Raw genomic sequence first — 45,157 nt, 5'->3', positions numbered from 1 at the left:
AATACCGTCACACACTGGCAGCTTAGGCTTTTTATAATTGTCTACTTGACAGGGGTAAGACCAGGCAGCGGCTTTTTTTCATTCATCGTAGGAAAGGACGGCATGAGCCAGTACCTTTGCTGCGACAGGCATTGCGTTTTCGTTAATATCGAATTTCGGATGATGATGTGGATACACATCCTGGCTGTTTTCTGGCATGGCGCCTGTATAGAAGAAGGTGCCAGGAACATGCTGCAAGTAGTAAGCAAAATCTTCTCCACCCATTTGGGTTTCCGCTTCTTTTACTTCTATGACACCTTCTGTCTGTTTTGCGATTTCCGCAATATATTCAGTTGGCTTCGGGTGATTTTTGACAGCAGGATATCCTCTCACATATTCATATGTGTACGATGCATCATGCATGTGGCAAACCCCTTTCACCACCTGTTCAATTTCACGTTCAATGATTTGTCGTGCACTTTCTTCAAAGGATCTTGCAGTGCCGGTTAAAACAGCAGAATCTGCAATGACGTTAAAGGCATTCTCAGCCACAAAACCTCCAACAGATACAACAGCAGAATCAATTGGATTGACTTTACGGGCGACGACCTGCTGCAGATTTGCGACAATTTGTGAACCGATGAGTACGGCATCTTTCGTTAGATGAGGCTGAGCGCCATGTCCGCCTTTCCCTTGGATTTGAATAGAGAAACGGTCGGCAGCTGCCATAAAGTTCCCGCTTTTATAAAGCACCGTGCCACATGGCTCTGATGACCAAAGGTGCGTACCGAATATGACATCGACACCGTCTAAACAGCCATCTTCAATCATCGGTTTAGCACCGCCTGGCGCATATTCTTCTGCGTGCTGATGAATGAGGACGATTTTCCCTTTTAATTGATCACGATGTGTATGCAAGATTTTCGCTAAGACAAGAAGCGTTGCGGTGTGCCCATCGTGACCGCACGCATGCATCACACCAGGCTTTGTCGATCTGTAAGGCACATCCTTTTCATCGTGTATCGGCAGCGCATCAAAATCAGCTCTTAGGGCAATGGTCGGCCCCGGAGAAGCTCCCTCAATAAAAGCAAGAACACCATGACCGCCTACCTGAGTACGTGTTGGTATTTGTAATGTGTCATAGTAATTGGCGATGAAAGCGGCTGTTTCTTCCTCCTGAAAAGAAAGCTCAGGATTCATATGGAGATGGCGTCTAATTTCAACCATTTCCTCATAATGTTCATCAAGACGTTCATTGATGCTTTTTTGTAAAGTGGATATTGACATTGATCCGAAAACCTCCTTCATGCTCTTTTACTGATTGTATGGTAATTGTTAGAATCTTTCAACAGAAGAGGATTTCGTATTCGGCTTCAAAAGGTCATTTTACAAAAAAGTCGAAGTTGATATGAAGCGGAGAAAAGGGAGGAATCGTGTTGGGAAGCTGTCCAAATTGTTCAAAAGCATTTTCTTTCGTCGAAAAGTTTCATTTATCACATACGAAAATGATGATGTGTCCAAGCTGTCGGTATCAAATCAAAGAAACGTTTGCCTCAAAGATGATTTTTTTCATGATCTGCTTGGTTCCGCTATTGGTGCTGCTGATTCAATTGAAAGGCGCTTCGCCTATGTTGAAGTGGCCACTCTTATTAGGATGGATATTGCTGAATTTCTATGTGGTTCAGCCAATCATTCATCGATACGAGCTCAAATGAAGATGATAAAAAGAAGCCTAGCTACGGGGCTTTTTTTCATGAAAAAAGAAGTGCTCAAAGCAGCACTTCCTTAATTGTCTGTGACGGCATGGTAGGATGTGAGATAGGCAGGACGAGAGAAGATGGAGCCTGTGTCCTCGTGCGGCTGAAAGAAGGCTTCTGATTCTTGAAAGTCTTGAAATAAATCCTCTGATTCCCACAGCGTCAAAATCAGATAGACCTCTTCATCTTTTTGTGGTCTTAAGACACGTAAAGCCTGGAAGCCGCGCTGATGCTCTGAGATGTTTGTTTTCTTCTGAAAGGTGGATTCAAAAAGTGCTCTGCTTTCAAGCTTCACAGGGATATGATTCAAGGTGACGAAGCCAGATTGAACGAGATCGCCTTTTGCATAAATCACCTCATAGGCATGAGGGGCTTTAAAGACAGTCTCACCCTCGGTTTCATGAAAAAGGGCTGCTTGTTCTTTTCCGACCATATAAAGTAGATTTTCCAGATGGTGCTTCTTTGCGATTTTATGCAAAAAGTCTGCTGTTCCATATGTAATATAGAAATTCATCTAAATCGCCTCCTGCTTGATAGTATAACAAAAGAATGATATATAATTCTTTGGTAGTCAATCCATAAAACATATTATGAAGCAATACATCCCATACTAGCCGTATAAAGGAATGAGGTGACCTAATTTGAAGAAAAAGAAGATAATCATTCCGTTAGTCATTGCAGGGAGTACACTCGTGCTTTCATTTATTGGCTATCTGACCATTTTATTTTTAGGCCATTATGTCATAGATGAAAAGAAGCTTGTTTTTCACGCTTCCTCCAAAATCATTGATCAGAATGGAAAAGAACTCACAAGCATGTACTCGGAAAATCGGGACCCTGTGTCATTAAATGAGGTACCTGATAAAGTAGCGAAAGCCTTTGTGGCTGTTGAGGACAAACGTTTTTATGAGCATCATGGAATTGATGCACAATCTATTTCAAGGGCGGTTTATCGAGATATATTAGCAGGAGGAAAGGTAGAGGGAGGCAGTACGATTACGCAGCAGCTCGCAAAAAATATTTTTCTCACCAATGATAAAACCTTTCTTCGAAAAACAAAAGAAGTCATTATTGCGATTAATTTAGAAAGAGATTATTCAAAGGATAAACTGCTTGAAATGTATTTGAATCAGCTTTACTTCGGCCATGGCGTCTATGGTATTCAGGCGGCAGCCAATTATTATTTTAGTAAAGATGTGAAAGATTTAACTGTCAGCGAAGGTGCTACCCTCGCTGCGATGCCAAAGGCACCGTCTTCTTACTCGCCTGTTTTACATCCTGAGAAAAATAAACAAAGACGAGACACCATCTTGAATTTAATGAATGAACAAGGATATTTATCATCCACAGAAACAGTAGAAGCAAAAGGGAGAACACTAGGCATTCATTTGAAAAAGAAATCAGAAACGCCTTGGGTGGACAGCTATGTAGATCTTATCATTAAAGAAGCAGATTCAGAGTATGCCATTTCGCATGAACAATTACTTCAAGGCGGCTATACCATTACAGTCCCGATCGATATGAATCTGCAAAAAGTCGCCTATGATGCGATGAAGAACAACCGTTATTTCCCGGGAAAAAGCGGTTCTCCAGAAAGCAGTGCCGTCTTTATTGATAACGATTCTGGTGGAGTAAAAGCAGCCATTGGCGGACGAGAATATCAGGCAAGGGGCTATAACAGGGTAACGGCTGTTAGACAGCCTGGATCTGTTTTCAAGCCGATTGCGGTGTATGGTCCGGCGATGCAGGAGAAAAAATTCAGACCTTATTCATTGCTTGAAGATAAAGAAAAAAGCTATGACGGCTATTCACCAAAAAATTATGATGGGCAGTATGAAGGCAGGGTCACGATGGTGGATGCCTTGATGAAGAGTAAAAATACTGCTGCTGTGTGGACGTTAAGTCAGCTTGGCATTGATACCTCGAAATCATATCTCGAGAAAATGGGAATCGATATTTCGGATAAAGGACTTGCTATGGCACTTGGCGGCTTAGAAAAAGGGGTTTCTCCCTTGCAGATCGCTGGAGCCTTCCATACATTTGCAAATGAAGGTGTATATAAAAAGCCTTTCTTCATTCAGAAAATCACCAATGATGAAGGAGAAACGATAGAAAAGAATCGTGGTAAGCAAGAACGAGTGTTTAGTGTGCAAAACGCATGGAATATGACGAGAATGCTTCAGCAAGTCGTCAAAGGCGGGACAGCCCAGAGCGGTTCATATGCTGGAGATTTAGCAGGTAAAACAGGAACAACCACCTATTCAGGTGTGAAAGGGGCAACGAAAGATGCTTGGTTTGCTGGCTACACGCCTAGTACAACAGGTGCGATATGGATGGGGTATGACAAAACCGATAACAGCCACTATTTAACTGGCGGCAGTGAGTATCCAGTGCAGCTGTTTAAGGATATTTTAACGGCAGCCCAAATCACCAATGAAACTTTTGAAAAACCAGTGGGAATTAAAGAACTTCAATCGCCCATCCATTTAGAAGGATTATCAGGATTTGAAGCCCGCTATGTGTTTAAACTCAAAGGGTTGTTTACATTGGAGCTGTCATGGGACAAGCAGGAGGATAAACGGGTTGAATACCGCATCTATGAAAAGAGAAATGGTAGCGAGACGCTGATCGACTCAGTGACAGGGGCCGGTAGCTACACAATGCCGTATGCCAATGTGTTTTCAGATGCGCAGTATAAGGTTGTTCCATATAATACCCAAACGAAAGAAGAAGGCGAAGGCAGTTCCTATGTTAAGCCAGAAACTTTTGGACGTTCATATTCGGCGATTTTTTGAACATTGAGCCGCTTTAGTATACCGTGCCTTGAAAAAGCGGTATAGTAAAAGCAGTGTTTGAGCCTTATACAAAGAGAGTGTGAGGCGAAAGGTGGAATGAAAGGTAATGGGAAAAACGAAAGCTTTTAATGACACGTTCTTAAAGGCGTGCAAAGGGGAAAAAACAGACCATGTACCTGTTTGGTATATGAGACAGGCAGGACGCTCGCAGCCTGAATATCGTGCCCTTAAAGAAAAATACGGGCTATTTGAAATTACGCATCAGCCAGAGCTATGTGCTTATGTAACAAGACTTCCTGTAGAACAATATGGTGTAGATGCCGCTATTTTATATAAAGATATTATGACCCCGCTTCCGGCTATTGGAGTGGACGTTGAAATTAAAAATGGAATTGGGCCTGTGATTGATTCACCTATTCGGACAAAGGCAGATATTGAACGTCTTGGGGAGCTTCATCCTGAAGAAGATCTGCCCTATGTGCTTGATACAATCAAGCTTTTAACGAAGGAGCAGCTAAATGTTCCGCTCATTGGTTTTGCCGGTGCACCATTTACGATGGCAAGCTATATGATTGAAGGCGGTCCATCTAAAAATTATCATAAAACGAAGGCACTCATGTACAGTGAGCCAGAGACTTGGATGCTGCTCATGAACAAATTAGCTGATATGACGATCACATACATACGCGCGCAGGTAAAAGCAGGGGTCAGTGCATTTCAAATCTTCGACTCGTGGGTTGGTGCTTTAAATGCAGCAGATTACCGGACATTTATTAAGCCTGTCATGCAGCGTATTTTCACAGAGCTTAAATCTGAAAACGTACCGATGATCATGTACGGAGTTGGTGCGAGTCATTTGGCAAAGGATTGGCATGATCTGCCGCTTGATGTCGTTGGCCTTGATTGGCGTATGAGTGTAGACGAAGCGCGAAAAGAAGGTTTAACCAAAACGCTACAAGGAAACCTTGATCCGACCATCTTACTTGCTCCTTGGGAAGTGATTGAAGAAAGAGCAAAGGATATTTTAGATCAAGGGATGAAATCAGACCACTTCATCTTTAACTTAGGTCATGGGGTATTTCCTGATGTTTCACCAGACACGTTAAAGAAGCTGACAGATTTTATTCACGACTATTCGGCTACACATAAAAAAACATCCATCTAAACTATTTCAAATGATCTGAAGGAGTGTTGGTTGTGGAGAAAAAGAAAATGGGACTTCTTGTCATGGCATATGGCACCCCATATAAAGAAGAAGATATTGAGCGTTACTATACACATATCCGTAGAGGCAGAAAGCCGGAGCCAGAGATGCTGCAAGATTTAAAGGATCGCTACAAAGCCATCGGCGGTATTTCTCCTTTGTCAAAAATTACAGAACAGCAGGCAAATGGTTTGTGTGATCATTTGAATAACATCCAAGACGAGATTGAATTCCATGTCTACATTGGCTTAAAACATATTGAGCCGTTCATTGAAGATGCGGTTGCCAAGATGCATCAAGATGGCATCACAGAAGCGGTGAGTATCGTTCTTGCACCTCACTTCTCAACATTTAGTGTGAAATCGTATAACAAACGTGCACAAGATGAAGCAGACAAGCTTGGCAATCTGAAGATCACTTCTGTTGAAAGCTGGTATGATGAGCCAAAGTTTGTGGACTATTGGGTGAAACAAGTGAAAGATACGTATGCATCAATGAGCCAAGAGGAAAGAGAATCGGCCGTGCTCATTGTGTCTGCACACAGCCTGCCAGAAAAAATCATTGCAGCAGGAGATCCATACCCTGACCAGCTCGCACAATCTGCAAAAATGATTGCTGAAGGTGCAGGAATTGAACATTATGAAATTGGCTGGCAAAGTGAAGGCAACACGCCTGATCCATGGCTTGGACCAGACGTGCAAGACTTAACGCGGGACCTATTTGAGCAAAAAGGCTATAAAACGTTCGTATACGTGCCTGTTGGTTTTGTCGCTGATCATCTCGAAGTGTTATACGACAACGATTATGAATGTAAAGTCGTAACTGATGAAATCGGTGCAGCCTACTATCGCCCCGATATGCCAAATGCGAAACCCGCATTTATTGATGCGCTGGCCACAGTCGTATTAAAAAAGCTTGATGAAAGCAAGTAATCATATAAAAGAAGGCGATCCTATGCATGACAACCAAAAACACCTTGTCATCATTGGCGGTGGCATCACTGGTTTAGCCGCCGCCTTCTATTTGGAGAAGGAAATCGAAGAAAAAGGTCTCCCGATCCAAATATCTCTAATTGAAGCGAGTCCTAGGCTAGGTGGAAAAATTCAAACATTATATAAAGACGGCTATATCATTGAACGTGGACCTGATTCATTTTTAGAAAGAAAGATCAGTGGACCGCAGCTGGCAAAGGATGTCGGCCTGTCCGATCAGCTCGTCAATAATGAAACAGGGCAAGCGTATGTATTAGTCAATGAAACCCTTCATCCGATGCCAAAGGGTGCTGTTATGGGCATTCCAACTCAAATCAGTCCATTCATTACAACTGGTCTTTTTTCAGTGGCAGGAAAAGCGAGAGCGGCGATGGATTTCGTTTTACCGAAAAGCAAGCAGACAGAAGATCAGTCGCTTGGTGAATTTTTTAGAAGACGTGTGGGCGATGAAGTCGTCGAGAATTTAATTGAGCCTCTTTTATCAGGTATTTATGCAGGTGACATTGACCGCCTGAGCTTAATGTCTACCTTCCCGCAGTTTTATCAAACGGAACAACAGCATCGCAGTTTGATTATTGGGATGAAAAAATCACAGCAGCATGCGAAAGCGCAGCAAGTGACAGCGAAAAAGCAAGGACAGTTCCAAACAATCAATCAAGGACTGCAAGCACTTGTTGAAGCGGTAGAAAGTAAGCTCAAGCTGACGACGATTTATAAAGGGACAAAAGTGAAGCAGATTGAAAAAACGGATGGGGGCTATGGTGTGCAACTAGACAGCGGTCAAACGCTTGTTGCAGATTCAGCCATTGTCACGACTCCGCATCAATCGATCTACTCCATGTTTCCAAAAGAAGCAGGTCTTGAGTACTTGCACGACATGACATCTACTTCTGTTGCAACGGTTGCACTTGGCTTTAAAGAAGAGGATGTTCATAATGAATATGACGGCACTGGTTTTGTCATCTCAAGAAACAGTGATTTCTCTATTACAGCCTGTACGTGGACGAATAAAAAATGGCCGCATACAGCTCCTAAAGGAAAAACGCTATTGCGTGCGTATGTAGGAAAAGCTGGAGACGAATCGATTGTCGAGCAGTCAGACAGCCAAATCGTCAGCATTGTGCTGGAGGATTTGAAGAAAATCATGGATATTAAAGCTGATCCAGAACTGACGACAGTGACCCGCTGGAAGACGAGCATGCCTCAGTATCACGTCGGTCATCAAAAAGCCATTAAGAACATGCGAGACACGTTTAAGCAATCATATCCTGGTGTTTATATCACTGGTGCTGCTTTTGAAGGTGTTGGAATCCCTGATTGTATTGATCAAGGAAAAGCCGCCATCACAGAGGCTGTATCTTATCTATTTTCATAAAACAAACTCCCTTTTCTATCATGGAAAGGGAGTTTTTCATGTTCGAATCATGAGAAAAGAGTTGGGGATCATAAAAGTGAACAAAGTAGTTGCATCCGAGGAAAAGGATGTGGTATATTACTTTCTGTACTTAATGACCAAAACGTTCAAATAGTCATTTTGGGAGTGAGACCATGAGTGTTGATAGGAGACAAATGATTTTAGATGGGGCCACGAAGGCATTTACTCAATTTGGGTATAAAGCGACCACGATGGACCTTGTGGCGAAGCTTGCCAACGTCGGAAAGGGAACCATTTATACCTTTTTCAAAAACAAAGAAGAGCTGTTTGATGAAATTTTCACATCCCTTTTAATGGAGATGAGAAAAATTGCTGATGAGGCGATTGATGAGAAAAATAGTTTCTCTGAAAACCTTCACTTAGCACTCTTTGCAATATTGGAATTTCGAAAAAACCACCAGCTCACAATTAAAATCTTTCAGGAAAATGCGGAGCTTGGCACGTCAGCGGTCAAGGAAATGATTGAAAAGATGGAGCAAATGATCATTCGCTATATTAAAACGAAAGTAAAAGAAGCGATTGATAAAGGCGACATTAAGCCATGTGATCCTGAATTGACGGCATTTGTGATGGTGAAATTATATATTGCACTTATTTTTGATTGGGAAAAGCGATACGAGCCTTTAACAAAAGAAGAGGTAGCCGAATCGCTGGAGCTTTATGTACTAAAAGGGCTTTCTGTAACAACATAATTTTTTTTTGAGTTCAAATGACCGAATTCTTAATTTAGTCATTCATCAATGGGAGGAAAACAGCAATGAATTTAATTCGGAATCAATGGAAAGACATTGTGACGAGCAAAAAACTACTGATCCCGATTTTAGCTGTCTTATTTATTCCGCTGATTTACAGTGGTGTATTTTTAAAAGCTTACTGGGATCCATATGGTACAGTAGATCAATTACCTGTAGCGGTTGTCAACTTGGATGAAGGCAGTCATTATGACGGGAAAACACTTCAGGTTGGCGATGATTTGGTGAAGGAATTGAAGAAGAACAATAGTTTTAAATGGCACTTTGTCGATAGTGAAGAAAAGGCCGTCAAGGGATTAAATAACGAGGACTATTATCTTGTCGTAGAAATACCAAAAGATTTCTCGAAAAATGCAAGTACAGTGCTCGATAAACATCCGAAAAAATCGAATCTGAAATATTATACGAACCCAGGCGCAAACTATGCTGCGTCACAAATTGCGAATAATGCCATAATCAAATTAAAAGATTCGGTTTCAAAGGAAGTCACAGAAAATTATGCAGAGGTCATCTTTGATAACTTCAAAACGATTGCAAAGGGATTAGATCAAGCAAGCGATGGTGCGAAGAAAATTGATGACGGAACAAAAAGCGCAAAAGATGGCAGTCAAAAGTTAAAAGACAACCTGGCGAAATTGGCTGAAGGAACGTTAACCTATAGTGAAGGTGTTCATCAGTTCGCAGGGAAAATGGGTGAATTGAACACAGGAATCCAGTCTCTTGACAGCGGGCTTGGTCAGCTCTTAACAGGCTATCAAACCATCGATCAGAAATTTGGAGAGCTTGGCACAGGTATTGATACATTGACTGAAGGGCTAAACACAAGCCGTGAAGGACATGAGCAGCTCGCTTCTAAAATGCCGCAATTCACAGCAGGCATTGAGCAGCTAAACAACAAAGCACAATCCTTTTCTGAAAAAATTGCAGCAGTAGAAAAAGTCTTGTCTTCACCAGAATTAGCGAATCTTGAAAAGATGGCCCCTAAACTCGATCAGGTGAAAAAAGACGCAAAAACGTTCAGTACAAAACTTGCTTCATTAAAAGAAGCGTTAGCGAATCGAGATGCAAAAGTAAAAAGCATTATCCAAAACAGCTCAATGACAGATGAAGAGAAAAAGGCAGCAATGGATCAGCTCGACAGTCTGCCTAACATCGAATTACCTGATCTGTCTGGACTTGAGCAAAGCTTAGCCGCCTTGCAGGAACTGCCTGATGCAAGTGAGATTCAATCTGCGGTTGCCTCGGCAAAAGCACAGCTACAGCAAGTCAAACAGCTACCAGAGAAAACAGAACAGCTATACACATCGACAGTCGCAATACAAAATGCAATTGATCAAATGACATCTGGTACGAATAAATTGTATCAAGGTGCACTGAAGCTTCAAACAGGTCAAGGCCAATTACAAAATGGCCTGCAAACAGCAAATGGAAAGCTTGATACAGCGAAAAGTGGTGCGGATAAGCTTGCAAATGGTTCAAGCCAGCTTAGCGCAGCGTTAAATAAGCTGGAAAGTGGTTCAACGAGTATCCAAAGCAATACATCTAAGCTTGCTGAAGGCTCAAAATCGCTCGATAAAGGATTGGGCGACTTAAAGAGTGGTACAGGGAAGCTGTCCGATAAATTAAAAAGCGCCGCAGATGAAACTGGTGAAATTGATGCGGACCAAGACAATTACAATATGATTGCAAGCCCAGTCAAAACAGAAAACGATACAGCGAAAAAAATTGATAACTATGGAACAGGGCTCACACCTTATATTTTATCCATGGGACTCTTTGTAGGAGCTCTTATGCTGACTGTTGTATTCCCAATGAAAGACCCTGCTGGACGCCCTAGAAATGCGTTTGAATGGTTTTTCAGCAAATATAGTGTGCTCCTCTTTGTTGGTATCCTGCAAGCAGTCATTGCAAGCTCCATGCTCATCTTTGGACTTGGTCTTGAGGTAGAGAGTCTCTGGCGCTTCTATCTCTTTGCGATTGTCGTCAGCCTGACGTTCCTAGCGATCATTCAGCTTCTGGCGACAACGATGGGGAACCCAGGACGCTTCATTGCCGTCATTATCTTGGTTCTTCAGCTCGCAGCAAGTGCGGGTACATTCCCGCTTGAGCTCGTACCGAAATTCTTCCAAGTCATTCATAGCCTGCTTCCAATGACGTATACAATCAATGGATTTAGAACGATCATTGCAAGCGGTGATGACAGCTATTTATGGCACCAAGTAGCAATCCTTGGGACAGTTGCCATCATCATGATGGCGGCAACAACCGCATACTTTGCTTGGAACGTAAGAAAAATGAAACAAGACGAGGCTTAATCAAAAAATCCTTTCTCTTTATAGAGAAAGGATTTTTTGATTAGAAATTAGACATCACGAACCCGAAGAGATATATTTTAAGAAGAGATGCTGAAAAAGGCATACTTGGAAGACATTGCTTTCAGACAAAGGAGGAAATGCCGAATGACAACGGAAGTAAACGAAACAGTTCAGCTGATTCAAAAGCTTGTATCGATCCCAAGTCCATCAGGGAATACAGAAAAGGTGATCGGTTTTGTTGAACGTTTTTTACACGATTTGAATATTGAGACAAAGCGAAATCGAAAAGGCGGATTAATTGCTACAATCAAAGGAACAGATGACAAGGAACACCGCATGCTGACAGCGCATGTCGATACGCTCGGTGCGATGGTAAAGGAAATTAAATCAAATGGCCGGCTTCGTCTTGCACTCATCGGAGGCTTTCAGTATAACTCAATAGAAGGCGAATATTGTGAAATTGAAACAGTATCAGGCCGTACATACACAGGAACCATTCTCATGCATCAAACATCAGTTCACGTCTATGCGGATGCTGGAAAAGCGAAACGAAACCAAGAAAATATGGAGATTCGTCTTGATGAAAAGGTAAAAAATCAAGACGATGTCAAAGCACTTGGGATTCAAGTAGGGGATTTTATCTCATTTGATCCTAGAGTGGAAGTGACATCTTCAGGCTTTATTAAATCAAGACATCTTGATGACAAAGCAAGTGTGGCGTTATTGCTGCGTTTAATCCACCGGATTCAAACGGAAAGCATCACTTTACCGCATACAACACACTTCTTAATTTCAAATAATGAAGAAATTGGCTACGGCGGAAACTCGAATATTCCAGAAGAAACGGTAGAATACCTGGCTGTAGATATGGGGGCTATCGGCGACGGTCAATCAACAGATGAATACAGTGTGTCTATTTGTGTGAAGGATTCGAGCGGTCCTTATCACTATGGATTACGCAAGCATTTAGCCGCATTAGCAGAAGAGAATAAAATTGATTACCGTCTGGATATTTATCCTTATTACGGATCAGATGCGTCAGCAGCCATTAGAGCAGGACATGATATCATTCATGGACTGATTGGTCCCGGCATCGACTCCTCGCATGCCTTTGAAAGAACACATGAAGATTCACTGATTCACACAGCGAATCTCCTTTATCATTATGTTCAATCAACATTAATCACAGCATAAAAAAAAGAACCCCATCTAGCGGGGTTCTTTTTGATTAGCTTGAAAGCTGTGTTGGTTCAGGAGCATCTTGTCCAGTCATTACACGATGTCCTTTTTCAGGGTCATATTGCCCTTCCCATTTAGACATCACGACAGCTGCAAGTGCATTACCTGTTAAGTTAACAACGGTTCGCGCCATATCCATGATACGGTCAACACCTGCAATAAATGCGAGACCTTCAGCAGGAACACCAATTGTTCCTAATGTTGCGAGTAATACAACAAATGAAGTACCAGGAACAGCAGCCATTCCTTTTGATGTCACCATCAGCACAAGAATCAGCGTGAGCTGCTGGACGATCGTTAGGTCAATGCCATATACCTGTGCAAGGAAAAGGGCAGCGATGGCTTGATACAAGACGGAGCCGTCTAGGTTAAATGTATAACCGATAGGGATAACGAAAGAGACAATTCCCTTTGGACATCCGATGCGTTCCATTTTATCCATCACTCTTGGTAAAACTGTTTCAGAGCTGGATGTACTAAAGGCAAGAAGCATTTCGTCTTTCATGTAAGCAAGAAATCTGAAAATATTGACGCCGATCATCTTTCCAATAATTCCGAATACAACGATAAGGAAGAGAGCGAGCGCAAAATAAACAAGACCTACGAGCTTACCTAATGAAATAAGAGATTCAAGACCAAATTTTGATACTGTAACACCAATGAGTGCGAACACACCAAATGGTGCAGCTTTCATCACAACATTGACGACATGGAACATGGCATGTGATACACCTTCAAAGAAGGCGAGCACTGGTTTGCCGCGTTCACCAATGGCTGAAACGCCGAGCGCAAATAACACAGTGAAGAAAATAATCGCAAGCAAATCACCTTCCGCCAATGATTGGAAGAAGTTCGTTGGAACGATATGAAGGAACGTATCAGCAATTGATTTATTGCTTTGCTCTTTTTCCGTTTCAACATACTGGCTAATATCTTGTTTTTCCGCATGTCCAAAGTCAACGCCTGCACCAGGTTGTACAAAGTTCGCAAGCACAAGACCAAGGATAATCGCAAATGTTGTGATAATTTCAAAATAAAGAATGGTTCTAAAACCGAGCTTCCCTACTTTTTTACCATCACCGGCACCTGCAACACCTAAAATTAAGCTAGAGACGACAATCGGTATGACGATCATCTTAATAAGTCTTAAGAAGAAGTCTCCAATTGGTTTTAAGTATGTCTCAACACCAGGGTTACCGAAAAAGACTGCCCCAACAACGACACCGAGAATAAGACCGATTAGGATTTGTGTAGCTAATCCAAATTTTAATTTTTTCATAGATTTCCTCCCTAACTTATTCATTAAAGGAATATTCCCATCATATTAAGTTTTAATATATGAATTAAAGTATAACTAAAATTAAAGAGGTTCGTCCACGATTAAATTATATTAAGAAAATACAAAATTGTTTGAAAAAATGGACATTTAGAACCTCCTTTATTTTTTCAAGTCAATAAAAAGTGTCTTCAGAACTAAATGTCATCATATGAAAATACTAAAAAACCCTTTTGTGCCAAGGGTTTTACCTTTTTACCTATTTTTCAAATAAAATAAAAAGCACTTTTGACTCCAACTGACGACGGAGGAAAAAAGTGCTTTTTTATTCAATTTATTTCCTTATTTAAGATAACTTACTTGTGAGCATTCCTCACATTCATTACCATAACACTCGTGCTGTTCCATTAAATCGTTTCCACATTTTGTGCATTTCTTTGAAGGCAAATTTCTAAAAAACTCAGTGATTTTTCCTAGCATTTGTCATCCTCCAATACATTTTGTTGTTATCATTGTATTATAACAGATTAATAATTGTCAATCTGTTTTGCAACAATAGGCAAGAAGAATGCTTTTTCTATGAAAAATGGGTATATTGTAAGAAGGGGATTTTTAGAAAAGGAGGGAAAAATGACGATGAAATTAACCGTGATTGGATGCTATGGAGGGTTTCCGGCAGCTGGTGAAGCGACGTCAGGTTATCTTTTTGAATCAGATGGCTTTCGTCTGCTTGTAGACTGCGGGAGCGGTGTTCTTTCTATGCTTCAGCAATACATTGATATAGAGGAACTAGATGCTGTTCTCCTTTCTCATTATCACCACGATCATATTGCAGATATCGGACCACTCCAATATGCGAAGCTAGTGGGATATCATTTAGGAAAAAGCAGCGGTCCGCTTAGTGTCTATGGACATACTGGTGATCAAGAGGCATTTGGTCGGCTTTCTGATCATGTACATACAAAAGCAAAGCCTTATCATCCGGCAGAAGGCTTGCAAATTGGTCCCTTTCAAATTGATTTTTTGAAAACGGTTCATCCGGCAGAATGTTATGCTATGAGAATTGAGACAGATGATGCTGTGGTTGTGTATACAGCAGATTCAAGCTATCAGGACGCTTTTATCCCGTTTAGTAAAAAGGCAGATCTACTGATCGCCGAAAGCAATTTTTACGCAGGACAAGACGGATCAGGTGCAGGACATATGAACAGTACAGAAGTGGCGAAGATTGCAAATGAAGCAAATGTTGGAGAGCTCATCATCACTCATCTCCCTCATTTCGGACGGCATAAAGACCTAGTCAATGAAGCGCAGACACTATATACTGGCAGTATACAGCTTGCCCATTCAGGGCTTAGATGGAACAAGGAAGGAAGATAGAGATGCTGTTTATAGATAACGAACAACATTATGACCCAATGATTAATCTGGCAATTGAAGAGTATTGCTTAAAATATTTAGATCCTGAAGAAACGTATTTGCTGTTTTACATCAACCAGCCGTCAATTATCATTGGAAAGAACCAAAATACAATAGAAGAGATCAATACAAAATATGTGGAAGACAATGGAATCAAAGTCGTTCGCCGTCTGTCAGGCGGTGGTGCAGTTTACCATGACAAAGGAAACTTAAACTTCAGCTTTATCACAAAAGACGATGGGGACAGCTTCCACAACTTTAAAAAGTTCACAGAGCCAGTGATCAAAGCGCTTGAAAAATTAGGCATCAAAGCTGAATTAAGCGGTAGAAACGATATCATGGCAGATGGACGCAAAATTTCTGGTAATGCCCAATTCGCCACACGCGGACGTATTTTCAGTCATGGCACACTGCTATTTGATTCAGAAATCGAACATGTCGTTTCTGCTTTAAATGTGAAAAAAGAAAAGATTGAATCAAAAGGCATTAAGTCCATTAGAAGCAGGGTCGCCAATATTAGTGAACTAATGGATCAAAAGATGACAACAGAAGAATTTAAAAAAATTCTTTTAAGCTACATTTTTGATACGAATGGGGACGTGCCGCAGTATCAGCTGACTGAAAAGGATTGGGAAAAGATTCATGAGATTTCTCGTGATCGTTATCAAAAATGGGAATGGAACTATGGCCGTTCACCTAAGTTTAATTTGCAGCACTCAAAGCGGTTCTCAGCTGGCTCTATTGATCTGCGATTAGAGGTGAAAAAAGGAATCATTCAGGATTGCAAGATCTTTGGTGACTTCTTTGGCGTGGGGGATATTGCCGATATTGAAAAAAGACTGATTGGACAGCAATATGATCGTCAAACGATCAGCGGCGTATTAGAAGATATGGATATGCGCCACTATTTCGGCAATGTATCGAAAGAAGATTTTCTTGATTTGATTTATTAAGCGGGGAAAAGCACGGCTAGAGATAGCGGTGCTTTTTTATTAAAAGAAATGAAAGCGATTCACATTTGAGCTTGTGGATTTTTTCGATTGTCTATTATAATAGAAAAGAGGAATGTTTGGTCATAAAATGAATGGCTATTCATTCATTGACGACGCATAAGGGGTGGGAGAATGGATTTGATCAAAAATCTTGAGCAGACGGCGATGATGAAGGGAGAAAACATCGCACTGATCTTTGAAGGAAACAAATGGACCTATCGAGAGCTGATGACAAGTATCGAGCGCTTTGCAGATGGTTTAGTGAGCGAAGGGTTTCAAGCCGGAGATCATATCGCGCTTATTTTAGGAAATTCACCGCATTTCGTCATTTCTTTTTTTGGTGCATTAAAGGCAGGGCTTGTCGTTGTACCAGTCAATCCAACATACACGCCAAGTGAAATTGGCTATATGCTGATCACAGGTGATGTCAAAGCCATTGTTGCACCTGAGCAGCTTCTGCCAGTATACGAGCAGGTGTATGAACAGCTTCCTTCTATTGAAAGAGTGATCATTTGTGCAGAAAATGAATCTGCGTGCAGATCAAGCATCAAGGAAGTAGGTGATCGTCTTGTTTTCTTTGGAAAGCTTGTGTCTGGTGATGCGAAAGAAAACGTGCATCCTTCCATTCAGCCGGACGATACTGCGGTTATTTTATTTACATCTGGCACGACAGGAAAACCAAAGGGTGCGATGCTGACTCATTTCAACCTTTATTCAAATGCGAGAGATATTGGAGAGTATCTATCGATTGATGAAAAGGACAAGGTCATTGCCGCTTTGCCGATGTTCCATGTATTTTGTTTAACCGTCTGTATGAATGCACCACTGATTCATGGCGCGACCATTTATGTATTGCCGCATTTCAGCCCCTCAGAGCTTTTGCGCATGATGGAAAAAGAGAAACCAACGCTATTTGTTGGTGTTCCCACCATGTATAACTATTTGTACCGCCAAGACGGTCATGATGAAGCGATGTCATCAGTGAGAATTTGTATTTCAGGCGGTGCCTCCATGCCTGTTGCCTTACTGCACGGATTTGAGAAAAAGTTCGGTGTCACGGTCCTGGAGGGCTATGGATTATCAGAGGCCTCGCCAGTAACTGCTTTCAATCCTCTTGATGGAAAAAGAAAACCAGGTTCAGTCGGGACTGACATTATGAATGTGAAGAATAAGATCGTAAATGAACTTGGAGAGGAAGTTGGTCCGAATGAAGTCGGAGAGCTGATAGCAAAAGGACCAAACATTATGAAAGGCTATTATCAAATGCCAGAAGATACTGAAGCCGCACTGAGGAATGGGTGGCTGTATACTGGTGATCTGGCGAGAAGAGATGAAGATGGATATATTTATATTGTCGATCGAAAAAAGGATATGATTCTTGTTGGTGGCTATAATGTCTATCCAAGAGAAGTAGAAGAAGTGCTTTATCAACATGAAGCTGTGGCAGAAGCCGTTGTCATCGGTGTGCCAGATCCAAACACAGGTGAGGCAGTCGTCTGTTACATTTCCCCTAAGAAACATGCTCACATCAATCAAGAAGACATCATCACACATTGTTCACGCTATTTGGCAAAATATAAGCAGCCCCAAACGATCCATTTCATAGATGATATTCCAAAAAACACAACAGGTAAAATTTTAAGAAGAGCGCTAAAGGACAAGTATCAAGTAGAAGAAAGTAAATAAAAAGGGGGAGTCTCTTATGAGGAGGCTCCCTTTTGAATGGCTTCTTTTAATTGTTTTTGAAAAGAATTTGATTGTTTTTGATTCAGTTCATAATACGTGCCATCTACTAAAAAAACGACCTGAGATCGATTCGTCCATAGCTGAAAGGTGGTCCCGTTTGTTCGTCCAAACATGACTTTGGCAATATAATCAGGTTTTTTTATATTTTTCTTAAGATGATTGCTTGTTTGTTTGCCTTTGTTTAATTCTTCAATTAAATCTTCAGCTGTGTCTTTATCATCTATTTCATACGAAATGGACTGATTCGTCGGTGAAAGCAATAATTTTTCTGCTCGATTCTCATCGAATATGTCACCAGTCCGGCTAAACACATAAAAGAAGGTGATTAGTAAAAGTCCAAAGATCACAATTCCTGCAAGGATTTTCTTCATTTTGATCCTCCAACTCACTGTTTTATAAGTAGCTTCTCCGATTTTATAGAAGCATAATCATTTTTTTCGCGAAAGCTTTTTCAGATAGGGCATGCTATGATGGAGCCAAATAAGACAGGTTCTAAACAAAAATGTGCGTGATTAGAATAAAGAGAGGAATGGAAAGGAGGCTGACCTGTGCGAGTACGTAAATGGGTAGCTCTTGCAACGGTAGCATACATAGTATATGGTCTTTTTATTTATTCTTATTTGTTTCTAATGGGAGATTCATCGGTTCCTGAAAGTGTGAAAGGAACAAGTGCAGACCCGCATACATTTATGACAAGCCATGAGCTTGTCATCAGCGAGAATTTCTCGAACATACGTAACCTGCTGTACTTTATCACAATCCCGTTAGATTGGTATGTCTTTTTCCTTTTGCTTATTGCAGGTTTTTCACGGAAATTAGCAGACTGGAGCTTGGCAGCAGCCCGCTTCACCTTTTTAAGCAAACTTGTATATGTGTTTGTGCTGTCGCTTCTGACAATGCTGATTTCATTGCCAATTAAGTGGGTTGGCTATCAGCTGTCTTTACACTACGGAATATCTGCACAAAGTACGGCAAGCTGGTTAAAAGATCAAACATTGGATTTCTGGATTCAATATCCCCTCCTTGCCCTATGTGCTATTGTGTTTTTTTGGCTCATTCAAAAGAGAAGAAAGCGATGGTGGCTGTATGCCTGGTGTTTAACAGTCCCAGTCACTCTGTTTCTCTTCTTTATACAGCCGGTTGTCATTGATCCGCTGTACAACGATTTTTACCCTTTAAAGAATCAAGCTCTTGAGAAAAAAATATTAACGCTTGCAGACAAAGCGCATATCCCAGCAGATCATGTATATGAGGTGAATATGTCTGAGAAAACGAACACAATGAACGCTTACGTCACAGGAATTGGTGAAAATAAGCGCATTGTCTTATGGGACACGACGCTTAAAAAGCTCAAGGATCAGGAAATCTTATTTATCATGGCGCATGAAATGGGTCATTATGTTATGAAGCATGTCTATATTGGTCTAGCTGGATATTTAGTACTGTCACTGGCAGGCTTCTTTGTAGTGGACCGTCTTTATTTTTACTTTTATGAAAAGGGAACCGTCTTGTTTCGGTTGAAGGGACCACAGGATGTCGCTGCTCTTCCGCTTCTTTTGATTATTGTATCGATGCTATCATTTGCAGCTTCCCCTTTTACAAACGCTGTTTCAAGGCATCAAGAACAGGCAGCTGATGAATATGCAGTGAACCTGACAAAAGATGGAGAAGCGGGGGTGACGTCTTTTCAAAAACTTGCAAAATCAGGTCTGTCTCAAGTCAATCCACCTCTTCTAGTCAAAGTATTTCGCTATGGACATCCGACGATGATGGAGAGAATCGTGGATATGGAAAAAGCAGCGAAAAAAGAGAAAACGTCAAGAAAGCCATAAACAAATAAAATCCGGCTGGGTCAGCCGGATTTTTTTGTCACACTTGTTTAGTTTGAAGCCGCTTGAACGTTAATTAACCCTTTTCCGTAATAGAATGAGTTACCAAGCGGTGTTGCTGTGTTTTCTAAGCGCTGGCGAACCTGTGAATTTGATAGGTTCGGGTTTTTAGAAAGAATAAGCGCTGCTGCTCCTGCTACATGAGGAGACGCCATAGACGTTCCAGTATAAGAGGTGTATCCACTGCTTGGCACTGTACTTAAAATAGAAGTACCAGGCGCGGAAACATCTAATTCAGGACCTGCGCTAGAGGATGAGTTTCTGACATTGCTGCTGTTCACATTGGCAACGGCAATTGTAGAATCATATTTTGCCGGATAGCCAACAGTACTAGTAGAGCCAGTGGAGCCTGAATTACCTGCAGCAGCAACGACAACGATTCCGCGGTTGTTTGCTGTATCAACAGCATTTTTCAGTGCTGTTGAACCGCTTGCTCCGCCTAAGCTCATATTGATGACATCCATGTTATTGGCAACAGCCCATTCAATACCGCTAATAATCCAGCTGTATTGTCCATCTCCGTTTCGATCTAACACTTTAACGGCATATAAGGAGGCGCTTGGAGCGACCCCAAGAACACCAATTGTGTTATCAAGGGCAGCAATAGTTCCGGCTACGTGAGTTCCATGTGATTGAAAGTCTTGTGTGGCATTTGGCTCTGAAGGGACGAAGCTGGCACCGCCTGCAACATTTAAGTCAGGGTGTGCGGCGTGGATACCAGTATCAAGGACAGCTACTTTGACGTTAGCACCTTTATAACCTTGAGCGTGTACAGCTGGAGCTTTGATTTGAGGGATACCATAAGGGACGGTTTGTGCATATGCTTCTGCTTTGTGGTCTTCTTCTACATAAGCAATGCTAGGGTCATGCTCGAGTTTTTTTGCGGCTTGTTCGGACATTTTTACTTGTGCAGCATTAATGAGCCGATATTGCTTTTCGAGTTTTCCGCCATTTTGAGTCACCGCATGTTTCTTAGAGCTGTTTGTGGTGGCAGAAGCTTTAAAGCCAACGATATAGCTTTTTTCACTATCTGATTTTGAGACAGTCTCGGCATTTGCCATCGAGCCTCCAAACCCTGCTGAAAACAGAAGAGGGACAGCCAATAAAACACTTGTCATCACATTTTTCTTTTTCACGCACGTTCCACATCCCTTTTTTCTTATTTCAGAATAATCATCCGTAGTCTATAAGAATGATCCGTTTGATTATTCTGTATTTTCAGTTTAATGGAAGTAGGCAAATAAGAGTAGACCTGAATTTTTGTGAAAGTCCTAGCGAAAATTAGGGAATTAAGTCGCTTGGAATAGATGGTAAATTATGTTTGTTTTAGTTTTTCTTTGTTTTCCTATTAAAAAGGGAGGATGCTTTTATTCACACAAGTCATTTCAGGATAAACTTTCGATACCCGAAAAGCCATAAAATAGGCAGGAAAGACTAGCATCTATTTCGAATTTCGATATAAAAAAATATTATTTTATCATTGTTTCTTTCATAAAAAAGAACCTGCTAAGATAACAGGTTCTTTAAGAAGAGGAGATCTGCGTTAAATGGCTGATCACGTTGTAATCACGCACCTTCCATTTACCATCTTTCCATTCCACATAATTTAAGCAAGCATTAACAAGTCTCGTGTTCTGAAGATCCATTTGCTCGTCTGCTAAAGTGGTAAGTAAGGCGTGGATGGCAGCACCGTGCGCCACGATCAGGACATGTTGATCTGGATAGGCTGCTCTGACCTTTTCAATCCCTTTTAACATTCGATCTTGCATCGTCTCAAGCGGTTCCATATTTGGATACTGTTTATCTGGAAACAGCTTTTGGCGCTCCTCAAACGACATGCCTTCAGCGTCACCATAATCACGTTCAATGAAATCGTCCATGATGACAAGAGGGGCATGTACATGCTTTAAAATCAAATGAGCGGTTTCTTTCGCCCTTGATAATGGACTGGAAATGACAACATCCCAATGGACATCCTTTAAGTAAAGTCCAGTTTGTTCAGCCTGCCATTTACCTGTGTCGTTTAAAGGGATATCTGTTCGCCCTTGAATTCGTTTCGCTGCATTCCAATCGGTTTCTCCGTGTCTGACTAGGCAAATTGTTGTCAATCAAATCCCGCCTTTTCTCTCTTTTCTTCTATTATACTAAAGTAGAAGAAAAATGACTGGATTAGCGATTTGTCAGACTAGTCAAGGATTCGACTGAGCTGGCAACTTGGGAAACCGTTTGTTTGACTTCCTTCAACTCGTTTAGGAATGTTTGGAGATCTATTTCAATTTTTCCGTTTTGGTTTTTACTTAAGTTCATGCTGCTCACGATATCATCGAAAAGCGAATTGATTTGAGTCATTTTTTCTTTACTGTCCGTCACAAGTAAATTCACGTCTGCGATATGCTGTGACACAATGGCGATTTGTGAATTTGTGTTATTGACGAGTTCAGACACAGTTGAAACCGTTTTCTTAGTGTCCTCTGATAATTTTCGAACCTCGTTTGCGACGACAGCGAAGCCTTTTCCATGTTCTCCTGCACGTGCAGATTCGATGGAGGCATTTAAAGATAACAAATTCGTCTGCTCTGCAATGCCTGTGACGATTCCAAAGATTTGTTCAATCTGTTTGGCGATTTCTTCTAAACGCTTAATTTCTGTTTCAATCTTTGTCATGCTGCCATCAATTTGATTCATCTGTGTTTGCTGAATTTCTAATTCCTTTTTACCGCCGATTGATTTTTCCTCCACCTGTGCAGAAATTTGCGTTCCAGCCTGTGACATATCCGCCATTTCATCAGATTTTGATACAAGCTTGTCCACTGCACTTGTTGTGTTGGAGAAGAGAGAAGCAAGAGAATTTGAGGTTTCTGTAATTTTTGTATGAAGCTCTTGCTGCTGTTCTTCCGCTTCATCACGAATTTTAGAATATTCATTTTGGAACGTATCTAGGACAAGCTGCTGCTCTAAATTTAAAATTTTCGTTGTCGCTTTGACTGCCGTCTGATATTCTTTGAAATCCTGGATATGGTGGGCAAATAAATCCATAATCGAAAGCAAAAGGTCTTGGAATGCTGCCATGTACCATTTAGGCTGGAGGCCAATTCGTAAATGAACTTGCGCAATTTTAATTCTTTTTGCCACGTAGGTATCGTCAATCACACCTGCAAACATTTCGCTAATATGAATACGGAGTGTTTTTTTCAAACGATCGACGGAACTATTGTCTTGAATGATATGCATCAACGAAGACTCTACTTCTAAATTTTTATAAAATTTATCAACGATATGTGCAATATCATCTTGAACGATTGGATTCAATTGTTTCAGTATAAAAAGGTCTTGCTGCGTTAGGTCAATCATTTTGATTTGTTTGGCAATGTCCGTATTCTTCGAAAAATTGATTCGTTTTATCCCATCATCCTGCTGTGTGAAAAAAGCAGTGTTTTTTCTTTTAGTATCTTTTTTAAATAACAATGTTATTGTCCCCCCATAATCATCACAAATATCAGACTTTATGTTTTTTATCGGATAATCTTGGATTTTTTAAAGGGAAACCAGTGAAATTTTACTGTTCTTTATATGACCTTTTTAGTGGTTTCTTTGCTGGACCTTCTACCACTTCCCCAGTAATTGAAAAACGAGAACCGTGACAAGGGCAATCCCAGGTGCGGTCACTATTATTCCAAGCGACTTCACAGCCTAGGTGAGTACAGGTTGTATCGACAAGAAAGACCTTCCCATCCTCTGATTTAAAGGCACCGCATTTCTTATGTTCATAAGATACAATGCCGCCTTCGCCAGGTTTTAAATCATCAACGGTTTGATCCGTTCGTTCTATTTTACCGCTGATCAGCTTGGCAGCAACATTGGTATTTTCTTTTATAAAATTTTTGACGAATGAGTCTGAAACAGAGCGTGATGGTGTAAAAATCGATTCGTAGGGATTCGATTTCCCCTCAATTAAATCACCGATAAGAGTCGCTGCGACATGGCTTGTGGTCATCCCCCATTTTCTAAAGCCAGTAGCGACGAAGAGATTCGGGTGGTGTTTGGTCAGGTGGCCAATGTAAGGGATTTGATCCATTGTGACCATATCGTGCGTCGACCAGCGATAAAGAACCTCCTCAATTCCAAGTGTGTCTTTTCCGAACTTTTCCAGTGATTCATAGTGTGCGGATTCATCTCCGCCTTGGCCGGTTTTATGGCCTTCTCCTCCGATAAGAACGACTTCTTCACCATGAAATTCTGCCGTTCTTAAAGAATGAGCTGGCTGATCAATTCCTAAGTACATGCCGTCTGGAAGCGGCTTTTTTGTTTTAGCTGCTATCACATAAGATTGTTCTGGATGCATTCGCGTGAAATAAAGTCCTTTCCCATCATAAAAAGGAAAGTGTGAACAGGAAATAATAAAGCGGCCCGTCAGATGATGCCCGCTTTTTGTGACGACAGCAGGGCGGTTTCCTTCTTTCACATCAACAGCGAGTGTGTGTTCAAAAATACGTACACCTCGTTCTAGGAGCTTGTTTATTAGTGCATTTAGATAATGAAGGGGATGAAACTGAGCCTGCTGCATCATCGCAAGGGCCGCTTTGATGTCAGTGTCAAAAGGAAGCGCAGTTTTCCATTCTCGGTCAATGCCGAGCTGTTTGTAGGCATCTAATTCCTTTTTTAACTTTTTTACGCCGCTTTCTTCCTTTGTATAAAGGTAAGCATCTTTTTCCTCTAGCTGACAATCGATGCCCTGCTCTTTGACACGTGATTGAATGAGCTCTTTTGCCTTCTCATTTGCTTCTACATACAAACGTGCTTTTGGCATGCCAATTTGCTGAATCAGTTCATAATAGTATACATCGTGCTGTGAGGTGATTTTAGCTGTCGTGTGTCCGGTCGTTCCTTGCAGCAATTGATCGGCATCAATGATGATGACATCCAGTCCGCGTTCTGTCAGTTCAAAGGCAGTAGCGATACCGGTAATACCGCCGCCGACAATGACCACATCTGCTGTATGATCCTCACTTACAGCAGGAAAGGAATGCTTCTGACTCTCTGCTAACCATAACGATGTTGCCTGTTCCATTCCTTTATGTTCTTGATTCATGTTGTCGCCTCCAGTTATATGATGTGTATAATTTTTCCACAATACAGAAAATCATACATTGGAATGGAAACTAGTACGACATACATAAAAAAATAGACAACACATAAAAATAAACAAGATAAAAGGAAGGAGTGGAATAACGTGTCAACAAAGCAGCCGAAGAAAACATTGCCGCCTCAGCATCAGAGTGAACGTCCGGGTCTTGAATATAAAATGAACCCTAGACCTGTTTTTGATCGAGAGGTGCGGGATAAAAAGTTAGCGGGGAAAACGGCTATTGTGACAGGTGGAGACAGCGGGATCGGAAGAGCAGTCTCTGTCTTATTTGCGAAAGAAGGTGCCAATGTCGCTATTGTTTACTTGAGTGAACATCGTGATGCAGAGGAAACGAAGGACTATATTGAAAAGGCGGGAGGCCGCGCCATCTTAATTGCAGGTGACTTAGGGGATGAGGCTTTTTCAAATGAGGTCGTTAAAAAAACGAAGGATGCTTTCGGTTCCATTGATATTTTGGTGAACAACGCAGGGGAACAGCATCCACAAAAAAGCATTGAACAAATAACCTCGCATCAGCTTCTTCGAACATTTCAAACGAATATTTTCGCCATGTTTTATTTAACAAAGGCCGTGCTGCCTCATTTAAAGAAAGGAAGCAGTATCATTAATACAACATCCGTCACAGCCTATAAAGGGCATGAAACCTTAATTGATTATTCTTCAACGAAAGGGGCGGTTGTGACATTTACCAGATCGTTGTCCTTATCGCTCATTAAGCAAGGGATTCGAGTGAATGGGGTTGCTCCAGGGCCCATTTGGACGCCGCTGATTCCATCAACTTTTACAGAAAAGGAAGTCTCTGAATTTGGCGGAGATGTCCCAATGGAAAGGCCTGGTGAGCCAGTAGAGCTTGCACCAAGTTATTTATTTTTAGCGAGTGAAGACTCGTCTTACATGAATGGACAAATCCTGCATGTGAATGGTGGAACCATTTTAAATGGATAAACAAAAAACTTGCGGTAAAGAGACGAGTTGCTGTCTCTCTGCCGCAAGTAAAATCATTATGATTCATGTAAGCAGTGCTCTGCATATTGAGCTGACAGGTCATTGAAGCGCTTTTCATCACGCTGATCCAGTGCCTTATCAATCTCTTCTCTAAGGAAGGTTAAGCGCTGTTTATAAAGCGCCTCATCTAAAACCATTTGAATATAGATGTCTAAAATAGTGACGCCGTTTTCTTCGGTTTTTTGGGTGTTGCGGGACTTCATGAGCTCAGCATACGTTTTTTTCTCTTTCATAAAGAATCCCCCCGATGCCTTTTTTATAGTATATGGATTGCTGGAGAAAAAATCAACAAGAATTTATAATTTTTAGACAATTTATTTTTGAGCAAAATCGACACCTCTTGTCCAATCGACAGAATGCGATATACCTTTAAAAATGCTTTTTAGATAGATCGAATGGACTAAAAAATAAGATAAAAAGATGATTTTAAATAAATTTTGAAAAAATCCTGTCGTTTCTTATACGTTGGTGATAGATTAATAGTATCTAAAATAACCAAAAATTAACACAGGAGGAAATGAAGTGTCAGGAATTAGTGAAGCACCTTTAGATTCATACGTCATTAATCAAACAACGATGGCGATCCTTCCGGTTGAAGAAGGAAAAAGAGTATATTCAAACGTGATAGAAAGAGAGACGAGCTTTTACGTCGAATTAAAGCCGCTGCAAATCATTGAGCGAAGCTGCAGATTCTTCGGCTCAAGCTATGCAGGTAGAAAGGCGGGAACATACGAAGTAACAGGTATTTCTCATAAGCCTCCAATCGTGATTGACTCATCCAATCATCTGTATTTCTTCCCAACGTATTCATCAAATCGTCCGCAGTGCGGCTGGATCTCCCACAAATACATTCATACCTTCCAGGAATCATCCCTTGGGGACACGGTTGTCACTTTTACGAATGAGCAAACGGTCAAACTAGATGTCTCCTATAAATCATTTGAGAGTCAGGTGCACCGGACAGCGTATCTTCGAACGAAATTTCAAGATCGTCTTGATGGAGGTCTTCCTAAAAAACAAGAATTTATGCTGTATCCAAAGGAGCAGCAGCTTAATCTTGTATACGATTTTATATTAAGAGAACTTCGTAACAAATATTAACTCAAAACCAGTGGCAGGCAGTCGCTGGACGCCTTTACTAGCACGAGATTAGCATATCGTTCTTTTATTATTGTATAAAAAAATATATAATTTAATTATAATGTATAAAAATTTATATGGTAAGTGGCAGTGAAAGGGGATATGATGATGACTTATGATGAACTGGATACACCGGCGCTATTAATTGATAAACGGGTGATGATGGAGAATATATCCGCTATGCAGCAATATGCGGACCGTCAGCAAGTCAAACTGCGTCCGCATACGAAAACCCATAAAACGCCTAGGCTTGCCAAGCTGCAGGAGGAGATGGGCGCATTTGGTATAACTGTGGCGAAAGTAGGTGAAGCTGAGGTGATGGCAGCGAATGGACTGACAGATATCTTTATCGCCAATCAAATTGTAGGCGAGACAAAACTAAAGCGAATTCGAAAGTTGGCAGAGTCAATCCATATTTCATTCGGTATTGATTGTGTAGAGCATGTTCATCAAATTGAACATGTCTTTCGTGGAGCAGAGAAAAAAGCTGAGGTTTTAATAGAGATAGAGGTTGGCGAAGGAAGGTCTGGTGTGATTGAAGAGAGTGATTTCCGTCACATCTTACAGACCATTCAGACATGTGCCTCCGTTCATTTAAAGGGGATTTTCTCTCATGACGGACATACGTACCAAGCGGAAAGTAAGGAACATTGTCTGGCATTGTATGAAGACGCTGTGAATCGCTCGCTTCAGTTTGCACAGATTGCTGAAGAAGCAGGTATGCTACTCGAAGTGGTAAGCATTGGGTCAACACCGCCATTCTTGTTTCAATTTGATATTCCAAAGGGAGTTACTGAAATCAGACCAGGCACCTACATCTTGATGGATGCTTCTCAGTCCAACGTGATCGGCTCATTTTCACATTGTGCGGCAGCCGTGCTGACGACGGTGATCAGCAAGCCAACAAAGACTCGGGTTATTACAGATGTTGGAGCTAAAGGGCTGACGGCACAAACCCGTACAAAAGGGCTGACCAAAACAAAGGGATTAGGCAAAGTGAAAGACTATGATGATGTATTTGTTTCAAGTGTATTTGATGAGCATGCTATTATCTATCATGAAGGCTTCCGCCAAAGCGTCCAGATCGGCGAGAAGGTGCAAATCATTCCAAATCATATTTGTCCCGCTGTCAATCTTCATGAAAAAGCATATCTCATTCAAGAGGGTGAAGTAGTAGAAGAGCTTGAGGTTGCTTGTAAAGGTAAGCTTCAATAAACCCAGTTAGAAGAATAATAGAGTCTACTGCCGCTTATGCGGAGCAGGGTTAAAAGCAGTTTAAATCAGAGGGGGATCACAGATTGAAATCAATTCATCTAAAAGAAAAACTCACAACATTTACTGAACATTGGTCACCGAAGGTCATTGCAGAAATGAACGATGTGCAATTTAAGCTTGTGAAAATACAAGGTGAATTCGTTTGGCATCAGCATGATGACACAGACGAAGTATTTCTCGTTATTGCTGGCCAGATGGGAATTGAATTTAGAGATGGCAAGGTCGAACTGCATGCAGGTGAAATGTACGTGATCCCAAAAGGAAAAGAACACAAACCATACGCCAAAGACGAATGTCATGTCATGCTCGTTGAGCCGCGTGGAGTCGTCAACACAGGGGATGCCTCTTCAAAGCTGACAGCAGAAAATGATGTGTGGATTTAATGCAAAGCGAAAAGACGCCGAAAGGGGTCTTTTTTTAGGAAAAATCATGAAGATGAATTCATTGAAACCAAATACATATGTCTAGTCGTCTATTGACTGTATCGGTAGATAAGTGACAGGGAAATGTGGACCCTTAGACGTGTTTTCATCAATTTGTTCATAAATCACAGAAGTGACAAGAGCCGTCTGTTACAATAAAAGATATCATTTCTTGCAAAGTGTTCGTTTTGGTAAAGGATGCACATATTTGACCGATATGAACGAATGGGAATTAGAAATGGAGGCTCTGTATGAAAAAACGATTGCACTTGATGCTGCTATTCACTGTGACAGTGACATTACTAGCAGCCTGTCAACAAGCAGGTCAGTCGCCTTCAAAACAAGACACAAAGGAAGTTGCGTATGAACAATGGGTTCAGCGTTATATGGATGAGTTAAATGAAGCATATGAAAACATGACCGACCAATTTATTTCAGATGGACATGGAAAGATTCAAGCAAATGAAAAATTGGCAAAAGCGACGAAAGCATTTGATCGTGTGATTCAAAAAGGATTAGCTCATCAAGAAGTTCCGGCTACTTACAAACAGGCTGACAAACAATTAAAGACAGGCCTTGCTTCATTTAAAAAAGGGATCGACCAGGTGGAAAAGCTGTTGAAGCGTCCCGACCAAGAAAAGCTGTTTATTTCCGCTACCCATCATCTGCAAGATGGATTGCAGCAGACAGCCGCATTTATGGAAGAAGTAGGTCGCATTCAGCAATCATGAAAAAAGCTTGGAAGCTCACTTCCAGGCTTTTTTTAGATGTGAAGTATGTTCGTTAAACGGCGCACGCCCTCTTGAATCATTGCTTCATCTGTACAGGCGAAACCAAGTAGCAATCCCTTTCGATTGCTTTCATAGCAATAAGGGCTTAATGGATAAATTCCGACACCGGCGGCTTTAGCAGCCTCAATACTGCCTTTTTCATCAAAGTTTGGCGCTGCTTCTAAAAAGACATGAAGGCCAGTATCGGTTCCATATATATGGAAGTGCTTGTGAAAGTGATGCGTCAAAAGAGCGTCCATTATAGCTTCCTGCCTTTTTTTATAAAGCTGTCTCATTCGTCTAACATATCGTGTGAATTCTCCTTCTCTAAAAAAAGAAGCGAGTGTGATTTGTTCCATGATCGGTAGCTGCCTTTGGATGAGTGATTGTAGCGCAGCGATTTCTTTGATAACCGCTTTGGAGCCGATGATTGCAGCAAGGCGGATGCCAGGTGCCAGCACCTTTGAAAAGCTTAAGGTGTAAATCACATGATCGGGTGCTTCTGAGAATAAGGAAGGGAGCGGCCCGCCATGATAACGATAATCCCCATCAAAATCATCCTCTAATATATAAGATTGATGGCTGACTGCAAACTGTAGCAGCTGCTGTCTTCTGTTTACACTCATACATACACCGGTTGGACGCTGATGGGAGGGAGTCACAGCGATCAGCTTCGTTCGCCCGGGCAGTGTGCTTACGATCATTCCTTCTTCATCTACTGGTGCGGGGTGGATGTTCATTTCACGATGTAAAAACGAAAGCCTTGCCCCAGGAAAACCTGGATCTTCAACAGCAACCGTATCGCCTTTTTTGAGCAGTACTTGTGAAATTAAGTCAATGGCCTGCTGCGTGCCTCCTGTTAACACCATTTGATCCTCTTCTACATCGATTCCACGTTCAACCGATAAGTATTGGCGTATTTCTGAGCGTACTTCCCATAATCCGTGCGGGGAAGTATAGCCCCAATCCTTCATGTCTAAACGCTGTAATGCTTTCATCAGCGAGCGCTTCCATATGTTTTGAAAATGTTCGTCGATGGCTGGTTCTTGATGGCGAAAGTCAATATCGAGTTTCTCATGAAAACGATTGGCCGAGAGCCAGTGATCCATTTGTTTTTCAGCCTCGTCAAAATGAGGTCTAACGGGAAGTGCGAAGGGTGGCTCACTTTGGCGGGGAGTGAAGGATTCGTATTGGTCACTTGAGATGACCTTTGTTCCGCCTCTTCTAGATGTGCTGACATATCCTCTTGCCAAAAGTTCATCGTAGGCAAGCTGTACGGTTGATCTTGATACGTTTAGTTCCTGTGCTAATACGCGTGTTGGTGTTAACTGATCGTCAGGATGTAGTTTTTGTGAATGTATTTTTTGAATGACCTCAGCTACGATTTGCTGCCATAGCGGGGTTGAGCTTGAGCGGTCTAAATGAATATACATGAGGCACCTTCTCTCTTTATCACGTGATCATATGATGACATGGAATTATGGACTGGTCAACAGAGTCGTTTTTGGATGTAGGAAGTAATCCAAAAGATGTGTAAACTGTTGTCACATGTCATTTACATAATAGAGGAGAGAGTCACATGATTCCTGCAACAAAAGAAGAAACGGCACAACGATCCATGCTGCCATTTATTTTCGTTTTATTTGGTCTTTTCATGATTACGACCGCTGTGAACCTGCAAGTGCCGCTTTATACGGTGTATGCAGATCAAGCAGGATACGGAAAAGCGGCAACAGCACTTGTATTTGCTGCGTATGTATTCGGACTGATTCCAGTATTGCTTTTTCTCGGCGGTATTTCTGACCGTGCTGGGCGCAAACCCATTTTATTGGTTGCGCTTTGCTTTTCGTTATGTGCCACCCTGTTGATGACCGTTGCCCCTTCTATACAGATGCTCTTTGCTGCCCGGCTTTTGCAAGGAGTGGGGCTTGGTCTAAGTGTTGGAACATGCACGGCCTATTTGATTGCTTTATATCCAGAGAAATCCGGCTGGATCCCTACTTTTATTGCATTATGTAGTTCGGTTGGGTTTGGGGGAGGTGCTCTTTTTACAGCGCTTCTTTCTTTTCAAGGTGTGTCACTCACGCCGCTTAGCTATTGGATTGTGTTGGTCTTTTTGATGATAACCATCATAGGTATTTTCTTTTTAGTACCTCCTGTACAAGGAGATCTAGGTAAACCATTGATGAATCTGCCAAGGTTTCCAAAAGGCACGATGCCAGCGAACTTGGCCATTGCCATCGCATGGTCGGTGTGCGGGCTTGTCATTTCGATTTTGCCAGCACAGCTCAAATTAACTGGCTATGAATTATGGGTAGGGCCAGCGCTGTTTTTGATTAATATGGCAGGTGTCCTCATGCAGCCCTTTGTTCGTAAGATGAATAGCACAGTAGCGCTCCGTGTGGGATTTATCTGTCTTCCGTGCGGATATGGTCTCTTGTTATTCGGTGCAAATATCGGTTCCATCTCTCTTGTGCTTGCCGGAACCATGCTTGCGGGCACTGCTTGCTATGGATTTACTTATTTAGGTGGCCTTCAGCTTATTGTTGAGCGAGGGAAGAAGGAGGCGGCTAGAGCCGTTGCAGGGTATTACTTGTTTGCTTATTTAGGTCTTGGCATTCCGAGTGTTTTTGTCGGACTTTTTGCTGATATGTACGGTACTCAGATGGTGTTAACCCTCTTTTTCTTGATCGTTTTGGCTGCCTGTCTCATCCTGTTGATCACAGGCTTTAGGCAGAAACAAAAGTGAGATATCCATCTTTCTCTTTCCCCTTCAATTCGTTTAAAATAAAGGCAAGAGAGGGGAAGATGAATATGAAAAAAGTGCAGCTGGACGGCGCGGCGTGCAGGTCGCAAGAAGAGCTTCATGATCAGCTAAAAACAGTTTTACACCTTCCTGACTATTACGGGAAAAACCTTGATGCTCTTTGGGACTGTTTGACAGGAGAAGTGAACCTTCCGGTAGAGCTGACATGGGTGAATTTTCAAACGAGCAAAAAAGAGCTTGGCGATTATGCAGAGAGCTTGCGGCAGTTATTTCAAGAAGCAGAAGAGGAATTGGAGGGACAATTTCAACTGCACATTCAATAATTTAGGAAAAGCAGCTGTTTGTAAGCTGTTTTTTTATGAACTGCGATTCTTCCTCATTCCGGTATTGAATATTTCACTAGATGTGATAATATATGTACTGTCGCTTAATTGATAATGATAATCATTTATAGCGGAGAGAGCTTGATAGAAAGTGAGAAACCTGTATGAAGCTGTATCAATTAAGTTTGTTATTTGTGTGTTTGGCGTGTGCTTCACTGTTTGTCGGTGTACAGGATCTGTCGATTTTGCAGATATTTCATCTAACCGATGAACAGATGCATACCTTATGGTCAAGTCGTATTCCGCGGCTGATGAGTATAGTTCTTGCTGGCATGAGCCTTAGTTTATGCGGATTTATGATGCAAAGCATGACGAGGAATAAATTTGTTTCACCAACCACTGCAGGAACGATGGATTGGGCCAAGCTTGGTATTTTAGCAGCGATGCTCATCTTTACACATGCGAGCCCGCTCATGAAAATGGCAATTGCCTTTCTATTTACTTTAGCTGGCAATCTTCTTTTCTTAAAAATTCTACGCCATATTAAGGTGAACGATACGATCTATGTACCGTTAGTCGGTTTAATGTTTGGCGGGATCGTCAGTTCAATCTCTACGTTTATAGCTTATAAATATGATCTGATCCAAAACGTGTCCGCATGGCTTCAAGGGGATTTTTCTCTTATTGTTCAGGGGCGTTATGAGCTGCTCTATGTGAGTGTTCCTCTTTTGATCATCGCGTATTTATATGCTGACCGCTTTACAGTGGCGGGCATGGGCGAGAGCTTTGCCGTCAACTTAGGTTTAACGTATAAACGTGTGATGGCGGTTGGTTTGGTGATCGTTTCGATGATTACGTCTGTCACCATTTTAACTGTCGGAATGCTGCCATTTCTTGGCTTGATCATTCCTAATATTGTATCGATCTACCGCGGCGATCATTTGAAAAAAAGCCTCCCGCATACAGCCTTACTAGGAGCTATTTTTGTTTTGATTTGTGATGTGCTCGGAAGGGTGATCATTTATCCATATGAAATTTCTGTTGGGCTCATGGTGGGCATCATCGGAAGTGCGATCTTCCTGTACATGCTATTAAGGAGGAAACGCTATGCATAAGAAACGTACATTATTCCTCATTGCAGCCATTGCAGCGGCGCTGATCGTGATCTTTGTCGCCTTTCAAATGGGATACTGGCAGTACACAGTCCCGAGCCGTTTAAAGAAAGTGCTTGCGATGACATTGACGGGAGGCGCGATTGCCTTTTCATCTGTTGTGTTTCAAACGCTGACTAACAATCGAATCTTAACGCCAAGCATTTTAGGTCTAGACGCACTGTACTTGTTTTTGCAAACAGCGATGATTTATCTGTTTGGATCGACCAATTGGATGATCGTCAATAAGAACCTGAATTTTTTCCTTTGCGTTGGGCTGATGATTCTTTTTTCTGTGCTGCTATATACGATGATGTTCAAGCGCAAAAACAAGCATATTTTCTTACTACTACTTGTTGGGATTGTCTTTGGTACATTGTTCAAAAGTCTTTCTTCCTTTATGGAAATGCTGATTGATCCGAATGAATACCAAGTGGTACAGGATAAATCCTTTGCAAGCTTTAACCACATGAATACGGATATCTTACTCATTGCCTCTGTTTTATTCGTGGCGCTATGTCTTTATATTTGGACATTCCGCTCCAAATTAGATGTGATGTCCTTAGGAAAGGAACATGCGGTGAATCTAGGGATTGACTATGACAGCATCACAAAAAAGATGCTGATCGTGATTGCCGTCCTTGTGTCTATCGCAACGGCTCTTGTCGGACCTATTACATTTCTTGGCTTACTCGTTGTGAACGTGGCAAGAGAGCTATTTCGTACATACCGGCATACGTACTTGCTACTAGGCTCTTTTTTCATCAGTGTCATTGCCCTTGTAGGCGGGGAGTTTCTTGTAGAAAAGGTATTTACCTTTGAAACGCCGCTGAGTGTGTTGATTGATTTAGTCGGCGGATTGTATTTTATTTATTTACTGTTAAAGGAGAGTCGTTCATGGTCTTGATGAAGGGAGTCAGTAAGACATATAACGGAAAAACAGTGCTACACGAAACAACTGTCAGTGTGAAAAAAGGACACCTGACCTCTCTCATTGGTCCAAATGGCGCAGGCAAGAGCACACTTTTGTCCATCATGAGCCGACTGATTCAGCCAGACTCAGGTGCAGCTTATTTAGAAGACAAACCTTATAGTGCGTATCCCCCGCAGGAGCTTGCGAAGAAGATGAGCATTTTAAAGCAGTCCAATCACATGAGTGTGCGCCTGACCGTTCGGGAGCTTGTCAGCTTTGGCCGTTTTCCTTACTCACAAGGTCATCTGACAAAAGAGGATGAGAAGATGATTGATGTGTCGCTTCAATACATGAGGCTCATTGATATCCAGCATCAATACTTAGATGAATTAAGCGGTGGACAAAGGCAAAGAGCCTTTATTGCAATGGTGCTGGCTCAGGATACGGATTATATTTTCCTAGATGAGCCTTTAAACAATCTGGACATGAATCATTCTGTTGAGATGATGAAGCTGTTTCAGCAGCTCGTTCATGATCTTGGGAAAACGATTGTTGTGGTTCTCCATGATATTAACTTTGCCTCTGTGTATTCCGATCATATCGTCGCCTTAAAAGATGGGCAGGTGATCAAAGAAGGCGGAGTCGATGAAGTGATTCAAACAGATGCACTTGAACAAATTTATGACATGCGCATACCGATTGAAGTCATTCGTGGTGAGCGCATTTGCTTATATTTTTCTTAAAAAAATGAAGAGGTGATCTATTATGAAAAAATGGATTTGGATAATGACTGTATTAACAGCGATTGCTGTACTCGCTGCCTGCGGGAACCAAGGAAAAACAGAAGGAACAAAAGAGGAAACGGTCACGGTAAAAGACATGCTGAATAAAGATGGCGTGAAGATCAAGAAAAACCCGAAAAAAGTGGTTGTGTTTGATATGGGAAGCCTTGATACGCTGGACAAACTAGGTGTGAACGTGACAGCTTTACCAAAACAAGTTGTGCCTCAATATTTATCCAAATATGAAGGTGACAAATATGAGAATGTTGGCGGATTAAAAGAGCCGAACTTTGAAAAAATCGCCGAGTTAGATCCAGATTTAATCATTATCCAGCATCGTCAAGCAGATGCCTTCGATGAATTTTCTAAAATTGCCCCTACCATTTATATGGATGTAGACAATGCCAACTATATGGAATCATTTAAAAAGAATGCCACGACGTTAGGGAAGATTTTTGATAAGGAAGACAAAGTCAAAGAAGAACTTGCAGCCATTGATCAAAAAGTGGATGCATTAAAGAAACAAGCAAAAGAGTTAAAGAAAAATGGTCTTGTGATCATGGCGAACGACAGCAAAATGACTGCTTTTGGTCCTAAGTCAAGATACGGTCTCATCCATGATGTGTTTGGGATCACTCCTGCAGATCAAAAGCTTGAGCCATCTGATAAACACGGTCAAAGCATTTCGTATGAGTACATGGTCAAAACGAACCCAGATTACCTATTTGTCGTTGATCGAGGTGCAGCGATTGGAGAGGAAACTTCTGCAAAGCAGCTTGTTGAAAATGATTATGTGAAATCAGTCAAAGCGATCAAGAACAACCATGTGGTGTATTTGAATTCTGACATGTGGTATTTATCTGGCGGCGGTCTTGAATCATTGACTGCCATGATTGATGAAGTGAAACAAGGAATTGATCAAAAATAAAGGATGAAAGGCTGCTCATTTTGAGCGGCTTTTTTATTGTGGATTCATAAAAATATGTTGCATGCAGGAAACTTTCATCGAAATATGTTATAGTGGAACCTACATTGATAGACTAAGATAGAGTGAGGGTTCGGAAAGGATGAAGGAAAAAACAAGATCAAAAAGAAGGCTGAGACCTTGGGTGAAAGCCGTGCTGTTTATCATGGCATTTGTCATGGTGATGGCGGTATCTGTGACAGGATACGCCTATTATAAAATTACAAAAGCGTCGAATAAGGCGCAAGTCTCTTTAGAAAGAGGAGATACCTCGCAAAAGCGTGTGAAAGCCTTTGATCCAGGGAAGGATAGCTTTTCGGTGCTGCTGCTTGGAATTGACAGCCGTCCAGGTGAAACAGTAGATGAAGCAAGAAGTGATGCAGTCTTACTGGCGGCGGTGAACCGAACAGAGAAAACGATCAAGCTCCTCAGTATTCCTCGTGATTCTTATGTAGATATTCCGGGAAGAGGATATGATAAAATTGCCCACGCTCATGCGTTTGGGAGTGCAGATTTATCAGTGAAAACGGTAGAAAACTTGTTGAACATTCCAGTAGACTATGTGATTTCAGGGAACTTTAAGGCATTTCAAGACATTGTAGACGAGCTAAATGGAATTGAAGTGACCATTGAAGATGAAGGCATCGCAAAACAAATGGAAAAGGATTCAAAGGGAAAAGTTCATGTGCAAACAGGAACGCATACATTAAATGGCGAAGAAGCATTAGCCTTTGTGAGAACGAGAAAGGCAGATAGTGACCTCATGCGCGGAAAGCGACAAATGGAAGCACTTCAAGCCATCTTTGAAAAATCTAAATCTATTTCTTCGATCCCTTCATATGACAACATCATTGATACACTTGGTGATAATGTCTCAACCAATCTGTCCATGAAGCAGTTTATCGGTCTTTTCCCTTTACTGAGCTCATTGAAATCAGTGGATACGATTCAGTTAAAGGGCCATGATTATCAGCCTGGGAATGTGTATTACTTTGAGTTAGATGGAGCGGGATTAGAAGAAGTCAGAACAGAGCTGAGAGAGCAGCTTGAATTATCATAAATGAGAAGGAGCCTGCCGTCGTGGCAGGCTTTTTTCTTTTAATAGTAAAGGGTTGCAGGCATCGTTGGGTACCAGACGCCATTTAGAGCAAGCGCCCAGCCATACACTTTTTGACCGGATTCAATTTTATCCTTCACTGAAATAAGCGTTTCGTAGGAAGTGACTTGATAAGCCTGTCCGGTTTTTTTAGCGACAATAACAGATAAAATATTGTCATTGAATACACTTGGCTCTTCATCATTACTCGTCCAAGCAATGCGCTGATAATAGCTTGAGTTAAAATAATTTTCCAGTGCCTTTACTTCAAACTTCACGCGTTTTCCAACAATGGAAACTGTTGTGTAGGCTACACTTGTAAATTGAGCGGGTGCTGCTGGTTCCGCTTTTCTTGCTTGGATTGGTTCTGTTGCAGAAATTGTGCTGGGCACAAGTAATCCTGCGGCTAAAGTAAGTGCTGCTATTTTTTTGATCATCTTTTTAGTTCCTCCTCATTTTTGGTATAATTATCCATTCGACAAAAACGGAAGGATCCCTTTATTTTTGTAAAATATAGCCATTTTTTATTTTGCTTGATTGAGAAAATAACGAGTAAGCAGTTCCTCTACACGATGCCGTATACGAGGATTAAAGTATTTATGCTTTTCCTCATAGCCATTCATGATAAACAAATATGTCGTAAACCCTTCATCGTGATCAATTTGCTGTACTTTCATTTTTTCCTTACGTAAATGCTGCTTCAGTTGATAAAGTGCCTTTTGAGCTTCCTGTAATGTAGAGGTGACAAGCTGAATATATGGTTCATTTAGTTTAAATGTTTGATGTTCTTTTAAGTGTGTCAAATCACGGTTAAGGATGGAGATGACCATTGGGAGAAAGATGGCCTGTTCCATCATCTGAAGCTGCACGCTTGATAGTCTTGTCATGTCCATGCCTGCTTTCTTTAAAAATAGAACATTTGTTCCTATTCATTATATCGGATGAGTCAAACAATCTCAAGGGGGAGATGAGAGGGATTCATTTGTATATTTTTATGTTTTCCATGTAAAATGAAAAGTAGACAAACCTTGAAGGAGTCAAATAAATTGCCATCATTTCTTTCCATCTTTACTCATGAAAATATCACATCATTTTTTGAAAGCTACAAGGCCTTTGGACCAATTGTCGCCATATTGCTCCCTTTAATAGAAGCATTTCTACCGTTTTTACCTCTTGTTGCGTTTGCTGTGGCAAATGCAAATGCATTCGGCCTTTGGGAAGGCTTTTTACTGACCTGGATCGGTGCAAGTGCAGGGTCTATTCTTGTCTTTTTACTGATCAGAAAATTTGGGCAGATGAGAATGCTGAACTTTATCAGCAGACACCCTTCCATTAAGAAATTGATGCTTTGGGTGGAGAAGAGGGGATTTGGTCCGTTATTTATTTTACTCTGCTTTCCTTTCACGCCTTCTGCTGCCGTCAATGTAGTAGCTGGTCTATCAAGAATTAGCATCTGGCAATTTTCATTAGCCGCCTTATCAGGTAAGTGTGTCATGCTCTTTATCATTAGTTTTATTGGCTATGATCTATCTGCTTTAGTAAAGAATCCGTTAAGAAGTGTTTTTGCGGTTCTAGTTATTGCTTTATTATGGTATGTTGGAAAGAGAGTAGAAAATAGGCTGAACATTCGAATGAGCAAGCGTGAGGACAAAGGAGGCTCTTAATGAAAAAGAAGCCATTGCTATGGGTGATGATTATTACATGCATCGTCTTATTGTTCCAAGTAAAGAATTTCATGTTTGTCACGTACAAAGTAGAAGGGGTTAGTATGGACCCAACATTTACAGATGGAACAGAATTATTAATCAATAAGCTCTCACCAAAACTCACGAAAATTAATCGGTTTGATTATGTACTATTTCATGGACCTAAAAATCAAATTTTGATCAAACGGGTCATAGGGCTTCCGGGAGAAACAATCAAGTATGAAGATGATCAGTTATTTGTCGATGGTGCGAAGTGGAAGGAACCCTATTTAAAAGAACAGAAAAAACATAAAATGGGGAACGTCCTGACAGGGGATTTTCAGCTGAAAGCCATTACAGGACACGATAAAATACAAAAAAATCATTACTTCGTGGTCGGAGATAACCGGATACATAGCTTTGACAGTCGGCATTTTGGGACCATCTCAAAGGACCAAGTAGTCGGTGTAAAGAAGAATAACGATAAATAAAAAAAGAGGCACTCTGCTTATGCAAAGCGTCTCTTTTTATTTTGCAGCTTTATAATCCGTCTGTCTTTTTGCCCAGACATGGTGTAAAAATCGAAAAAATGGTGGTAGCATCGCAATAACAAGAATAATTCTGACGACTTGTACAGCCACAACAAAGGTAGAATCCTCGTGAAGTGTGACCGCTGTTGTGGCCATTTCTGCAATCCCACCAGGGGAAAAGGCAAGAATAGCTGTAATGACAGAAATACCTGTGATTTCTGCTATGGCAATAGAGCTGAGAACAGTCGCAGCAATCAGTCCGGCTGAGCTGACGACGGCCACAATGAAGGTGTTTTTCAGCCCAACAAACATCTGTTTATTCATTTTTGAACCGATGGTTGCACCTAGACATATCTGTGACGCAATATTTGCTTGTGCTGGCCAATAAGGAATCAAATCATGACCTGTGAGCGCACCTGCACCTACTTGAAGAGCTGCGACGCCTAACATGCTGCCGATCAGCCAAGGGGCAGGAAAATGGAGACGAACCGCTAGGCGTGACATAAGCCAGGCCCCTATAATAAGCGCAGCGGTCCACGAGATGTTTGACAAGGTGAAAATACCTGATGAGAAGGCACTGCCTTGCGCGGCTACAGCTGCACCCGCTTGATTTTTTGTATTTAAATAGAACACCGTAAATGGGATGGTGAGTACAACCATTAATACACGTATCGTTTGTACGAGACTCACAACAGCAGTATTTGCACCAACCTCTTGGGCAATCCCCGGCATAGCGGATAGACCGCCTGGGGCAGTTCCGACAAAGCTTGTCAGCATATCTGTTTTGCTCAGCTTCCATAAGGCAAAGCCAGAGAGCATCGCTAGTAAAATAGAAAAGACGAGCATGAAACTGACAGGGAGCCAATTATCAGCGAAAATGTGAAGAACCTTCATGTTCATTTTCTGTCCAAGTTCGATTCCGAGAATGAATTGACCAAGGAGTAGCCATCTGCTGTGAATACGTAAGGTGCTAGTTCCTTTACGCTGAAACAGGGTGGGGCGGCGCATGGCAATAAATGCAGCTGTGATTAACGTGCCAACCATCCAGCCAATAGACATTCCTGTTAAAGACAAAAGAAATCCACCCAAACCGCTTATTGCGATCAGAATGAGATCGGCTCGAAGGCTGTTTCCTTGTTTCATCACATGTAAACCTTCTTCCTATATGTTTGTTCAGTAAGTGAAATGTTGTTAAGTTTACTATAATACAAAAGTCTCTATAAATAAAATACGAATTTTTTTACCATTTTCATAAGATTATCTTATCGTTATGATGTTTCATTTATCTTTATATGAAAATATCGAATTTATATAAAAAGATAGAATGTTTACAACAATATACAACGATTTTCCCCTATTTTTGTTATGAGTTGACTATCATTTTCAATTACACTACACTACATAGTGTGAGGTGGTAACATGAAAATTCCTTCTTTTAAATATAACGAAAAGGGATTGAATCGTTTTTTCGGTCCTTTAGAGGGAAGAATTATGGAGATCCTTTATCAAGGTGAGGATATGCCGATTAAAGAGGTGCAGCAGAAGCTGTCAGATGAGAAGCCGATTAATTTCAACACGGTGATGACTGTGCTGAACCGCTTAACCGAAAAAGGAATTGTGGAAAAGAAAACAAAAGGGCGTTCATCTATTTATAATCCCATTTTAACAAAAGAGGAATTTTTAAATGAGCAAACAAAATGGATTACGCAAGGGCTGATGGATGATTTCGGTCCACTGGCGGTGAATCATATGGTGGATGCGATTGAAAGTGCTGATCCAGAATTACTCAAAGTACTTGAAGCAAGACTAGCATCCAAAAAAGAGGAGCAGCAAAATGAATAAAATGAAGTCGAGTCTGCTGTTTTTAGGTGGTATATTGATTGGTTTAGCCATTTTTTATCAGATGGGGTATTACGTGCTCTCAAGCTTTTTTGGCTGGAATCAAGCATATAATCTGATCCATGTATGCCAGTCTGTTCTCGAATTCTACGGATTTACTCCTTTAAAATATTTTCTGGATGCTTTAGTCCTCTACACATTGGGATTTGCGGTTTTCTATATGACGAAGCAAATGAGAAAGTACATTCAATTCAAACGAAATATGATGGTGGCAGTCGATCAGGAGTTAACCGATTTTCTATCAGAGAAATATGCAAACGACATCATTGTTTTTCATTGTCATGAACCCCTTGCTTTTGCAATGGGCATGCTTCATCCAAAGGTTTACTTATCAACAGCTTTAATGGACATGCTTGATGAAGGGGAGGTTGATGCGGTTGTTCATCATGAATTGCATCACAAATACAGCTATGACCCTTTAAAGGCTTTCGCTTTTTCAATGCTCACAAAAGTCATTTGGTACATTCCAGTATTAAAGCATATGAGACAAAGTTATTCCGTTTTTCGTGAAGTGATTGCAGATGACTATGCTATTCAGCAGACAGGAACGGAGCTTGGAGTAGGGCAGGCTCTTTTGAAACTCATTAAAAAGAGAACCCAGTTTCAAAAACAAACGAAGTTTGCGGTGTCCTTTGGGGATCGGGCGTTGAATTTAAGAATACAAAAGATTTTAAACCCAACCTATAATATTCCTTTCAATGTACCACTCATTCCAATCGTCACATCAGCCATCCTCATGGTGGCTTTAATGATTATGCTCAACCTAAATTACTAATTTTTTTTACTTATTCACATTACATGTTGTAGTGTAAAAACAGGAGGAAATCACTATATGAAAACGAATCAAGAAATAGGAACACTTTTCGTACGTGTTGTTTTAGGGATTATTTTCTTTTTGCACGGGCTTCAGGCATATCAAGGAGGGCTGGGAGGCGCGGCAGCATTCTTTGGCCAAATCGGTGTCCCGGAATTTATGGCCTATATTGTAAAGACAATTGAACTGGTCGGTGGTATCGCTCTGATTTTAGGTCTTGGAACACGTATTTTCGCCGCGTTATTTGTGCCAATTATGGCTGTGGCGATTATAACAGTTGGTTTTTCTAAAGGATTTGTAGGCGGCTATGAATTTGAACTTTCTTTATTGGTTATGGCGCTTTATTTGACGCTTAGCGGCAGTAAGATGCTGTCAATTGATGGGGTACTCAAACATCAGCAGCAAAGCAATGAAGCAAAATTTCATTAAAATATGATAAAAAACTCCTTCTGCTTTTGTAGCAGAGGAGTTTTTTTGGTTAAATCGCCTTTTTCTCGTTTGAAAAAGTGGAATATAGGAGAGGTTTTGTTGGTGATAGCACTTTATTTCACATATTGAATGAACGAAAAGGCATTTTCATTTTTTGACGGAACATACGATCTCCTATTAAAATAGGATTATCTAAGACACATGGTGCGTTAAAAGATATAAAAACCATACAGCATGCTGTTGTTCATCTTGAGCGATACGTTTCATTAACTCTTTTGTTCCTTGGTCCCGGACATAGTCTGATACCGTTAAGTAAAAATCGACCGTTTTTTGTTCGTCTTTAAAGGCGAAAACAAGGCCTTCTCTGAATTGATCTGGACAAGGTTCTGTAATGCTTGGTTTGTGGTTTTTACCAGTTAAAGAATAGTATAGCTTTGAAAATAGTTGATAGTGTCTGACTTCGTCCTGGCGTATTTCTTGAATGACCTTTTTCGCTTCAGGATTTTTTGCTTTTTGGGCGAGTTTTTCGTAGCATTGGATCGCAGAATATTCACCATTAATGGCCTTCTCAAGGTCTGAAATGATTCTTGTGTTTTGGCGCATGTCATATGGCGAGTAGTCATAATAACCGTAATACATGATATTGCCAGCCTCCTTTTAGATCATGATGGTTTATGATATGAAAAGAGCTAGGAAAGGTGCCTATTTCTTTTCGGTGAAGAAGGAGAAAGCGAACGTGATAGGAAAATAGCTATTTACCCTTATTTTCGCTAGAATATGAGTACATAGGAAAGGTGTTGTGGAACGTGGAAATTCAGTTTTTAGCAGGCAGATCGGGGAGTGGAAAAACGACTGCAATCTTAGAAGAGATCAAAGAACAGCTTCGGCTTGATCCGTTGGGTCCGCCAATCATTTTTTTAGTCCCGGATCAAATGACATTTTTAATGGAATATGAGCTTGCAAAAACGTCTGAAGCTGGCGGGATGATCAGGGCCAAAGTATTTAGTTTTACTCGCCTTGCTTGGTCTATTTTACAGCAGACTGGCGGAGCGAACCGGCAATTTGTCACAAGCACAGGGATTCAAATGCTTTTAAGAAAAGTAATTGAAGAGCAGAAAGAAAAGTTTAAGCTTTTCAAAAAAGCGAGTGATAAGCCGGGATTTGTAGAGCAAATAGAAAAGACGATGGCTGAATTCAAAAGGTACTGCATGCTGCCGGAGGATATTGAAAAAATTTCAGTGTCCAGTATGCATTCAGAGTATACAGAAGAAAGACGAGCGGCAGAAAAATTGCATGATCTGCATGTTCTTTATCAGCAGATGGAGCAGCATTTACAAGATGAATATGTGCACTCAGAAGATTATTTGACACTTCTCACGCAGCAAATTCCTTTATCTGATGAACTAAAAGGAGCACATATTTATATAGATGGTTTTTATCAGTTTACCCCGCAGCAGCTTCTCGTTATTGAGCAGCTTTTGCTGCATACAGCAAAAATCACCGCTGCTTTCACAGTGGATCGCTCCTATCATGACACGCAGCCAATGGAGCTTGATTTATTTCGCATGACAGGTAAAACGTACTTTCAACTCTATCAGCTTGCCAAAGAGTGTGGAGCGGCCATTTCTGAGACCATTTTGGAGAGAAATCACCGGCATCTTCATACACCCGATCTGGCTTATTTAGAAAATCAATATGAGCAGAGACCCGTGAAGCCGTATCAAGAAGAAACGCCGCATATCACAGTATCTAAAAGTGCAAACAAACGAGCTGAGATTGAGGGAGTAGCGAGAGATATTCTTGATTTAGTGAGAGAGGAAGGCTTCAGGTTACGAGATATTTCGATTGTGGCAAGGCATGTAGATGACTATAAGGATACGTTAAAAGAGGTTTTTCGAGATTACGATATTCCTTTTTTTATTGATGGAAATGAATCGATGCAGTATCATCCACTCATTGAATTGATTCGTTCGAGCTTGGATGTTATAAAAGGAAACTGGCGGTATGAAGCGGTGTTTCGCTGTGTGAAAACAGAGTTTCTATTTCCTCTCGAACTCGCCAAAAACAAAGCGAGAGAACAGGCAGATCAGCTTGAAAACTATTGTATTGCTTATGGAGTCAAAGGGGAGCGCTGGACAAACGGCTCCCGTTTTCATTACAGGCGATTCCAATCATTAGATGAAGATTTTGGACAAACAGATCAAGAAATTGAAATGGAACAAATGCTGAATGACGTAAAGGAATGGATTGTGCCCC

45 protein-coding genes and 1 pseudogene (1 of these 46 running past the window's edge) are annotated in these 45,157 nt (G+C 41.2%); 30 read left to right on the top strand and 16 right to left on the bottom strand.

Features of this window, described 5'->3' with window-relative positions; genetic code table 11:
* Positions 1-78 precede the first annotated feature (78 nt).
* Positions 79-1,266, bottom strand: coding sequence for a M20 family metallopeptidase (locus tag IEE86_RS09080; RefSeq protein ID WP_191096910.1), 1,188 nt, complete (start codon positions 1,264-1,266; stop codon positions 79-81).
* A 284-nt stretch (positions 1,267-1,550) separates the two neighbouring features.
* On the opposite strand from IEE86_RS09080, the gene IEE86_RS19325 reads away from it, so the two are divergent.
* Entirely contained in the window at positions 1,551-1,694 is a 144-nt protein-coding gene (locus IEE86_RS19325) for a hypothetical protein (protein WP_224740877.1), read from the top strand.
* 70 nt (positions 1,695-1,764) lie between these two features.
* Here the strand turns inward: IEE86_RS19325 and IEE86_RS09070 are convergent, their stop codons facing one another.
* Positions 1,765-2,250 (bottom strand): antibiotic biosynthesis monooxygenase family protein, encoded by a 486-nt coding sequence (locus IEE86_RS09070; protein WP_191096909.1) that lies wholly within the window; start codon positions 2,248-2,250, stop codon positions 1,765-1,767.
* A 127-nt stretch (positions 2,251-2,377) separates the two neighbouring features.
* On the opposite strand from IEE86_RS09070, the gene IEE86_RS09065 reads away from it, so the two are divergent.
* The 7 genes from IEE86_RS09065 (at position 2,378) to IEE86_RS09035 (ending at position 12,423) form a co-directional block, all read left to right on the top strand.
* Positions 2,378-4,531: a transglycosylase domain-containing protein gene (locus tag IEE86_RS09065; RefSeq protein WP_191096908.1), complete on the top strand. Its 2,154-nt coding sequence runs from the start codon at positions 2,378-2,380 to the stop codon at positions 4,529-4,531.
* 106 nt (positions 4,532-4,637) lie between these two features.
* The gene (gene hemE / locus IEE86_RS09060; protein ID WP_191096907.1) at positions 4,638-5,696 is read left to right on the top strand and encodes a uroporphyrinogen decarboxylase; all 1,059 of its coding nucleotides are present in this window, start codon (positions 4,638-4,640) and stop codon (positions 5,694-5,696) included.
* A gap of 32 nt (positions 5,697-5,728) precedes the next feature.
* Entirely contained in the window at positions 5,729-6,667 is a 939-nt protein-coding gene (gene hemH, locus IEE86_RS09055) for a ferrochelatase (RefSeq protein ID WP_191096906.1), read from the top strand.
* Between the two features lie 22 nt (positions 6,668-6,689).
* Positions 6,690-8,102 (top strand): protoporphyrinogen oxidase, encoded by a 1,413-nt coding sequence (hemY, locus tag IEE86_RS09050; RefSeq protein WP_191096905.1) that lies wholly within the window; start codon positions 6,690-6,692, stop codon positions 8,100-8,102.
* A 173-nt stretch (positions 8,103-8,275) separates the two neighbouring features.
* Positions 8,276-8,854 carry a TetR/AcrR family transcriptional regulator gene (locus tag IEE86_RS09045; RefSeq protein WP_191096904.1) on the top strand — a complete coding sequence of 193 codons (579 nt, stop codon included), beginning with the start codon at positions 8,276-8,278 and terminating at the stop codon, positions 8,852-8,854.
* Positions 8,855-8,919: 65 nt separating this feature from the next.
* Complete coding sequence (locus IEE86_RS09040) at positions 8,920-11,229, top strand: YhgE/Pip domain-containing protein (protein ID WP_191096903.1); 2,310 nt, start codon at positions 8,920-8,922, stop codon at positions 11,227-11,229.
* 144 nt (positions 11,230-11,373) lie between these two features.
* Positions 11,374-12,423: a M42 family metallopeptidase gene (locus tag IEE86_RS09035; RefSeq protein WP_191096902.1), complete on the top strand. Its 1,050-nt coding sequence runs from the start codon at positions 11,374-11,376 to the stop codon at positions 12,421-12,423.
* A gap of 34 nt (positions 12,424-12,457) precedes the next feature.
* Here IEE86_RS09035 and IEE86_RS09030 read toward each other — a convergent pair whose 3' ends face one another.
* Both IEE86_RS09030 and yhfH read right to left on the bottom strand, forming a co-directional pair.
* Positions 12,458-13,747, bottom strand: coding sequence for a cation:dicarboxylate symporter family transporter (locus IEE86_RS09030; protein WP_191096901.1), 1,290 nt, complete (start codon positions 13,745-13,747; stop codon positions 12,458-12,460).
* 339 nt (positions 13,748-14,086) lie between these two features.
* The gene (gene yhfH, locus IEE86_RS09025) at positions 14,087-14,224 is read right to left on the bottom strand and encodes a protein YhfH (protein ID WP_008359029.1); all 138 of its coding nucleotides are present in this window, start codon (positions 14,222-14,224) and stop codon (positions 14,087-14,089) included.
* A gap of 156 nt (positions 14,225-14,380) precedes the next feature.
* Between yhfH and IEE86_RS09020 the strand changes: the two genes are divergently transcribed.
* The 3 genes from IEE86_RS09020 (at position 14,381) to IEE86_RS09010 (ending at position 17,841) form a co-directional block, all read left to right on the top strand.
* Positions 14,381-15,124 carry an MBL fold metallo-hydrolase gene (locus tag IEE86_RS09020; protein ID WP_191096931.1) on the top strand — a complete coding sequence of 248 codons (744 nt, stop codon included), beginning with the start codon at positions 14,381-14,383 and terminating at the stop codon, positions 15,122-15,124.
* A gap of 2 nt (positions 15,125-15,126) precedes the next feature.
* Positions 15,127-16,116: a lipoate--protein ligase gene (locus IEE86_RS09015; protein ID WP_191096900.1), complete on the top strand. Its 990-nt coding sequence runs from the start codon at positions 15,127-15,129 to the stop codon at positions 16,114-16,116.
* A 171-nt stretch (positions 16,117-16,287) separates the two neighbouring features.
* Positions 16,288-17,841: a fatty acid--CoA ligase family protein gene (locus IEE86_RS09010; protein ID WP_191096899.1), complete on the top strand. Its 1,554-nt coding sequence runs from the start codon at positions 16,288-16,290 to the stop codon at positions 17,839-17,841.
* 14 nt (positions 17,842-17,855) lie between these two features.
* Here IEE86_RS09010 and IEE86_RS09005 read toward each other — a convergent pair whose 3' ends face one another.
* Positions 17,856-18,272, bottom strand: a complete 417-nt coding sequence (locus IEE86_RS09005; protein WP_191096898.1) for a YhfM domain-containing protein — start codon at positions 18,270-18,272, stop codon at positions 17,856-17,858.
* A gap of 177 nt (positions 18,273-18,449) precedes the next feature.
* Here IEE86_RS09005 and IEE86_RS09000 point away from each other — a divergent pair, with 177 nt between their 5' ends.
* Positions 18,450-19,733, top strand: a complete 1,284-nt coding sequence (locus IEE86_RS09000) for a M48 family metallopeptidase (protein ID WP_191096897.1) — start codon at positions 18,450-18,452, stop codon at positions 19,731-19,733.
* 47 nt (positions 19,734-19,780) lie between these two features.
* Here the strand turns inward: IEE86_RS09000 and IEE86_RS08995 are convergent, their stop codons facing one another.
* The 5 genes and pseudogenes from IEE86_RS08995 to IEE86_RS08980 form a co-directional block, all read right to left on the bottom strand.
* Entirely contained in the window at positions 19,781-20,926 is a 1,146-nt protein-coding gene (locus IEE86_RS08995) for a serine alkaline protease SapB (protein ID WP_191096896.1), read from the bottom strand.
* A gap of 387 nt (positions 20,927-21,313) precedes the next feature.
* The gene (locus IEE86_RS08990) at positions 21,314-21,898 is read right to left on the bottom strand and encodes a histidine phosphatase family protein (RefSeq protein WP_191096895.1); all 585 of its coding nucleotides are present in this window, start codon (positions 21,896-21,898) and stop codon (positions 21,314-21,316) included.
* A 61-nt stretch (positions 21,899-21,959) separates the two neighbouring features.
* The gene (locus IEE86_RS19670; RefSeq protein ID WP_394336034.1) at positions 21,960-22,475 is read right to left on the bottom strand and encodes a methyl-accepting chemotaxis protein; all 516 of its coding nucleotides are present in this window, start codon (positions 22,473-22,475) and stop codon (positions 21,960-21,962) included.
* A gap of 240 nt (positions 22,476-22,715) precedes the next feature.
* Positions 22,716-23,255: pseudogene (locus tag IEE86_RS19665) on the bottom strand (protoglobin domain-containing protein); the annotation flags it as partial.
* A gap of 91 nt (positions 23,256-23,346) precedes the next feature.
* Positions 23,347-24,879: an FAD-dependent oxidoreductase gene (locus IEE86_RS08980; protein ID WP_191096893.1), complete on the bottom strand. Its 1,533-nt coding sequence runs from the start codon at positions 24,877-24,879 to the stop codon at positions 23,347-23,349.
* Between the two features lie 141 nt (positions 24,880-25,020).
* On the opposite strand from IEE86_RS08980, the gene IEE86_RS08975 reads away from it, so the two are divergent.
* Complete coding sequence (locus IEE86_RS08975) at positions 25,021-25,881, top strand: SDR family oxidoreductase (protein WP_191096892.1); 861 nt, start codon at positions 25,021-25,023, stop codon at positions 25,879-25,881.
* Between the two features lie 56 nt (positions 25,882-25,937).
* Here the strand turns inward: IEE86_RS08975 and IEE86_RS08970 are convergent, their stop codons facing one another.
* Complete coding sequence (locus tag IEE86_RS08970) at positions 25,938-26,174, bottom strand: IDEAL domain-containing protein (RefSeq protein WP_191096891.1); 237 nt, start codon at positions 26,172-26,174, stop codon at positions 25,938-25,940.
* Positions 26,175-26,463: 289 nt separating this feature from the next.
* On the opposite strand from IEE86_RS08970, the gene IEE86_RS08965 reads away from it, so the two are divergent.
* The 4 genes from IEE86_RS08965 (at position 26,464) to IEE86_RS08950 (ending at position 29,509) form a co-directional block, all read left to right on the top strand.
* Positions 26,464-27,042: a competence protein ComK gene (locus tag IEE86_RS08965; RefSeq protein WP_191096890.1), complete on the top strand. Its 579-nt coding sequence runs from the start codon at positions 26,464-26,466 to the stop codon at positions 27,040-27,042.
* A 147-nt stretch (positions 27,043-27,189) separates the two neighbouring features.
* Positions 27,190-28,296, top strand: coding sequence for an alanine racemase (locus tag IEE86_RS08960; protein WP_191096889.1), 1,107 nt, complete (start codon positions 27,190-27,192; stop codon positions 28,294-28,296).
* 83 nt (positions 28,297-28,379) lie between these two features.
* The gene (locus IEE86_RS08955) at positions 28,380-28,739 is read left to right on the top strand and encodes a cupin domain-containing protein (RefSeq protein WP_224740876.1); all 360 of its coding nucleotides are present in this window, start codon (positions 28,380-28,382) and stop codon (positions 28,737-28,739) included.
* Positions 28,740-29,029: 290 nt separating this feature from the next.
* Positions 29,030-29,509: a hypothetical protein gene (locus tag IEE86_RS08950; RefSeq protein WP_191096888.1), complete on the top strand. Its 480-nt coding sequence runs from the start codon at positions 29,030-29,032 to the stop codon at positions 29,507-29,509.
* A gap of 32 nt (positions 29,510-29,541) precedes the next feature.
* Here the strand turns inward: IEE86_RS08950 and pdxR are convergent, their stop codons facing one another.
* Positions 29,542-30,981 carry a MocR-like pyridoxine biosynthesis transcription factor PdxR gene (gene pdxR / locus IEE86_RS08945; protein ID WP_191096887.1) on the bottom strand — a complete coding sequence of 480 codons (1,440 nt, stop codon included), beginning with the start codon at positions 30,979-30,981 and terminating at the stop codon, positions 29,542-29,544.
* Between the two features lie 146 nt (positions 30,982-31,127).
* Between pdxR and IEE86_RS08940 the strand changes: the two genes are divergently transcribed.
* The 7 genes from IEE86_RS08940 (at position 31,128) to IEE86_RS08910 (ending at position 37,508) form a co-directional block, all read left to right on the top strand.
* Positions 31,128-32,297 (top strand): MFS transporter, encoded by a 1,170-nt coding sequence (locus IEE86_RS08940; protein ID WP_191096886.1) that lies wholly within the window; start codon positions 31,128-31,130, stop codon positions 32,295-32,297.
* A 65-nt stretch (positions 32,298-32,362) separates the two neighbouring features.
* Positions 32,363-32,638 carry a barstar family protein gene (locus IEE86_RS08935; RefSeq protein ID WP_191096885.1) on the top strand — a complete coding sequence of 92 codons (276 nt, stop codon included), beginning with the start codon at positions 32,363-32,365 and terminating at the stop codon, positions 32,636-32,638.
* A 164-nt stretch (positions 32,639-32,802) separates the two neighbouring features.
* The gene (locus IEE86_RS08930) at positions 32,803-33,753 is read left to right on the top strand and encodes an ABC transporter permease (RefSeq protein WP_191096884.1); all 951 of its coding nucleotides are present in this window, start codon (positions 32,803-32,805) and stop codon (positions 33,751-33,753) included.
* Complete coding sequence (locus tag IEE86_RS08925) at positions 33,746-34,696, top strand: iron chelate uptake ABC transporter family permease subunit (RefSeq protein ID WP_191096883.1); 951 nt, start codon at positions 33,746-33,748, stop codon at positions 34,694-34,696. Before IEE86_RS08930 ends, IEE86_RS08925 begins: the two co-directional genes overlap by 8 nt.
* Positions 34,687-35,445: an iron ABC transporter ATP-binding protein gene (locus tag IEE86_RS08920; protein WP_191096882.1), complete on the top strand. Its 759-nt coding sequence runs from the start codon at positions 34,687-34,689 to the stop codon at positions 35,443-35,445. The genes IEE86_RS08925 and IEE86_RS08920 overlap by 10 nt, the downstream gene beginning before the upstream one ends.
* 22 nt (positions 35,446-35,467) lie before the next feature.
* Positions 35,468-36,412 (top strand): siderophore ABC transporter substrate-binding protein, encoded by a 945-nt coding sequence (locus IEE86_RS08915; protein WP_191096881.1) that lies wholly within the window; start codon positions 35,468-35,470, stop codon positions 36,410-36,412.
* A gap of 139 nt (positions 36,413-36,551) precedes the next feature.
* On the top strand, positions 36,552-37,508 hold the full coding sequence (locus IEE86_RS08910; RefSeq protein ID WP_191096880.1) for an LCP family protein: 957 nt from the start codon (positions 36,552-36,554) through the stop codon (positions 37,506-37,508).
* A gap of 38 nt (positions 37,509-37,546) precedes the next feature.
* Here the strand turns inward: IEE86_RS08910 and IEE86_RS08905 are convergent, their stop codons facing one another.
* Together IEE86_RS08905 and IEE86_RS08900 are read right to left on the bottom strand one after the other, a co-directional pair.
* Positions 37,547-37,981: an enoyl-CoA hydratase gene (locus IEE86_RS08905; RefSeq protein WP_191096879.1), complete on the bottom strand. Its 435-nt coding sequence runs from the start codon at positions 37,979-37,981 to the stop codon at positions 37,547-37,549.
* Between the two features lie 87 nt (positions 37,982-38,068).
* Positions 38,069-38,431 carry a YhjD family protein gene (locus IEE86_RS08900; RefSeq protein ID WP_191096878.1) on the bottom strand — a complete coding sequence of 121 codons (363 nt, stop codon included), beginning with the start codon at positions 38,429-38,431 and terminating at the stop codon, positions 38,069-38,071.
* 159 nt (positions 38,432-38,590) lie between these two features.
* Between IEE86_RS08900 and IEE86_RS08895 the strand changes: the two genes are divergently transcribed.
* On the top strand, positions 38,591-39,208 hold the full coding sequence (locus tag IEE86_RS08895) for a TVP38/TMEM64 family protein (RefSeq protein ID WP_191096877.1): 618 nt from the start codon (positions 38,591-38,593) through the stop codon (positions 39,206-39,208).
* Positions 39,208-39,720 carry a signal peptidase I gene (lepB, locus tag IEE86_RS08890; protein ID WP_191096876.1) on the top strand — a complete coding sequence of 171 codons (513 nt, stop codon included), beginning with the start codon at positions 39,208-39,210 and terminating at the stop codon, positions 39,718-39,720. The genes IEE86_RS08895 and lepB overlap by 1 nt, the downstream gene beginning before the upstream one ends.
* A gap of 36 nt (positions 39,721-39,756) precedes the next feature.
* Here lepB and IEE86_RS08885 read toward each other — a convergent pair whose 3' ends face one another.
* A complete protein-coding gene (locus IEE86_RS08885; RefSeq protein WP_191096929.1) occupies positions 39,757-40,902 on the bottom strand; it encodes an AbrB family transcriptional regulator in 1,146 nt (381 codons plus the stop codon).
* Positions 40,903-41,178: 276 nt separating this feature from the next.
* On the opposite strand from IEE86_RS08885, the gene IEE86_RS08880 reads away from it, so the two are divergent.
* Genes IEE86_RS08880 through IEE86_RS08870 form a run of 3 tightly spaced genes read left to right on the top strand, consistent with a single transcriptional unit; the run spans position 41,179 to position 42,901 of the window.
* Entirely contained in the window at positions 41,179-41,601 is a 423-nt protein-coding gene (locus tag IEE86_RS08880) for a BlaI/MecI/CopY family transcriptional regulator (protein ID WP_024425495.1), read from the top strand.
* Positions 41,594-42,433, top strand: a complete 840-nt coding sequence (locus IEE86_RS08875; protein ID WP_191096875.1) for a M56 family metallopeptidase — start codon at positions 41,594-41,596, stop codon at positions 42,431-42,433. Before IEE86_RS08880 ends, IEE86_RS08875 begins: the two co-directional genes overlap by 8 nt.
* A gap of 57 nt (positions 42,434-42,490) precedes the next feature.
* Complete coding sequence (locus IEE86_RS08870; protein ID WP_191096874.1) at positions 42,491-42,901, top strand: DoxX family protein; 411 nt, start codon at positions 42,491-42,493, stop codon at positions 42,899-42,901.
* A gap of 192 nt (positions 42,902-43,093) precedes the next feature.
* Here IEE86_RS08870 and IEE86_RS08865 read toward each other — a convergent pair whose 3' ends face one another.
* Positions 43,094-43,540 carry a ferritin-like domain-containing protein gene (locus tag IEE86_RS08865; RefSeq protein ID WP_191096873.1) on the bottom strand — a complete coding sequence of 149 codons (447 nt, stop codon included), beginning with the start codon at positions 43,538-43,540 and terminating at the stop codon, positions 43,094-43,096.
* A gap of 167 nt (positions 43,541-43,707) precedes the next feature.
* Between IEE86_RS08865 and addB the strand changes: the two genes are divergently transcribed.
* Positions 43,708-45,157 carry the start of a helicase-exonuclease AddAB subunit AddB gene (addB, locus tag IEE86_RS08860; protein ID WP_191096872.1) on the top strand. Its footprint extends 2,060 nt past the window's final position, so 1,450 of the gene's 3,510 nt are visible here — the first part of the coding sequence; its start codon is at positions 43,708-43,710; the stop codon falls past the right edge of the window.

Source organism: Bacillus crepusculi (genome assembly GCF_014764715.1).
In the GTDB taxonomy this organism is placed as follows: domain Bacteria; phylum Bacillota; class Bacilli; order Bacillales; family Bacillaceae; genus Bacillus.
Note: the sequence above shows the minus strand (reverse complement) of the source record. Positions and strands in the feature narration are given on the sequence as shown.

Excerpts from the sequence above, each read along its gene's own strand:
- IEE86_RS09080 (WP_191096910.1), bottom strand. The coding sequence starts at position 1,266 with ATGTCAATATCCACTTTACAAAAAAGCATCAATGAACGTCTTGATGAA.
- IEE86_RS19325 (WP_224740877.1), top strand. The coding sequence starts at position 1,551 with ATGATCTGCTTGGTTCCGCTATTGGTGCTGCTGATTCAATTGAAAGGC.
- IEE86_RS09070 (WP_191096909.1), bottom strand. The coding sequence starts at position 2,250 with ATGAATTTCTATATTACATATGGAACAGCAGACTTTTTGCATAAAATC.
- hemE (WP_191096907.1), top strand. The coding sequence starts at position 4,638 with ATGGGAAAAACGAAAGCTTTTAATGACACGTTCTTAAAGGCGTGCAAA.
- hemY (WP_191096905.1), top strand. The coding sequence starts at position 6,690 with ATGCATGACAACCAAAAACACCTTGTCATCATTGGCGGTGGCATCACT.
- IEE86_RS09045 (WP_191096904.1), top strand. The coding sequence starts at position 8,276 with ATGAGTGTTGATAGGAGACAAATGATTTTAGATGGGGCCACGAAGGCA.
- IEE86_RS09040 (WP_191096903.1), top strand. The coding sequence starts at position 8,920 with ATGAATTTAATTCGGAATCAATGGAAAGACATTGTGACGAGCAAAAAA.
- IEE86_RS09035 (WP_191096902.1), top strand. The coding sequence starts at position 11,374 with ATGACAACGGAAGTAAACGAAACAGTTCAGCTGATTCAAAAGCTTGTA.
- IEE86_RS09030 (WP_191096901.1), bottom strand. The coding sequence starts at position 13,747 with ATGAAAAAATTAAAATTTGGATTAGCTACACAAATCCTAATCGGTCTT.
- yhfH (WP_008359029.1), bottom strand. The coding sequence starts at position 14,224 with ATGCTAGGAAAAATCACTGAGTTTTTTAGAAATTTGCCTTCAAAGAAA.
- IEE86_RS09020 (WP_191096931.1), top strand. The coding sequence starts at position 14,381 with ATGAAATTAACCGTGATTGGATGCTATGGAGGGTTTCCGGCAGCTGGT.
- IEE86_RS09015 (WP_191096900.1), top strand. The coding sequence starts at position 15,127 with ATGCTGTTTATAGATAACGAACAACATTATGACCCAATGATTAATCTG.
- IEE86_RS09010 (WP_191096899.1), top strand. The coding sequence starts at position 16,288 with ATGGATTTGATCAAAAATCTTGAGCAGACGGCGATGATGAAGGGAGAA.
- IEE86_RS09005 (WP_191096898.1), bottom strand. The coding sequence starts at position 18,272 with ATGAAGAAAATCCTTGCAGGAATTGTGATCTTTGGACTTTTACTAATC.
- IEE86_RS19670 (WP_394336034.1), bottom strand. The coding sequence starts at position 22,475 with ATGAATCAAATTGATGGCAGCATGACAAAGATTGAAACAGAAATTAAG.
- IEE86_RS08980 (WP_191096893.1), bottom strand. The coding sequence starts at position 24,879 with ATGAATCAAGAACATAAAGGAATGGAACAGGCAACATCGTTATGGTTA.
- IEE86_RS08970 (WP_191096891.1), bottom strand. The coding sequence starts at position 26,174 with ATGAAAGAGAAAAAAACGTATGCTGAGCTCATGAAGTCCCGCAACACC.
- IEE86_RS08960 (WP_191096889.1), top strand. The coding sequence starts at position 27,190 with ATGACTTATGATGAACTGGATACACCGGCGCTATTAATTGATAAACGG.
- IEE86_RS08950 (WP_191096888.1), top strand. The coding sequence starts at position 29,030 with ATGAAAAAACGATTGCACTTGATGCTGCTATTCACTGTGACAGTGACA.
- pdxR (WP_191096887.1), bottom strand. The coding sequence starts at position 30,981 with ATGTATATTCATTTAGACCGCTCAAGCTCAACCCCGCTATGGCAGCAA.
- IEE86_RS08940 (WP_191096886.1), top strand. The coding sequence starts at position 31,128 with ATGATTCCTGCAACAAAAGAAGAAACGGCACAACGATCCATGCTGCCA.
- IEE86_RS08935 (WP_191096885.1), top strand. The coding sequence starts at position 32,363 with ATGAAAAAAGTGCAGCTGGACGGCGCGGCGTGCAGGTCGCAAGAAGAG.
- IEE86_RS08930 (WP_191096884.1), top strand. The coding sequence starts at position 32,803 with ATGAAGCTGTATCAATTAAGTTTGTTATTTGTGTGTTTGGCGTGTGCT.
- IEE86_RS08925 (WP_191096883.1), top strand. The coding sequence starts at position 33,746 with ATGCATAAGAAACGTACATTATTCCTCATTGCAGCCATTGCAGCGGCG.
- IEE86_RS08920 (WP_191096882.1), top strand. The coding sequence starts at position 34,687 with ATGGTCTTGATGAAGGGAGTCAGTAAGACATATAACGGAAAAACAGTG.
- IEE86_RS08915 (WP_191096881.1), top strand. The coding sequence starts at position 35,468 with ATGAAAAAATGGATTTGGATAATGACTGTATTAACAGCGATTGCTGTA.
- IEE86_RS08910 (WP_191096880.1), top strand. The coding sequence starts at position 36,552 with ATGAAGGAAAAAACAAGATCAAAAAGAAGGCTGAGACCTTGGGTGAAA.
- IEE86_RS08905 (WP_191096879.1), bottom strand. The coding sequence starts at position 37,981 with ATGATCAAAAAAATAGCAGCACTTACTTTAGCCGCAGGATTACTTGTG.
- IEE86_RS08900 (WP_191096878.1), bottom strand. The coding sequence starts at position 38,431 with ATGACAAGACTATCAAGCGTGCAGCTTCAGATGATGGAACAGGCCATC.
- lepB (WP_191096876.1), top strand. The coding sequence starts at position 39,208 with ATGAAAAAGAAGCCATTGCTATGGGTGATGATTATTACATGCATCGTC.
- IEE86_RS08885 (WP_191096929.1), bottom strand. The coding sequence starts at position 40,902 with ATGAAACAAGGAAACAGCCTTCGAGCCGATCTCATTCTGATCGCAATA.
- IEE86_RS08880 (WP_024425495.1), top strand. The coding sequence starts at position 41,179 with ATGAAAATTCCTTCTTTTAAATATAACGAAAAGGGATTGAATCGTTTT.
- IEE86_RS08875 (WP_191096875.1), top strand. The coding sequence starts at position 41,594 with ATGAATAAAATGAAGTCGAGTCTGCTGTTTTTAGGTGGTATATTGATT.
- IEE86_RS08870 (WP_191096874.1), top strand. The coding sequence starts at position 42,491 with ATGAAAACGAATCAAGAAATAGGAACACTTTTCGTACGTGTTGTTTTA.
- IEE86_RS08865 (WP_191096873.1), bottom strand. The coding sequence starts at position 43,540 with ATGTATTACGGTTATTATGACTACTCGCCATATGACATGCGCCAAAAC.